This is a genomic window from Calditerrivibrio sp. (assembly GCA_026415135.1).
Lineage (GTDB): Bacteria > Chrysiogenota > Deferribacteres > Deferribacterales > Calditerrivibrionaceae > Calditerrivibrio.
Genome location: JAOAHS010000037.1, coordinates 1 through 57,671, shown reverse-complemented (window position 1 = coordinate 57,671; position 57,671 = coordinate 1). Strand labels below are relative to the sequence as shown.

The following is a 57,671-nucleotide window of genomic DNA, read 5'->3' as shown; positions in this document are numbered from 1 at the left end:
GGGAAAAAAAGATATGGTTAGTAAGGCTGAAATTAGATGTAGCGTTGTGGATTTTCGAAAAACACTGGATATAAACTTGGTAGAGACAAAAAGTAAGATAATTCAAGATAGATTTTTAAATCTCTATGGGGATAGGTGTAGTTATCTCGTTTACTGGAGTGTAGGTAATGAGGTGAGAACTAAATATATTATAGATACTCTTTATAAAAAAGATGCTCTAATCTTTTTGCCTAAACATGTAAATGGGTTATTTTTGCCTTGCAAATATGAAGGTGATGATAAGATGATCACCGGCAAATATGGGATACAGGAACCTGAAAGCAATGAAGTAAGGTATGACTTTGATGTGGTGGTGATACCGCTGGTGGCGTTTGATGTTATGTGTAACAGAGTTGGCATGGGTAAAGGTGTGTATGATAGGATACTAGAAGATGTTAAGGGAGTTAGAGTTGGGCTGGCTTACCAGTTTCAATTGGTCCAGCATATAGAAATAGATCCCTGGGATAAACATCTTGATATAGTTATTACAGAAGAAAATATTTACAGGAGGTAGATTATGACTGTTGTTATATCTATTATTGTTGCAATTGTTGGTGTTGCTGCAGGTTTTTTTATTGGGCAGCAGATACAAAAGAAGAAAATAGCTGAGGAAAACGCAAAACAGAATAGAGCTGCTGATGAAATAATACAGCGGGCTAAAAGGGAAGCGGATGAGATTGTAAAAGATGCTAAGATCGAAGCTAAGGACATAGTATTTAAAGCAAAGCAGGAAGCAGAAAAGGAGATGAAGGAAAGAAGAAAGGAATTACAACTTGTAGAAAAAAGGCTTTTGACCAAGGAGGAGTCGATCGATAAGAAAATCGAATTGATTGAGAAGAAAGAGGAGCTTATAAGTAAAAAAGAACAGGAGTTTGATAGGAAGCTCCAAGAGGTAGAAGCTCTGAAAATCGAGACTGAAAACATGAAATTGAAAATGCTTTCAGAGATTGAAAAAGTCGCTGGTATGACAAAGGAGGAGGCTAAGAACTATCTCATATCTCTTATGGAAGCTGAAGCCAAACAGGATGCTGCAAGGATAGTAAGGGAGATCGAAGAGGAGGCTAAAAGGGAAGCAGAGAAGAAGAGTAAAGAGATTGTTGCTACGGCTATCCAGAGGTGTGCACCAGAATATGTTGGTGAAATAGCTGTATCGATTGTTAATCTTCCAAGTGATGAGATGAAGGGTAGGATTATAGGACGAGAGGGTAGAAATATAAGAACATTTGAAAGTATAACAGGTGTCGATATCATAGTGGATGATACTCCTGAGGCGGTTATATTGTCATCTTATGATCCGTATCGTAGGGAGATAGCCAAAATGACACTGGAAAAACTGATAGCTGATGGAAGAATTCATCCCACAAGGATAGAAGAAATATACGAGAAGAGCAAAGAAGAGCTTGACAAGAAGATCCTTGAGGTGGGAGAAGAGACTGCTTTTAGATTAGGTTTACACAATATTCATCCCGAACTTCTAAAGCTTGTTGGCAGGCTTCAATTTAGAACGAGTTATGGACAAAATGTTTTAGCCCATTCTATCGAGGTTGCTAAGATTGCTGGTTTAATGGCTGCTGAACTGGGATTAAACGAAAAGATGGCAAAAAGGATGGGATTACTTCATGATATTGGTAAAGCTGTAGATTACGAGAGTGAGGGATCCCACACAGCGATAGGGGTCGAAATAGTAAAAAAATATAATGAAGATCCAAGAATAATAAATGCTATCCTTTCACATCATGGAGAAGAGGAATTTAAATATGTGGAGTCTGTTTTGATACAGGCTGCAGATGCTATTTCTGCATCAAGGCCAGGTGCAAGGAGAGAGGTCCTTGAAGCGTATATTAAAAGACTTGAAAAGCTCGAGGAGATAGCAAAAAGTTTTGAAGGGGTAAGTAAAACTTATGCTATTCAGGCTGGTAGAGAGGTTCGTATTATAGTCGAACCAGATGTAGTTACCGATGATGCTATGTATACTCTTGCAAAGGATATCGCTAAAAAGATTGAGGAGGAGTTGACCTATCCAGGACAGATAAAAGTTTCTGTTATCAGGGAGTCAAGATCTGTGGAGTATGCAAGATAAATGACATTTAATGTGCTTTTTCTTGGTGATATAATAGGTAGATATGGTAGAAGTCTGCTCAAAGATCATATGAGGGGGCTCATTAAAAAGCACCAGGCTGATCTTGTCATCGCAAATGGGGAGAATGCTGCTGGGGGCTTTGGACTAACGAAAAAGGTCTATGATGAGTTGAAAGGTTTGGGTATTGATGTAATTACCACAGGTAACCATGTGTGGGATAAGAAAGAGTTTGAAAGGGATGTAGAAAAGTGTGATGAAGTCCTGAGGCCTCAAAATGTAAGTAGTTTACAGCCAGGTAAGGGGTTTATTAGGTTGGAAAAAAAAGGTGTGAGGGTATCTGTGTTAAACCTAATGGGTAGAGTTTATATGCCCTTATCCGACTGCCCCTTTAAAGCTTTTGACAGTTTTTTCCATAATGAAGATACGGATATTATTATTGTAGACTTTCATGCAGAGGCGACAAGTGAAAAGAACGCTTTTGCCTTTTACGTTGATGGAAGAGCTACTGCGGTTATTGGTACCCATACCCATGTCCAGACCAATGACGACAGGATCTTGCCAAAAGGTACCTTTTACATTACAGATGTAGGTATGTGTGGAGGGATAGATTCTGTAATTGGGATGAATTCCCAGAAAGCTATAAATCGTTTTATATCTGGGATGCCTGATAAAAATGAGGTGGAGTTAAAGGGGCGTGGAGTCATTAGCGGCGTAATCTTTTCTTTTGATCTTGAGAAAAGATGTGTTGTAAGTTATAATAAGATATATAATATCTTTGGAGAAAAAGATGGATCTAAAAGCTGAAATAAAGAAGCTGGCAAAGGAAAAGGATGCAGTGATATTGGCTCATAACTATCAGATAGATGAAATTCAAGAGATTGCAGACTTTACAGGTGATTCTTTAGGGCTAAGTATTGAAGCCTCGAAGGTTAAAAATAAGGTTTTAGTCTTTTGTGGTGTTCACTTCATGGCTGAAACAGCCTACATCCTTTCGCCGGATAAAAAAGTTCTTTTACCAGAGATTGATGCAGGTTGTCCGATGGCAGATATGATTACTGCTGAGGGGTTGAGGAAGATGAAAGAGTCGTATCCCGGTGTACCGGTTGTTTGCTATGTTAATTCTTCGGCGGATGTAAAGGCTGAATGTGATATATGCTGTACTTCAGCAAATGCTGTAAATATAGTGAAGTCTTTACAAACGAATAGAATTATTTTTGCGCCAGATATGAATCTTGGACATTATGTATCGAGATTTGTGGATAAAGAGATTATATTATGGGAGGGTTTTTGCCCCATCCATAAGCGATTAACATCAAAAGAGATTTTATCTCTTAAGGAAAAGTATCCTGATGCGGTTTTTGTGTGTCACCCTGAGTGTCCTCCTGATGTGGTTGATTTGGCGGATCATGTTTGTTCCACTTCGGGTTTTTATACCTATATAAAAAAGTCAGATAAAAAGCGCTTCATAATTGGAACAGAAAGAGGGGTACTCTACCGTTTGAAGTTGGAGAATCCTGATAAAGAGTTTATCATGGCCTATGATACGTTTCAATGTAGAAATATGAAAAAAATAACGTTAAAAAGTGTTTATGATGCTCTTTTAAAAGAACAGTATGTGGTAACTGTACCTGAAGATATAAGGGTAAGGGCGCTTAAATCTATTCAGAGGATGCTTGAGGTACCGAGAAATTACTAATACAATTTTTTGAGGTGATGTATGAGTATTACAGATGATTTTTTGAGGCAGTTTTTAATAAATGCGAAGGATATTGTAATAGTTGGTGCTTCCAATAATCCAGAAAGGGCAAGCAATGGTGTTATGAAGTTTTTAATGGGGAAAGGGTATAACTGTTACCCAGTAAACCCCAATGAAACTGAAGTGTTGGGGGTTAAAGCCTATAAAGCCATTTCTGATGTTCCTGTCAGACCCGATATTGTAGATGTTTTTCGTAAAAGTGAAGCAGCTCCAGAGATAGTTAAGGAGTCTATTAAAATAGGTGCTAAGTTTATCTGGTTACAGGAGGAGGTTTATTCTGAAGAAGCTGAAAGGATTGCTAAGGAGCACAATATACCCATAATTATGGATAAATGTATATTTAAAGAGTTTTTAAGGCTAAAACTGGTTGGGTGATATACTCTTAACAATTGTTAAAGATTTCTATATTTAAGTCGTATTTTTCTATAATCTTTTTAAGTGGTTCTGGATTCAATATGATATCTCTCATGAAAAATATTTCAGATGTTTTTAAATATGATATAAACGGGTTGTTAAATGGGTCTATGTTTATATGTTTAAGGGTGCTGTAAACATCACCGACCAATAGCTTTGGTCCAATTTTACAAACCCTTGATAAAAATTTCTCTAAATAACATTCAATCCTGTATTTGATATTATCAATTGTAATATTGTGTCCTGGAAGAAAAATAAGATCTTTTATGGACATGAGTTTTTCTACTGTATTAAGAAAAGCCAAGTAATTGTTATAACGATTGTTTGGGGTATCTAAATCTATATCCAAAAGTGGAGTTTGAAAAATATCCCTGAGAATAACATCCCCTGTTATTGCGTAGTTTTGATAAAGATAATCTATATCACTCTGGGTGTGGCCTGGACAATGTAAAAATGAGATATGTAGTTTTTCTATCAGTTCTATATGATCTTCAAGTATTTCTGCTTCGGGAAAAGGCAGGATATCCCTGAAGTATTCACTTACAGAGCTTATACTTTTAATGGCTTTATAAGGGAATTTTTCCTTAGCAAGAATCTCAGATATTAATTCAACTCTTTCATCTGAGAGCTTGAGCTTTAGCTGGTCATATCTTGATATAAAAATTCTTGCGTTAGTATTCTTTTTTATATGGTAAAGCATACCATAATGATCAATGTGGCAATGGGTGATAAAAAGATATGATAACCTGCTTAAATCCACATGTTTGGAAATATAAGTGGAAGCTTCTGGTGTATGAGGTCCTGTGTCGAACATGACAATGGTTCCATCATGCATTTCTGTGCTGTAAAAATGAACTGGACCTACTACAAATGGTGTATTTACTGTGTGTTGTATCATAGTTTAAAAAAGTAAAGGATCTAAATTAGGTTGCAGGAGGAGACCTATTTTTCCACCTGCAACGGTACCTTTATTAAAATTTGTAACCTATATTGATGCCAAAAATGTGGGCTTTTACATCTTTGAATTCACCTGTTACTGGTTTTGGGACAACCGGCGTTAGGTAAGGAGCTGACTTACCCACAGGGTTATTAAATCTTCGACCTTCATCATCAAGATAGTTGTATGCGAAATCGAATGTCCAGTTTGTAAAATTCAGACCAAAACCCAAAGCATATAACCATCTGTTACCTGAAGGAACAAGTGGATCAACTGTGTCGTCAGGAATAGGAGTTTCATCCCTAATGATACCAGCCCTTAAAGAAAGGATTTCATTAACTTTATACTGAATACCAAATCTGTAGGCCCAAGAATCGTTCCAATTTTTCGGTTTTTCTTGATAACTACCATCTTCAAAGTCAACTCTCAATTTATCGTAAGAAGACCACCCTGTCCACTGTCCATCTATTTCAAAAGTAAAGCTACCTATTTTATATGATGTACCGATGTAGAATATATCAGGTAATTCCAAAGTAGCTGATCCAGTTTTTTGAATATTCATGGCTGGTGTCGTTAGACCTGTATTAGTAAATGTGTTTGTGTATACAGCTGCTGGGGGAAGAGTCATATTTAGTGTACCTTCTTTAAATTCATGTTTTATTTTACTTCTATATGAGGCTCCAAAATTCCAATTGTCAGTAATCTTGTAGTGCAAAGCTACATTCCAGCCAACACCCCAGTCATCTTTGCCTTCAAGAGCAGAGTGACCATCTGAAGATAGAACCAAATAATTGTTTCCGTAAGGGACTATTTTAACTTTGTTTTCTAATGTTATATCCATCCTTTGAATATTTATGCCTGCGGCTACGCTTAAGTTTTTGTTTAACTTGTAGGCTATGTTTGGGTTTATAGTGAGGGAGACTACTTGTGCTTTTGTGCCTCCAGTGATATATCTTCCTTCCCAGTTATCTGGCCACTCTGTGGCAAGTCCAAAATTTGCAAAGATACCTAAGCCAAAACTCAAAGAATCTGTTATCTTTAGAGTTGCATACATGTTTGGAATATAAAATGTTTCTTTTTTTGCATCTGTTTCTTTTCCAGTTTGGTCGCTTTTAAATGTGGCTACAGGTGAAATAGGTGATAAACCAGCAGAAAACTGAAACTTTTCCAATTGTGTTATCCCAGCTGGATTAAAATATACTGCCGAAGGGTCATCTGCTTGGGCTACAAATGCCCCTCCCATTCCTAAGGCTTTTGCTCCTTGCTCATTTATCTGAAAGCCGTTTGAATGGGCAAGGTTTGCTGAGATAGCAATGAAGCTCAATGCTACTAAGATCTTTTTCATAATTGCATCCTCCTTTTTTATTATAGTTAAAATTCAACTTTGCCACTATTTTAGACTTCATTTGCCTATACAAATGTATAACAAAAAATGTATAAATTATATTTCTATAAACCAATAAATCAATTTTGTCAAAATAAAATTATATTTCAAAATTTTAGTGTGATTAAAAAATGGTTGAAATGTCATACCAAAAGTAATATAAATTTTTGTAATCTTTAAAGGACAATATCTTAGATCTGATAAGATGTTGTGTGTTAATTAAAAAATAAATCATAAGGGGTCGATATGAATATTCATGAGCATCAGGCGAAAGATATTTTTCGAAAGTATGGTGTCCCTACACCAAGAGGATACGTAGCTTTTAAGGCTGAAAATGCAGTGAAAATTGCTCAGCAGTTGGGAGGTGAAAAAGAACTCTGGGTTGTAAAGGCCCAGATACATGCTGGTGGTAGAGGTAAAGCCGGTGGAGTTAAAATAGCAAGGTCTACCGAAGAAGTTGGGCTTATTGCAAAGTCTCTTTTAGGTAAAACTTTGGTTACACATCAAACAGGTCCTGAAGGTAAGGTTGTAAATCGTGTCTATATTGAAGAGGGGCTTGATATTGAAAAGGAGTTTTATTTAAGTATACTTTTAGATCGTGCAAAAGAGATGCCTGTTATAATAGCTTCTTCCGAAGGGGGAATGGATATAGAAGAGGTGGCTGCAACATCCCCCGAAAAGATTGTTAAAATACATGTAGACCCTCTGATAGGTTTTCAACCTTTTCATGCAAGGAAGCTGGCGTTTGCTTTGGGCTTACCTAAGGAAGAAGTTAATAGGTTTATAAACTTTATTCAGGCTCTTTATAAAGTATATGAAGACTATGATACAGAATTGGTGGAGGTAAACCCCCTCGTTAGAACTACGGATAAAAGATTCGTGGCACTGGATGCAAAAGTTTCGTTTGATAATAATGCATTGTTTAGACAGCCCGAGGCACAAGCTATGAGAGATCTTTTGGAGGAAGAGCCTACTGAAATAGAAGCGTCAAACTACAATTTAAGCTATGTTAAACTTGATGGAAATGTTGGATGTATGGTAAATGGTGCAGGTTTGGCTATGGCTACGATGGATATTATCAAACACGAAGGTGGTAATCCAGCAAACTTTTTAGATGTTGGTGGTGGTGCCACAGCAGAAACCGTGGCAAAAGGTTTTGAGATAATACTCAGGGATAAAAATGTCAGGTCTATTTTTGTTAATATTTTTGGTGGTATAGTCAGGTGTGAAAGGGTGGCCAACGGTATCCTTGAAGCTGCAAAGGCGACGGAAGTGAAAGTTCCTGTTATAGTAAGATTGGATGGTACAAATGCTGAAGAAGCTGCAGAGATATTGAATAATTGTGGTATTAAAAATATCATCTCAGCTACCGACATGAGAGATGGTGCTATCAAGGCAGTAAAAGCGGCAAAGGGGGAATTAATATGAGTATTTTAGTCAATAAAAATACAAAGGTCATTGTTCAAGGCTTTACTGGCAAAGAAGGTTCTTTTCATGCACAACAGTGTATGGAATATGGCACAAATATAGTTGGCGGAGTTACCCCAGGTAAAGGTGGTACTGAGCATCTTGGTAAACCTGTTTTTAATACTGTAGAAGAGGCTGTAAAAGCTACAGGAGCTGATGTTAGTATAATTTTTGTTCCACCTGCATTTTTAGGTGATGCTATTATGGAAGCGGCTGATGCAGGAATCAAGCTCGCAGTAGCGATCACTGAAGGTGCTCCTGTGAAGGATATAATGATTGCAAAAGCTTATGCTAATAAAGTGGGTATGATGATGATAGGTCCAAACTGCCCAGGTATTATTACTGCTGAGGAATGTAAGATCGGTATCATGCCGGGCTTTATTTTCAAAAGAGGGAGCGTGGGGTTGATATCCAAATCTGGAACACTGACCTATGAAGCTAGCAATCAAATTGTAAAGGCTGGTTATGGTATAACTACAGCAGTTGGTATTGGTGGTGATCCGATCATTGGGCTTAGTTATAAAGAGCTTTTACCTATGTTTGAAGCTGATCCAGAAACAAAAGCTATAGTTATGATCGGGGAGATAGGTGGTACTCTGGAGATAGAAGCTGCAGAGCTAATTAAAGAAAAGATTAAAAAACCTGTGGTCGCATTTATCGCAGGTCAAACGGCACCAAAAGGTAAGCGAATGGGGCATGCTGGAGCTATTATAGCAGGTGGTAAAGGTACTGCAAAGGAGAAGATGGATGCCCTTTCAGCAGCAGGTGCTCATGTGGTGGTGAGTCCAGCGGAAATTGGAGCTACGGTTGCTAAGGTTTTAAATGGATAGTTTGTGGGGGCTTAGCCCCCTTTTTTTGCAAAAAAAAGCCAGAGCATTTGCTCTGGCTAATAGGGGTTGAAACTTTATTGATGGGGAGGATGCATGAGATAAATATATATTAAAAATTAAATTTGTCAATATCTGTAAACAAAAAATTTATATTTGTATTATTGATTATTATGAAAACATATTCTATATTATTAAAAAAGGAGGTAAAGGTATGAGTGCAATGTGCATTTTTAGTGTGACGCCATTGGGTAAAGAGGAGTCTGTTTCAAAATATGTTGCTAAGGTAGTAAAGGTTGTTAAAGATTCAGGATTAAAATGGCAATTAACCCCAATGGGGACTATTATTGAAGGTGAGGACCTACAAGTTGTTTTTAAAGTGATAGATGAAGGGGTTAGGCAGTTGGAAGAGTGTAACAGAATATCCATTACTATAAAGATAGATTACAAAAAGGATCGTAAAAGTGGTATGCAAGAAAAAGTTGAGTCTGTGATGGAAAAACTCAATAATTGAGATAGATCTGATCTACTGTCTATAAAACTTTGGATATCATTGTAATGTGTTTAGATTGATGTTAATTATTTTATTAGAGTTTAGTTAACATTAAAAAATTATTTTGGTTTTGATGGGTGATGGTGGGATGTTTTCTGAAGTTTCCCAATAGTCTAATGGAAGTAAGTAATAGGTGTGCTGTTATCTATCGGTGATGGTAGATTTATAATATTTCTATTGCTTTCCCTTCCGAAGTAATGTAAAAAAATCAGCTATTTTGAATATAGGAGAAAAAATGAAGAAGATATTAAGAAATGATCATATCAGGAATATTGCAATTATAGCCCATGTTGACCATGGGAAAACATCCCTTGTGGATAGTTTGTTTAAATTTAGTGGCTTTTTTAGAGAGGATCAACAGGTGGAAGAAAGAATCATGGATAGTATGGATTTGGAGCGGGAAAAGGGGATAACCATTGCGGCTAAAAATTGTTCACTTTTTTATAAAGGTGTAAAGATAAACATCATAGACACACCAGGACATGCGGATTTTGGTGGGGAAGTGGAAAGGGCATTATCAATGGTGGATGGGGCTATTCTGTTGGTGGATGCTTCTGAAGGGCCTTTACCCCAGACGAGGTTCGTCTTGAGTAAAGCTTTTGCTGCTGGACTTAAAATAATAGTGGCAATCAATAAGATAGATAGAAAAGATGCAAGACCCCATGAAGTATTGGATGAGATTTATGAGCTGTTTATAGATTTGGATGCCAATGATGAACAGATAGAATTCCCAATTATATATACAATAGGTAGGGAAGGGATTGCTAAGAAAAATTTGGATGACCCTGATGGGGATATGTCTTTATTGCTCGATTTGGTGTTGGAGGAGTTTCCTGGACCATCTTATCATGAAAATGAACCTTTTCAGATGCTTGTATCTGATTTGGGGTATTCAGATTATTTAGGTAGATTGGCTATTGGTAAAGTTTTTAATGGTTCTGTAAGGCAAAATGATGCCCTTGTGTGTATCAACGAATCAGGTGAAAATATTCCATTGAAGGTGTCAAAGATTCAATCTTATAACGGACTAGTCCTAAAGGAAGCTGAAGTGTCTGAGGAGGGGGACATTATCGTAATATCAGGTATAGATAATGTTATGATAGGTGATACAATCTGCAAGAGGGATTACCCCAAACCTTTAAAAAGGATAACTGTGGATGAACCAACGGTCTCTATGAAGTTTCTGGCAAATACTTCCCCTTTTGCAGGTAGGGAAGGTAAATATGTACAGTCTAGTAAGATAAAGGAAAGGTTATACAAAGAGGCAATGAAGAATGTTTCTATAAAGGTTGAAGATACTGAGGATGCGGATTGTCTTATCGTCAAGGGTAGGGGTGAGTTTCAGCTGGCTATACTACTTGAGACTATGAGGAGGGAAGGGTATGAATTATGTGTGGGTAGGCCACAGGTGATAATGAAGAGAAAAAATGACAAGGTATTGGAACCCATAGAGCATCTTTATATCGATTGCGATGAGATATTTTTGGGGGTTGTTACAGAGAAGTTATCCCTCAGAAAAGGGAAGATGATAAATCTGATAAATAAAGGTAGCGGCAGAATAAGGGTAGAGTTTACTATACCATCAAGGGGGCTTATAGGCTACAGGGATGAGTTTCTTTCAGATACTAAAGGGACAGGTTTGATAAGCTCATACCTTAAAGGTTACGAAGAGTATAAAGGGGATTTTCCAACAAGATATTCTGGTTCTATTGTTTCCGATAGACAGGGTAAGGCTGTAGCTTATGCTTTGTTCCACTTAGAACCAAGAGGTAGATTGTTTGTTGTTCCTGGTGATGAGGTTTATGAAGGGATGATTATAGGTGAGTACAATAAAATGGGTGATCTCGATGTTAATCCATGTAAGGAAAAAAAACTTACAAATATACGAGCTGCTGGCAAAGATGAAAACATTATTCTCCGTCCTGTGACACCTTTGACACTTGAACAGGCTATCAACTTTATTGCTGAAGATGAGTTAGTAGAGGTTACACCTAAGAGTATAAGATTAAGAAAAGAGATTTTATCTGCTCAGGATAGACATAATTTGAGGTCCAAGAAGCAGAATCTCCATTGAAGTTGACCAATGATATTTTTTGTAGTATCTGAAACCAGGAGGAATTATGGGATTTAACTGTGGTATTGTGGGTTTGCCGAATGTAGGTAAGTCTACACTTTTTAATGCTTTAACAAAGGCACATGTGGAAAGTGCTAATTACCCTTTTTGTACGATAGATCCAAATATAGGAATTGTAAATGTTCCCGACGAAAGACTGGATTTTATATCCTCTGTAATAAATCCTAAGAAGACTACCCCTACGACTATAGAATTTGTCGATATTGCAGGTCTTGTGAAAGGTGCCAGTAAAGGTGAAGGGCTGGGGAATCAGTTTTTGACTCACATTAGGCAGGTGGATGCAGTAGCACATATTGTTAGATGCTTTGAGAATGATGACGTAACCCATGTGGAGGGTGCTATAGATCCCATAAGGGATATTGAGATTATAAACAGTGAGTTGCTCTTGTCTGATCTGGAGATTTTGGAAAAAGCTCTAAATAAATATAGTAAAGCTGCAAAAAGTGGAGATAAGGCTATAAAGGAGAAAGTGGATATATTACAAAAACTTTTTGATAAAGGTTCTGATGGAGTAATGCTGAGGAATATAATGAGCAAAGAGGAAAAAGAGTTGCTCAAGGAGTATAGCTTTATTACTGCAAAACCTGTCATGTATGTCATGAATGTAGATGAAGAGGGCTTGGGTACTGACAATGACTTTGTAAAAAGGGTAAGGGAGTATGCGGAAAAAGAGGGGGCAGTGTCCATTAAGATATCTGCAAAGATAGAAGCTGAAATTGCAGAACTGGAAAAGGAGGAGGCAAGAGAGTTTTTGGAGGCTTTGGGGCTTAAAAAATCTGGTCTTGAGATGATGATACAGGAGGGGTATAAGCTATTAAATCTGATTACATATTTTACTGCAGGAGAAAAAGAGGTCAGAGCATGGACTATTGAAAATGGGACCAATGCCCAGAAGGCTGCGGGTAAAATTCATTCCGACATTGAAAGGGGGTTTATAAGGGCTGAAGTAACAGATTACGAGACATTTGTTGAGCTTAGGTCTTTGCAAAAAGCTAAGGAGTTAGGTAGAACGCGATTAGAGGGTAAAGATTATATTGTAAGAGATGGTGATATAATATATTTTAGATTTAATGTCTAATTTTATCTGATATAATTGTAATAGGGAAGAAGGTGATTTATGAAGTTTACACACTTTGATGAAGAAGGTAGAAGTAGAATGGTGGATGTATCCGAAAAACAGGATACGTTTCGCGTTGCCACTGCATCTGGTAGAGTTTATATGAAGCCAGAGACCCTTTCAAGAATATTAAATAAAGATATCGAAAAAGGTGATGTTTTTGAAGTGGCCAGAGTTGCAGCCATTATGGGTCTAAAAAAAACATCTGATCTGATCCCCATGTGTCATCCATTAAATGTTACAGGTGCTGATATATTTTTTGAACCAAATATAAATGGATCCTACGTTGAGATAAAGGCTATAGTGAAGCTTACGGGTAAAACTGGGGTTGAGATGGAAGCTCTTACTGGTGTTTCTATTGCTGCCCTTACCATTTATGATATGTGTAAAGCTGTTGATAAGGAAATGGTGATATCAGATATCATGCTTCTTTCAAAAAGTGGTGGTAAGAGTGGGGACTTTAAAAGGGGTGATAGGTGAAAGTTTATCTCTCACAGATTAAACCAAACTTAGGTGATATCAACAAAAACTTAGATATTCATAAAAATGAAATTCATAATGCTGTGGAAAAGGGTATGGATCTTATTGTATTTCCAGAACTTTCCCTTTCTGGATATTATCTTAGAGATCTTGTTTTTGATGTTTCCATTAGGCTTAATTCACCTGTTATAAAGCTTTTTGAACAACTATCAGAAAAGATAGCTATCATAGTGGGTTTCCCTTTTGAAGATGAAAACCACCAGTTTTTTAATGCTGCAGGATATTTTGAAAATGGCAGATTAAAGTATCTACATAAAAAGGTGTACTTGCCAAACTATACTATGTTTGAGGAATCGAGATACTTTGCTGCTGGTAATGAGTTTATAGCTTTCGATATGCTCGGTAGTAAAACAGGTCTGTTGATATGTGAGGATGCTTTGCATCTGAGTGCTCTTTATCTCTATTCGATCCAAAATGTAAAAAATATAATCATCATATCAAATTCCCCTGCGAGAGGGTTTTTCCAAGAGAAATTTTACTCAAAAGAGCTATGGCATAACACTATAAAATTTATTTCTAATAATCTTACTGTAAATACATTATTTGTTAATAGGGTAGGTGTAGAGGATGGTGTGACTTTTTGGGGTGGATCTGTTTGTGTTGATGCACTTGGGAATGAATCAGGAGCTTGTGCTCTTTTCTATGAGGATAGATCTGTTGTGGATATCGATGATACTACTGTTAGAAGGAGCAGAATAACAAGCCCTTTTTATAGAGACGAGGATTTGACTATATTAAAAGAGTTTATAAAGAAGATGGAGTAAAGATTGATGCAGCTTAACTATTCTGTAGTAACTGAAGTCTTGACAAATTTTATCAAAGAGGAAACCGAGAAAACAGGTTTTAACAATCTTGTGGTTGGTCTTAGTGGGGGTATAGACTCTGCTTTGTCTGCTGTACTTGCCGTTCGGGCCTTGGGTAGGGATAGAGTCTTTGCCTTTTATCTTCCATACAAAACAAGTAGTAAAGAAAGCTTTGATGATGCTACGATATTAGCAGAAAAATTTGGATTAAACATGGATGTTGTTGAGATAACACCTTTTGTAGATGCTTTTTTTGAAAAACTCAGACCCGATGATAAGATTAGGATGGGTAATGTTATGGCAAGAATGAGAATGGTTACCCTTTTTGACATGTCTTCAAAATATAGAGCACTTGTTTTGGGTACAAGTAATAAAACAGAGCTTCTTTTGGGGTATGGTACCTGGTATGGGGATCTGGCTTCTGCCATCAATCCAATAGGTGATTTGTACAAAACTCAGGTGTGGGAGTTGGCTGATTTTTTGGGTATTCCGGAGCGTTTGATTAAGAAAAAGCCCACTGCTGATCTTTGGATTGGTCAAACAGATGAGGATGAACTTGGGTTCACCTATAAAGAGGTGGATCGTTTGTTATATCATATGATAGATGAGCGTATGTCTAAGGAGGAGTTGATCCGACTCGGTTTTAATGAAGATTTTATAGACAATGTTTCTGAGAGGATTAGGAAGAATCAATTTAAAAGACAGTTACCGATCATAGCAAAGATCAGCCATAGAACAATAGACAGAGATTTTAGATACAGCAGGGATTGGGGGTATTAACCTGAAGATAAAAGATATCTTTTTCATTGTTTATACCGCTGTTCTTACATTTTCAGTTCTTTATTCTCCACAGCCGTTATTGCCGATACTTATGAAGGAGTTTGGGGTGGATAAATCGAGTGCTGCCCTTGTGACTACTGTTACCATGTTACCCCTTAGTTTGTCACCTATCATTTATGGGTTTGTATTGGAAAAGTTTAGTGCCAAAAAAATACTTGCTTTTGCTATTTCATTGCTTGCTCTCTTGGAGCTTATAATATTTTTTGTTTATAATTTTTATTTGTTGATATTGATAAGGCTAATTCAAGGTTTTCTTATTCCAGGTGTTCTTACTTCTCTCATGACATATATATCGGTTTCTTCTGAAAAATCTGTTTTGCAGAGGATTATGTCGTTTTATATTGCAGCAACGATACTTGGTGGATTTTTAGGTAGGTTTATGTCAGGGCTCATATCAAAGTTTTTTGGCTGGAGATACGGTTTTCTTATTTTAGGTGTTAGCCTTATAATTAGCATAATTGCGCTTTATTATATATCAGACTATAGCATTCAGGCTAAAGATAAGATAACATTTAAAAAAGCTATTGATGTTCTGCAGAACGCTATATTTAGTAATACCTACATTCTAATATTTTGCACTTTTTTTGTTTTTGCATCGATGCTGAATTTTATCCCTTTTAGATTGAAAGAGATATCTGAAGGAGTGAGTGAGTTTGTCATCGGTCTTAGTTATTCTGGATATGTAATGGGGATTATTGTTTCTTTACTTTCGATTAGACTAATAAAGTGGTTAAAATGGGAGAGTTGTGTCATCTTGGTGGGGTTAGGGGTGTATCTTCTTAGCATACCTTTTTTTGCCATAAAAGATATTTTATGGATATTCGTAGCGATGTTTATTTTCTGTACTGGTATGTTTACTGTTCATTCGATAGCTTCTGGTTTTTTAAACAGGATTTCTGGTGAGAATAAAGGGATAGTAAATGGTCTTTATGTTTCTTTTTATTATACCGGTGGTGTTTTAGGGACATTCTTACCTGGGTATATTTATAAGTACTTTGGATGGGTGGCTTTTTTGTTGGCTCTTTCCATTATAATATCAATAGCAATCCTTTCAGCTATCAGGATTAAGCAGCACCAGTTTTAAAATAGTTTACATCAAAGTCCTTAAAAACGGGGTCGTAACCTTTACTTCTGAGCATATCAGCAAACTCTTTGACCCCTCTTTTATCTTCCATAGAGAATTGTTGACCAGTATTCTCTTTTTCTGTGTATCCCCCGGGGTTTGTTCTGGAACCAGCACTCATCTGGGTTACTCCAAGTCCCACAATGTTGTCCCTGAAATCAGCTGGCTCTCTAGTGGAGATTACTAAACCAACATCGTTTAGAAAGATTCTAAGAGCAAGCATGGATTGAAGTAGATTCTTATCTTTTACTGGATATGGTGGGTTAAAACCACCTTCAGCAAATCTTATACGGGGGAATGAAACCTTTATATGGGTTTTCCAGTACTTTTTCATGAGATATTTTGCATGAATGCCAACAAAAAATTCCTCTACTCTAAAATCTTCAAGACCCATAAGGGCACCGATACCAACAGTTCTTAGACCTGCTTCTGCACCCCTTTCTGGTGTTTCAAGTCGCCAGAAATAATCTGTTTTTTTACCACCAAGGTGGTATTTTTTATAGGATTCCTGATTGTAAGTTTCCTGATAGATAGTGAGACCATCTACTCCACAATGATAAAGGGCGGAGTATTCTTGTTTAGATAGAGGTTGAATTTCTATACTTATAGATGAAAAATACTTTTTACATATTTCAACTGACTGCTTTAGGTAGTCCATATTTACATCTGCTGGAGTTTCCCCTGATACCAAGAGTATATGTTTAATACCTTCTGATGAGATAACTTTGGATTCCTCTTCTATTTCATCAAAGGTTAATGTCTTACGGGGTATGTTGTTTTTTTTACTAAAGCCACAGTAGACACACGAGTTTGTGCATTTGTTGGAGAGATAAAGGGGTGCGTATAGGAGTATGGTTTTTCCGAACCTTTTTAGAGTTATCTCTTTTGATAGTTTTGCCATCTGTTCCAAAAGCTCTTCTGCTGCAGGGGATAAAAGTGTAGCGAAATCTTCTTCTGTTAATTTTATTTTTTTTAGAGACTTTATTACATCTTCCCTTTTTCTGGAGTATATAAAATCTTTGACTTCATGCCAGTTATATTGTTTTATTATATCAGCAAAACTCATAGTCGGCTCCTCCTAATCCCTCAGAAAACCCGTAAGGGGGCTAGATGCTTCTGCTCTTTGTTTTTCTGTGGGGATACCTGCATTTACCGCTAAACAGGCTGCTTCCACTGCATATTTAAAAGCCTTTGCCATCTCTACAGGATTATCTGCTGTAGCTATGGCAGTATTTACCAATACGGCATCTGCTCCCATTTCTATGGCCAGGGCTGCATGGCTAGGAGCACCTATACCTGCATCCACGACAACTGGTACATTTGCCTGTTCTATAATGATTCTTAAATTTTCCACTGTTCTAATGCCTCTATTGCTACCTATAGGTGATCCTAAGGGCATCACTGTTGCGCAACCTATCTCTTCTAACCTTTTTGCTAAAACGGGATCAGCATTTATATAGGGCAACACTTTGAAACCATCTTTTATGAGTATTTCGGCAGCTTTGAAGGTTTCAATAGGATCCGGTAACAGATAGTATGGATCTGGTGTGACTTCAAGTTTAACCCAGGGTTCACAGCCAGCAGCTCTTGCAATACGTGCAAGTCTTACAGCTTCTTCGGCATCCCTTGCTCCTGAGGTATTTGGAAGTAAAAGGTATTTTTGGGTATCTATATGGGAGAGGATATCATCTTCGGCATTTTGTATGTCTACTCTCCTAAGAGCTACCGTGATAATCTCTGCTCCACTTTCTTCGAGGGCTTCTTTCATCACTTTACTTGATGGGAACTTCCCAGTACCTAACATCAAACGACTTCTAAATGTTCTACCTGCAATGGTTATCTCATTTTTAAACATCTCATTCTCCAGAGTTTAATATAAAAAAATGCCATCCGCCTGAAGTAGGTACGGATGGCATTTTAGCACCCGATTCCCTTCGGCGGCATTACCCGCATCAGGTTCAAGGGGTATTTCTCAGCCTTTTGGGCACCCCCACGGATAAAGATGAATATACACTCTTTTTAAAATAATTCAATATATTTTTACTTATACCCCTTTGTCCTCTATTACCTTTGATAGTTGTTTTCTTGATAGGTATCTATTTAAGGCATTTAGCCATGCAAGGGCGCTTGCTTGAACGATATCTGTTGAGTAACCTTTACCGGTTATATCGTAACCACATTTTTCAAATTCGACGCTAAGGGTAACCTCCCCTTGTGCATCTTTACCTGCACTGACTGCTTGTATCTTATAGGTTTTTAGCCTCCCTTCAACCCCTGTAACCCTTTCTATGGCTTTGAAGGATGCATCCACCGGACCATCACCTATTGAGGCATCAGTGAGTATATCACCCTTTTCGTTGGATACCTGTAAAGTGGCTGTGGGGATAGAGGTATTACCGCTGGTGACATTCAGGTATTCCAATGCGAAGAACTCTTTGTGGGTGGAGATCTGATTTTCGACAATTGCCGCTATATCCTCATCGTAAACCTCTTTTTTCTTGTCAGCAAGTTCTTTAAACTTTGCAAAGGCGATTTCTATCTCATTATTGTTGAGTTCGAACCCCATTTCTTTCAATCTTGCTACAAATGCATGCCTGCCAGAGTGTTTGCCTAAAACAAGTTTGTTGGAGGGGTAGCCTACGCTTTCTGGTGTCATTATCTCGTACGTTGTTCTTTCCTTTAATACACCGTCCTGATGGATACCAGCTTCGTGGGCGAAGGCATTTTTACCTACGATGGCTTTGTTGGGTTGAACATCTACTCCAGTGATGGATGTAAGCAACCTGCTTGATCTGTATATCTCCTTTGTATTAACTCCTACCTCCACATCAAAAAGAGGTTTTCTAACGTAAAGAGCCATAACAACTTCTTCTAAGGAGCAATTGCCTGCTCTTTCACCAATACCATTGATGGTACATTCCACCTGTCCTGCTCCAGCCTTTATCGCAGCGAGTGAGTTTGCTACAGCTAAGCCTAAGTCATTGTGACAATGGACGCTGATGACCGCTTTGTCAACGTTTGGTACTCTGTTCATAATAGTGGAGATGATTTTTTCGTATTCCATAGGTACTGTATAGCCAACTGTATCTGGTAAATTTACAGTTTTTGCCCCAGCTTTGATTACCTCTTCCACTACTTTGCATAGAAAGTCTAGATCACTCCTAGTGGCGTCTTCTGCACTAAACTCTACATCATCGCAAAGGTTTCTTGCAAATTTCACTGCTTTTACAGCTATATCTAAAACCTCTTCTGGTGATTTTTTTAGCTTATGTTTCATGTGTATGTCTGATGTTGCTATAAATGTATGTATCCTCGGTCTTACTGCGTGTTTTAGGGCATCCCAGCCCACCTGAATATCCTTTTCATTGGCTCTACAAAGTCCTGTTACTATTGGATTTTTGACTGTTTGGGCTACTCTTTTTACTGCTTCGAAATCACCGGGGGATGATATGGGAAATCCAGCTTCAATAACATCAACTCCAAGTTTTTCCAACTGTAAAGCCATTTTGACCTTTTCTTCCACATTCATACTAAAGCCAGGTGCCTGTTCACCATCCCTAAGGGTTGTGTCAAATATTAAAATTCTTCTGCTCATTTTAACTTACCTCCATAAAAGTAATTTATAAAAAAAGCCCCGACTTGTTCTAAGCCGGGGCCTTTGTTTTTATCTTTCTAAGACGTTACACTTGTTTAGTCCCAGACTCAGAATACACAGCAGACTTTTTATTATGGAGTCGTAGGAGCTTAGTAACAATACCAGATATAGCGAAAGCTACAAAGAATATAAAAAGCATTACCTCAGGATAAAGTCCTAGTAAAAAAATTACCAGGACAAAGCTAACCAATATATTGAAAGGTTTTACCGATATCCATTCAACCTTTTTGAAACTATAATAAGGGAAATTGCTCACCATCAAGAAGGCAAGGGCATAGATGAGAAAAACAAAGCCTAATGGTATAGAAAAAAAGTAAGGGTCACCGAAAAACTCTTTTACAAACAAAACACTGGAAGCTATAACACCAGCAGCAGCGGGTATTGGTAAACCAACAAAGAATGTACTGTCTACTTTTCCAGCCTGTACATTAAACCTTGCTAGTCTTAGGGCACCACATGCTACAAATAAAAAGGCAGCCATCCAACCTATCCTTCCATACGGTATCAAGAGCCATTTGTATATCAAAACAGCTGGGGCTACACCAAAGGCAACCAGATCACTTAAAGAGTCCAATTGCACACCAAAATCACTGGTGGCATTTAACAGTCGTGCAACTTTTCCATCAAGGCCATCAAATACGAAAGATACTAAAATAGCGTATGCTGCATTTACATACAAGTCATTAAGTGATGCAATTATTGAGTAAAAACCTGCAAACATCGACATTATTGTGATGAGGTTTGGGAAAACGTATGTTCTTCTGATCATTAAATTTCCTCTTCTACTGGGAATCTCACCAAAATGCTTTCCCCTGCCACCACTACATCATCCATCTGAACATTCACCTTTGCTGTAAGGGGGAAATAATGATCTACCCTTGATGAAAACTTTATTATACCGAGTCTATCTCCCAATCTTACCTTATCACCAGGTTTAAGATATGATACAGTTCTTCTTGCTATAAAACCGGCTACCTGTTTTACAACGACTTTGCCGTATTGGGAATTTATCGTAATAACATTTTGCTCATTTACAAAGGAGCTCTCTTTTTTGTCCGCCGAGATGAATTTACCAGGTCTGTGTTCCACACTTACCACTTCACCATCGACTGGAACACGGTTAACATGTACATTGAATACGTTCATAAAAACACTTATTTTCAAAAACTTTTCCCCATTTAGCTCTTCTTCCCCTATCTCTACGACTTTACCATCTGCACCAGATACCGCAATCCCTTTCTCTATTGGTATATCCCTTTCAGGATCCCTAAAAAATATCAGAAAAAGAACGGTTAAAGAGAAAAAGAGCAGTGTAAAAAACCATTTTGGTAAAAAGAATACAATGAGAAATAATGTGCCAGATATTGTAACATAAGAAAAACCTTCTTTTGCTATCAATTGCTACTCCTATAGAATTTTATGATATTATATATTGATTTTTGATAAAATCAATATTTTTTATAGATGCTGTAAGGATGTTTTAATGAAAACAACTTATTTCATAATAAATTATAAAATGTAGTTTTTTGTTGTTTGAATTAATTTTTCTCTTGAATAAAATCTTACAATATCATATTTAGTATATATGAGCTGTAAAATTTTAATTATAGATGATGATTATGAAATCTTAGATATGCTTAAAATCCTGCTTGATTTAGAAGGATATGAGGTGGATACTGCTGCCAACGGGTTTTCTGGCATAGAAAAGCTCAAAAAGCATTTATACGATATGGTGATTTTAGACCTTAATCTTCCAGATCTATCAGGGGAGCAGGTCTGTAAAAATATCAGAAAGATGACAAATATGCCAATTTTGATTTTATCCGCAAAAGAGAGTGTGACAGATAAGGTGTTGTGCCTGGAGTATGGTGCAGATGATTATCTTACAAAACCTTTTGAAAATATAGAATTACTGGCAAGGGTAAAGGCGATACTTAGGAGATGTGCTTGTAGTAAGGTGAATTCTTCTGATGAAGCAAAGGTTTTAGCCTATAAAGGATTTTCTGTTGATATGGAAAATATGAGGGTAACAAAGGATGGTGAGGAGATAAATTTTACTCCAAAAGAGTTTGAAATATTTGTGTATCTATTAAAAAATAAAGGCAAGGTGGTATCAAGGGAAAAAATGATAAACGATCTGTGGGGTAAGGATAGCCTCTATAAATGGTCCAGAAGTATTGATGTGCACATCCAACATATAAGGCAAAAGATAGAGAAAAATCCTAAAGGGCAGGTTTATCTTAAGACTGTTTCTGGTGTTGGTTACAAGTTAGAAGAATGACACTTATTAAGAAGTTTGTCATTTATTTATCACTGGTTACCATCTTGATCATATCACCTCTTATTATGATTGTCTGGCATCATCAAAAGGAGCTACTCTTTAATCAAGCTAAGATACAAGCTGAAACATTGTTTAAGATGATCGTTATTACTAGACAATGGGTTGCTGAGAATAGGGGGAGAATAGAGCCTGTTCCTGCTGTAGCTACAAAAGAGCTTTCTGAATATGCCAACAGAATGGCTAGTTTTAAGTTTCATATTACAAGCGATGTGTTGGTAAATCCAGAAAATGCTCCCGATGAGTTTGAAAAGAAAGCCATAAAGTACTTCAAAAAAGGTGAGAAAGAGTTTTCTGAAATTATTGAAGATCCTAAGATAGGAGCGGTTTTCCGGTACATGGCTCCTTTGCATATCAACGAGTCATGTTTACAGTGTCATTACTACCAAGGGTATAAAGTGGGTGATTTGAGGGGAGGGATATCTGTGTTTATACCATTAAATTCAGTCAGAGAAGCTATTCTCCTGAATAATAAGATGTTTTATCTGTTTGGTTTTATTACATTTAGTAGTATAATCTTTACGGTGACGATTCTTGTTAATAATTTGGTTATAAAACATATAAAGGTATTAGCTGATGCTTCTAATCAGGTGATGAATAATAATTACAACATTCAGACAAACCTAAAGACACACGATGAGATAGAACATCTATCACAGGCTTTTGATAATATGGTATTAAAGATTGCTAAGAATGAAGAGGAACTAAAGAATAAACTTAAGGAGGCAGTAAGCAATTATGTACAACTATATGAAGAACTTAAGCTAAAAAATGAGAGACTTTTAACGTTGAACAAAATGAAGACAGATGTTATAGACACAATGGCCCATGATTTTAGAACTCCGATGACAAAGATTTTATCCTATTCTGAAATGTTAAGGGAAAAAAAGATCTCTGAGGATCCCCAACTTTTGGAAAAGGCTATCACAGTTATTTATAACAATATCAATGTAATGAAGAGATCCCTTGATCAGTTTTTACTGTTATCAAGGTTAGAACATACAGATTATATCCTGGAGATTTCAGAGGTTAAAGTTAAAGAAACCATACTGGGGATAATAGAGCTTTTTGAAAAGGAGATTGTAGACAAAAGGTTGAGTGTTTCTGTTCATATTGATGATGATTTGATAATTAATACTGATGAGGAAGTATTCTTTCACATCTTTAAAAACATAATATCAAATAGTATAAAGTACAATAAGGAAAGTGGCAAGATAATTGTTTCATCAAAACAGGATAAAGATGGTAGGATAACAATAGAGGTTTATGATACCGGATTAGGTATCAGAAAGGAAGAGGTGGATAAAATATTCAATAGATTTTATAGGGGCTCTAATGTAAAACATACGTTGCCCGGAACTGGCTTAGGTATGTCTATAGTGTACCAATCTACTTTAAAATTAGGGTGGTCAATTGATGTGGAAAGTGAAGAGGGTGAGTATACGAGGGTGATAATCACTATACCGTATGATGGTTGATTATGGTGGTTGATTTTTTAGGTTTTTTTATGTTAGGGTTGATGGGTGGTTTTGGACATTGTATTGCTATGTGTCATCCATTTGTTATTTTTGTAAGTAGTAAGTTTAGTCTAAATAAAGGTTATTGGATTCTTTTAAAACCTCAAATTTATTATAACCTTGGAAGGATAACTACATATATTCTTTTATCTGTGGTAGTGTCATTTATTGGGGATATAGTAAATTATGCATCTTCTATGGTAGGTATTCAGAAGATAACATCTTTTCTGGCTGGGGTCTTCCTTATTGTTTATGGTATATCTATGATAATTGGTATGAATATTTTTTTGAAGATAGAATCCAGATTATGCTTTAACTCATCTTCGGTAATAAATAGTCTGGATATTAAAAGCCCATATTTGATAGGTATTGTATTGGGTTTTCTACCATGTGGTTTGCTCTATGGGGCTCTTATCTCAGCTTTTGGGCTCTCTTCTACAATAAAAAGTGTAATCGCAATGTCACTTTTTGGCTTGGGGTCAGCTATACCATTGTTGATTTTTTCCCTTGTGGGAAATGTCTTTCAAAAAAGGTATAAGATTTTTGGTAAAATATCAGCCATCATCTTAATCGGTATGGGATGCTATTTTATATATATAGGCTTTAGATTTTCTTTATAATTTTATAAGGATCTTACCTTTCCACCATCAACGTAAATGGTATTGCCTGAAATGTAAGATGCTGCATCAGAGATCAAAAAAGCCACTACTTTACCTATTTCTTCAATGGTACCATATCTTTTGAGTGGGATTGATGCCTCTTCCAATCTTCTTTGTTCATCGATGCTTATACCTTTTTTGTTTGCGTTGATTTCATCTAGGAGTTTGAGCCTATCGGTGAGTATTCGACCTGGTGCAACATTATTAAATCTTATATTATACTCCCCGTGTGTTATTGATAGGGACTTCATGAGTATCTGGACACCTGATCTAAAAACATTTGATAGTAATAGATTATCTATCGGTTCTTTTGTGGAGGTTGAAGTAATTGATACGATGGAACCACTGTTTTGTTTTTTCATAGACGGTAGTACATAACGTATCATTCTTACAGCACTCATGAGGGTTAGATTATACGCAGCAAACCAGTCATCTTCTGAAAGATCTTCGAAAAAACCTGCTTTGGGACCTCCAGCATTTATTACTAGGCCATCGACCCTACCATAATGTTGTAAGCTACTGTTTATCCATTGTTCTATGGAATTAAGATTAGTTGCATCCATATGGGAATATATTACTTCTGTGTATCTTTTTAATTCACAGTAAGCATTCTCAAGTTCATTTGTATTGCGACTGGATATGGATAAGAGAGCTCCTTCTTTAGCCAACTCTTTAGCTGCCCCAAATCCAATACCTTTGCTCGATGCGGCTACAAATACAACTTTACCTTTTAAACTAAGATCCATCTGGGCTCCTACAATAATATTTTTACAAAGTCCTCAATAATCTTTCTGTGATCAAAGGCTATTGCATCAGGGATATCTTTGATGGAAAAGAAAAGGGCATTTTTGGCATCATCGTTGGCAATGGGCTTAGAGTCTGAGTACCCATAGTAAACGATACTTACAGTGTGGAATCGAACATCTCTTCGGGGATCGGAATAAACGCCTAAAAGTTTTATATCTTCTAAGGTTATACCTGTTTCTTCTCTCAACTCTCTTTTAGCAGCATCTTCGACAGTTTCCCCATAATCTACAAAACCACCGGGCAGAGCCCACCCATAGGGTGGATTTTTTCGCTCTATTAATAATATCTCTTTTTTGCTGTTATACACTATCACATCTACGGTAAGTTTTGGAGTATAGATATACTTCTTGCCATATTTAAACTTCAAAAGGTTGTACACTGTTTCTGTATAGGGAGCACCGCTGCTTTCCTTTAGTCTCTTTATTACTGGTAACATGATACCATCAACCTCAGGTATTTTCAACTTTTCTATGTCCTGAAGCATACTTGTTTTGTAGTAGTAGAGATTACCGGTAACGTTCATTATTTTATCAAGATATTCCTGGGGTATAATAATACCCTCTAAAGAGGCTGCTTTGACACCTTCCTTTAGTATCTCTTTCATGATATGGTTGCTGTGTTCGTTGTCTACAAGTTTACCACAGGTGGCTTCCAAAAGCGCTGATAATGGATTAAAAATAAGGTTCCAAAGAAGCTTTTTCCACATTACAAGTTTTATATCTTTATCAATCTGACAGGGTATTTCGGAGGAGGTGAATATTTCTTGTAGGAGATCCATATCCTCATCTGTTACATTTTCAGTTATTTTTCCAATAATAAGTCGACCCTCTGCTGAATGTTTTACAAAGCCTGGTCTTTCTATGGAGGCACCTACAAAGACAGAGGTTGCTACAATTTTGTTTTTAGGATAGATGGATCTGATGGTTTCTGGGTTATCTATGCCATTTTGCATGGAGACGATTATTGTTTTATCAGTTATATACGACCTAATTGCAAGACAAGCATCGGCGGTATCCTGGGATTTTGTGCATATAAAAACTATGTCATAGTTTTTCTGGGGTTTTTCATAAAAATTGACAAATATTTCCAGATAACCGTATCTGTAGCTATCTATTTTAAGGATAGAGCTTTTTTTAACCTCTTCTAAATGGGCCCCTCTTGCAACAAAATCTACACGAAAGCCGTTTTTAGCCAAAAGTCCACAAAAAAGTGAACCCACTGCACCTGCACCAAAACAGAGTAAAGAATGATTTTTCATTATTTAAAGACCACCGTATTGTTTTTAAGGATAACATTTATCTTTTTCCGATTTTCAAATCGACCATTTAACAAAAGATCACTTAGGGGGTCTTCTATGAACTTGGTGATGAGCCTTCTAAGAGGCCTTGCCCCGTAGCTTAGATCGTAGTCCTGAGTAAGAATAAAGTTTTTGACCTCATCACTGACGACAATATATCTTTTTTGTTCTTTTAAGAGGGCATTGATCTCTTCGATATATTTGTCTATTATAAGAACAAGCTCTTTTTGGGTTAAAGGTTTAAAAATTACCACATTGTCCAACCTGTTTAGGAACTCTGGTCTGAAAAACTCTTTTATCTCCTTCATCGCATATTGCTTAAAATCTTCATAGACTATTTCTTTGTCCTGAACTTCAGCGAAGCCAAGGGTTTTTCTTCCGAAATATGATTTTGTTCCTAAATTAGATGTCATGATGATGATGGCATTTTTAAAGGAACATTTTCTGCCAAAAGAGTCGGTTAAGACACCTTCATCTAAGATCTGTAGCAATATATTTAAAACCTCTGGGTCAGCTTTTTCTACTTCATCAAAAAGAACAACACTGTGGGGCTTTTGTCGTATCGTTTCTGTTAATTTTCCTCCATCATCGTAACCCACATATCCTGGGGGGGAACCAAGCAGTTTTGATACACCATGTTTTTCCATAAATTCGCTCATATCTATTTTGATAAGAAAATCTTCCCTGCCAAAAAAGTTTAAAGCAAGTTGCCTAGCCAGCTCTGTTTTACCTACACCAGTTGGACCTAAAAATAGAAAACTTGCTATCGGTTTTTTACCGTTGTGTAGCCCCACTACACCCCTTTTTATAGCATTGCAAACCGATTCAATGGCCTCTTGCTGACCTACTATTTTATTAGTTAATTTGCTTTTTAGATCTTTTGCTTTTTGAATATCTGATGCTGTTATGTTGGATAAGTCTATACGGGATATTTTGGCAACTGTTTCCTGTATATCCTTTTCTGTTAATTCTATAAAATTTTTTCGTGTATTATCTATCCAGGTTGTGTAGCGTTTCCTATATAGTTCTCCAAGGGACTCTATTTCTGACATGATCTTTTCTGCTACATCATATCTGCCAGCCTGGACGAGGGCTTTCTTTTTAAACACGAGATTGTTTAGTTTATCTTTGAGTGTTTTAAGGTCTGTTGGATATTGTTCTGCTCTGAGTCTTACCATAGATGATGCTTCATCAAGAACATCTATAGACTTATCAGGTTGGTTTCTGTCTGTAATGTATCTATCAGATAGATAGATGACTTTCTTTATTATGTCATCAGATATGAATACTCTGTGATACTGCTCATATTTGCTTTTCAGTCCCATAAGTATATTTTTTGTTTTTTCCTTATCAGGTGGCTCCACCATGATTATCTGGAACCTCCTATCAAGAGCAGCATCTTTTTCAAAATATTTTCTATACTCTTTTATAGTGGTTGCACCAATGCACTGAAAAGCACCTTTTGTAAGGTGTGGTTTTAAAATATTTGAGGCATCCACAGCACCTTCAGCGTCTCCAGCGCCAACCATTGTGTGAATCTCATCGATAAATATTATGATATTTCCACTTTCCTGAACCTCTTTGAGGATATTTTGCATCCTTTCTTCAAACTGACCCCTATATTTTGTGCCTGCTATAATTGAAGCAAAATCTAAGCTGATTATTCTTTTGTTTCTAAGGGATAATGGTACTTCGGAGTTGGCTATTTTGATCGCCAAACCTTCTACTATAGCTGTTTTACCAATACCCGGCTCTCCAATTAGGACAGCATTGTTTTTGCTCCTTCTACACAGAATTTCAATGAGCCTTTCTATCTCTTTTTCCCTTTCCAGAACCGGATCAAGCTTATTTTCTGTGGCTAACTTGGTTAGATCTTTACAAAAATTATCTAGATTGGGGGTGGTGGTTTTAGTTTTACTTGTTTGGGTCTTTAGCTTTTGTAGCTCCTCTCTGACTGAGAACAGATCTAAACCGTATTTGGTCAAAATCTGAGCTGCTTTCCCCCTTTTTTCTTTCAAAAGGCCCAAGAGAATATGCTCCGGCTGAACAAATTTTTCACCTAAAGATTTAGCCTCTTCGAGGGCAAATTCCATCGCCCTGCGGGCATTAGAGCTAAAAGGCATACTGCCCTTTAGATAATAACTATCATTTTTTGTTGCCATCTGCTTGATATCGTTTACAAGTGTTGCTATATCTATGTTGTATGTTTCGAAGATTGTGATTATAAGACCGGTTTTTTCTCGCAGGATTCCAAGTAAGATGTGTTCTGTATCTATAGTTGGGTTTGACATCTTTTCTGCTTCATCTCTGGAGTAGAGGATGGCACGTCTTGTTCTGTCGGTAAAAAGGTCAAACATATTTTTCCTTTAATTTTTTCATTTTTATATTATAATAATACAACAGAGACGAATGTCAAGCGGATATGGGGGGTATATGTTAAAAGCAATTCCAATTGACAGTTTAAAGTTGGGAATGACGGTCCTAAAATGTGATAAGGAATGGCTTAAACTACCTTTTTTTGGTAAGCCTTTGGAATCGGATGAATTTATTAAAATCCTGAAAAATTATGGTGTGGAAAAAGTATTCATTTCTGTTGAAGAGAATCTTACAAGACCAGAGATTGATACGATTAAAGAGGTGGAACATAGTATCGATCAAAAGGATCTTAAAAAATACTCAGCTACAATAGAAGAGGTGGGTCATATCCAGAGGATGCATAAAAATAGCATAGAAATTGTTTATGAGATTATGGGGGATATTAGAGCTAATAAAAATATTTATTATGAGGATATCACCATAGTTGTGGATAATTTTTTGGAGGAATGTTTTAAAAAACCTACTTTAGTTGCCAGTATTGCCCGGATAAAAGATAGCAATGATTACGAAATCAGTCATGCTATGAATGTATCCATTCTCAATATGGCTCTTGCCAGAAAAATGGGTTTTGATATAGATCAGATGAAATTAGCAGGTGTAGGGGGGCTGCTTCATGATGTGGGTAAAGTAAAGATACCGGAGTATATTCTCAAAAAGCCTGCTAAACTCACAGAGGAAGAGTACCAGATGATAAAGAAACACCCAGAGTATGGTTATGAGATGTTAAAGGGTAGGTTTCCAACCCCGGTACTTGAAGCTGTTTTGTTTCACCATGAGAAATCGGATGGTAGTGGTTACCCAAAAGGGCTTAAGGAGATGAGCATACCCAAGATTGCAAAAATTACTTCTGTTTCAGATGTCTATGATGCTATTACAAGTGATAAAGCATATAGAAATGGTAAATCTGCTCCTCAAGCTATACAGGAGATGCTGAAAAATGTAGGGCTACATTTCAATAACCTCCTAATCAAGATGTTTATCGAAATACTTGGTGGATATCCTTCAGGTACAGTTGTCCTTTTGGATACAGGTGAGATAGCGGTTGTTTTTAAGGAAAATATAAAAGAACCCCAGTACCCTCTGGTGATTGTGGTTACCGATAAGGAACAGAAAAAATGTGCCCCTTATCTTTTTGATCTTAACGAATATAATTTATTGACTAAAAAACATTATAAAACTATATTAACAGCTCTGGATGCGAAAAAATATAACATCGAGCCAAATGATATCATCGGTGAATTTGTTAACAATACCTCTTTGGAGGCAAGGTATGGATAGAAGATTTTATGCTCTTACATTTGTTTCGGAGGATAGACCTGGGATAGTAGCTGAGGTGACGAAGATACTATATGATAACGGTTTTAATATAGAGGATTCAAGTTCAACTCTTTTAAGGGGGATCTTTTCTATGATCCTCGTGGTTAGTAAAAATGTCGATTTTAGTGCAAAAGAGATAGAAAAGATGTTTGAAACTCTCGATTATATGACTATAAGTGCAAAAAGGATAGATAGAAACCCTGTAGTTGTAGAAGGGGAAAGCTTTTCTATTTCAGTTTATGGAGCTGATAAAGCGGGTATTGTGTATAAGGTGTCAAAGTTTCTGGCAGAAAAAGGTATTAATATTGTAGATCTTCAGACTAAGGTAGCAGGTAAGGAGAACAAGCCTATATATATAATGATCATGGAAGTAGTTGTACCAAAAAGTGTTTCTGAGGTCTGGATTGATGATCTAAAGTCTATTACTAAGGATTTAGGTATCGATGTAAATGTCAAATCGATAGAAACCTTCGAGTTTTGATATGGCTGTAAGAGAGGTGCTCACTTATCCTAACCCAATCTTAAAAGAGATATCAAAAGAGGTTGAAGTGATAGATGATTATGTAAAAGGGGTTATTCAGGATTTGAAAGATACCATGGAGGCCTCTGGGCATTCTGTGGGCATAGCTGCCCCCCAAATAGGTGAATTAATAAGGGTAATCGTCATCGACCCCTCTAAAAACCCTAAATGCAAGGATCATCATGGCCCCAATACTATGATAAACCCAGAGATAGTAAAATGGGAAGGTCTTACCCAATTTCGTGAGGGTTGTATGAGTGTGCCTGATTATACTGGTAATGTGGCCAGAGCTTCAAGGATTGTGGTCCAATTTTTGGATGAGAGCGGGAATATGAGGGTTATAGAGACTGAAGGGTTTGAGGCTATATTAATCCAACATGAGATCGATCACCTCGATGGTGTTTTGTTTATAGATAGAATCATTTCCAAAAGGACAGATCTGTTTAAAAGAAAAAATTATAGGTAGGTGATGATTATGAAAAAGATTATTGTTACCCAGAGATTGCCATATCCTATAAAAGATGCTTTTGCAGGTTATAATCTTGTATATAACGATGAAGATAAACAGATGGATAGTAAGTTTTTGTTGAAAGAAGTTGTTGATGCTGATGGTATTATCTCTATGTTGTCGGATAAGATAGATAGGGATCTAATAGATACAGGGGAAAATTTGAAAATAATTGTAAATTATGCCGTAGGTTATAACAATATTGACGTAAATTATGCTAAACAAAAAGGTATTCTTGTATGCAATACTCCACATATACTTACTGAAACCACTGCGGAGTTGGCCTTTGCCCTCATGATAGCTGCTGCCAGAAGAATAGTAGAGGCCGACCGATTTACCCGGGAGAGGAGGTTTACCGGCTGGACCCCAAACCTTTTTTTAGGTCAAGATCTGTATAAAAAGAGGGTGGGTATTTACGGATTTGGCAGGATTGGGCAGGCTTTTGCAAGATGCTGTAAGGGGTTTGAGATGGATATCGTTTATTATAGTAGAAACAGAAAGTTTGAGGGTGAGGTACTGACAGGGGCAAAGTGGGTGACTTTTGATGAACTTGTATCTACATCAGACTATATAGTTGTCCTTGCTCCATTAAATGAATCTACTAAATATGCTTTTACGCTGGAGACGTTTAAAAGGATGAAACCATCTGCGATATTTGTAAATGCGGGGAGGGGACCAATAGTCAAAGAGTCAGATCTGGTTTATGCTTTAAGAAATAATATTATTAGAGGGGCTGGTTTGGATGTCTATGAATATGAGCCCGTTATCGACGAGGGGCTTTTTGACCTGGACAATGTGGTTTTACTACCCCATATAGGTAGTGCATCCGAAGATACTCGCTATAATATGGCTGATCTTTGTGTAAAAAGTATTAAAGAATATTTAGAAGAGGGGAAAATCCCCTGGAATAAAGTGTAAGGTGGTATTCCACCTTACTTTTAATAGAATATCAACATCGATAGAGGTGGAAGACCTGCTTTTGTAATCATTTGATCTACAGTGGTTCTTATGTATGGGTATGCTATCATATTTTGATTAACTTTGATAAAGTTCTTTAACAGGTCTATATCATGTTCATCATCCATGATTATATCCCCACTCATCAGGCCAACCGTTTCAAATATGAGTAGATTTTTATCTTCCATGGGGTTTACGGCTTTAAAGTTAAATTTGATTCCAAATCTGTAAACATGCTTCCCATCTTCAAGCTTGTTGAGTAAAACTGCATTTTCCACAGAAGTATCGAGAACGATCCCTAATTGATGTTTGTCTGATTCCTCAGGTTTGGCCAAGTATGTGTTGTAGGAAAGACCAGGGAACCAAATATTGCCGATGGCAAATTGGGTGTTGGTTTCATTTGACATGTTCTATCTCCTTTTTTCTTTGCTTAAAACTTTTATAAACATTTTAATGTGTCAATGTCAATGAAAAAGTCAAAATACTTGCATAACTATTAAAACTATATATAATGTTTTAAAAAGTTTTAGGGGGAATTATGGTTAACTATGTTTTGGATACCAATGTAATCCTTTACGATCCAAAAGCGGTTGATTCTTTTGAAAATGCGATAATAAATATTCCTATCATGGTCATTGAAGAGATAGATAATTTTAAAAAGAATATGGATCAAACAGGATACAATGCCAGATTTTTTGGTAGATTCTTAGATGATTTGAGAAAACAAGGGGATTTAAGAGAAGGGGTGTATCTACCCAATGGTAGTAAGATAAGGGTAAATATCTGCAATCATACCATCAGTTCAAAGGTCTCTAATGATCTAATCCACGATAAAGCTGATAATCTTATCATATCTGTGGCTATATGGTTGAAGGAGCATGAGCCTTATGAAACTATATTTGTGACCAAAGATGCCAACCTTAGAATAAAAGCTGATGTTTTAGGGGTAAAGTCTATAGATTATACCCAGGAAAGGTCTGATTTTGTTGATTTTGCTGAGGGGACAAAGGTTTTACAGGTAGATGATGAAATTATAGATTTACTTTATAAAAACCATATTGTCCCTAATCCTGGCTTTGATGGGTTTATAAATGAATATGTTAGATTAGATTCCAACAGCAGGCCTGGGCACTCTGTTTTGGCGAAGTTTGATGAACAGATGCATATTCGGAAGATTGTTGAGTTTAAAGATGGTTTGTGGGGGATAACGGCACGAAACACGGAACAACGTTTTGCATTTGATGCCCTAATGGATGATAATATAAAACTGGTATGTCTTGTGGGGATATCAGGAACAGGAAAAACATTATTGGCTATTGCTGCAGGGCTTAAGAAAGTGGTGGATGATGGGGCATACAAAAAGTTGTTGGTGTCAAGGCCGATATTTCCTATGGGAAAAGATTTGGGGTATTTACCTGGAGAACTAAAAGAAAAGATAAACCCATGGATGCAGCCTGTGTACGACAATCTCACACTTATTTTGGATCAAAGTGATAGTGAACTATCATACAAAGAGCTTTTTGCCCAGAATATGGTGGAGATCGAGGCGCTTACCTATATTAGGGGTAGAAGTATCCCCCACCAATACTTCATCGTGGATGAAGCACAAAACCTTACCCCCCATGAGATAAAAACAATCCTAACACGAGCTGGGGAAGGAACCAAGATTGTTCTCACCGGTGATCCCAATCAGATTGATAATCCTTATATAGATATATATTCAAATGGTTTGAGCTATGTTGTGGATAGGTTTAAAAATGATCCTATAGCTGCATCGATAATGCTCATAAAAGGTGAGCGTTCTGCTCTTGCAACAAAAGCTGCAGAAAAGCTATGAGGTGACCCATGGAAAAATATATTGACGATATTATTAACGATATAAAAACTGTTCAAAACCGTTTTTTCGCTGAGGCAACTCCCATACTTCTTGAGATATCAAAGGAGATAGCAAACACTTTTCTGAAAGGTGGTAAGTTATTAATATTCGGCAATGGGGGTTCTGCTGCAGATGCTCAACATGTAGCTGCAGAGTTTGTAAATAGATTTCAGATGGAAAGACCTCCTTTGCCGGCGATTGCTCTTACGACTGATTCATCTATCCTAACTTCTATTGGAAATGATTATAGTTTCGAGGATATATTTTCAAAACAGATAGAGGCTTTGGGATCTGAGGGTGATATAGTGATAGCCATATCTACAAGTGGTAATTCCCCTAATGTTATAAAGGCTCTTAGAACAGCTTCAAAACTGGGTATTAAAAGTATCGGTTTTACTGGAAAAAGTGGAGGTAAGATGATGGGTCTTTGTGATATACTTTTAAGGGTTGATTCCGATGTTACGGCGCGTATTCAGGAGATACATATCATAAGCTTTCATATAATATGTGGCATAGTGGATGAGATAATGTTTGGAAGATTTGCGGAGATGGAGTAATGGCTATTATAGATAGAAGTGACGTGAAGAGTTTTTTTAGCATTTTAAGAAAACAAAATAGGCTCGTATTTACAAATGGTTGTTTTGATATTTTACATGTGGGACATATAAAATATTTAGAGGAGGCCAAAAAGTTAGGTGATTTGCTTGTAGTCGGTGTGAATTCTGATGCTTCGGTAAGGAGATTAAAAGGGGAAAAAAGACCGATAAACTCACTTAATGAACGATTGATTATGTTGAATGCTTTAAAAAGTGTAGATTTTGTTACCTTTTTTGAAGAGGATACGCCCTATGAGCTCATAAAGGATATTATGCCCCATATTTTAGTAAAAGGTGGGGATTGGCAGATTGATCAGATTGTTGGTGCTGATATAGTATTAAAGCATGGTGGTAAAGTGTTATCGTTAAACTATGAAGAAGGGTTTGCAACGACAAATATCATCGATGAGGTCTTAAAGAGATATGGTTCAAGGGGCTAACCCCCTGTCATTAGAGTATAAAGAGTTTTCAGGGCTTTGGGGTAGTGCTAGAAGTTATTACCTTACAAAATTTATCGATAGAAATAAAAAATACCTTGTGTTGGTGGACGATTATCTTTATGAAAGGATTTTTAATGAATTAGACTTTTTCCTTAAAGATCATCTACTTCCCTTTCCCAGCTATCAGCATGAGCCCTTTGAGAAAACAAGAATAATGCCCAAAATTGTAGGTAAACGACTTGAAACCCTTATAAAACTTCTCAATGGCAGTAGTGGTGTGGTTTTGTGTACTATTTATGGGCTTGTCAAAAAGGTAATACCTTCTGAAATACTTAGCTCTTCTCTCATAACTATTAGAAAAGGAGATATCTTCAATAGGGATGAGCTTATCTATTATTTGGACTATTTAGGCTTCATACAGGTGGAGATAGTAACAGGAGAAGGGGAGTTTTCGTACAGAGGGGATGTCGTGGATTTCTATCCGGTTAACTACGATTCCCCAATAAGAGTAGAGTTTTTTGATAACGATATAGAAGCTATTTATGAGTATAACATAGATACCCAAAAAAGAACAATGGAACTAAAAGAGTTCGTTATTATACCTGCAAACGAAGGGATTTATGATCTTGATGATTTCAAGAAGGCTTTAAAAAGTGATACCTTAAAAGAAAAGGCTAATCTATACGGTAAGTTTGCTGGACATCACTGGTATGCTCCTTGTGTATACAAACAGATGAGTACCCTCTTTGATTACCTAAAGGATTGGGAAATTGTCTATATCGGTGAACATTTGGAACATGAGATAGATAAGTTTTATCTAAGGCTCATGGATGCTTGTGGGGAGTACTCCGTGGATGATTTTATTCTAAATGGTAATTTTTTAACGAAGCAGGATCTAAAAAAAGTGCTGGACAAGGAGATAGTATGGTTAACAGAGGTGTATACCGAGGGATCGACAAAATTGATAGATTTTAAGAGCACTACATTTGTTGTACAGGGGTTAAAGAATAGTTACCAGAGCCTTGCAAGGCTTGCAGATTTTTTTAAAGAGTACAGAGGTAAAGGTATTAAAACAGTTGTAGCTGTAGAAAGTGAAAGATTTCAAACTATTATAAAAGACTTTTTTAGAGATTATGAGATTGATATAAACGTATGTAAATCTTACGAAGAACTCAATGTGGCAAAACTTAACATGTACCCTTTTTCCATAACAGGGGGTTTTATAAATGAAAAGGATCATTTGGCGTTCTTTAGAGATGAAGATATCTTTGGGTTTGTGCGAAAGGGGAGAAAGAAGGGTAGAAAAGATGTTTTCAGGACGAACATCTCTGATCTTGAGATCGGCGATTATGTGGTACATGTTGACTATGGTATAGGTATATTTAAAGGTTTGGAGCATAAAAAGATAGGTGGTATTGAGGGTGATTATCTTACAATTGAATACGAGGGTGGAGAGATACTTTTTGTATCCCTTGAAAATATTGGACAAATACAAAAATATATTGGGGTTGGAGACTCAGCGCCAAAGATAAATTCACTGCAAAGTACAAAATGGAAAAAACTCAAAGAGCAGGCTCAAAAAAGTGCTAAGAAGATTGCCATAGATCTCTTAAAGCTTTATGCAGAAAGAAAAGCAAAAAAAGGGTTTGCTTTCAAAGATGATGGGGCTTTTCTAAAAATTATTGAAGATTCTTTTGAATATGATGAAACTGAGGACCAGCTTAATGCCATTAAGGATGTTTTGTATGATATGGAGAAAGAACAGCCGATGGATAGACTTGTATGTGGCGATGTGGGTTTTGGTAAAACAGAGGTAGCTGTAAGGGCTGCTTGTAAATGTTGCTCCTCTGGTAAACAGGTGGCAATACTTGCTCCCACTACGATACTTGTTAAACAGCATTTTGAAACGTTTAAAAAGAGGTTTAAATATCTACCATTTAGGATAGAATATATATCAAGATTTAGATCCAGAAAAGAGATAAGTGAGGTCTTAAAAGATCTCTCAAGAGGTGCAGTGGATATCATCATAGGTACTCACAGATTACTTTCGAATGATGTGATTTTTAAGGATCTCGGGTTATTGGTGATAGATGAAGAACAAAGGTTTGGGGTAGCTCATAAGGAGAAGATAAAAAATTTAAAAAGTAATATAGATGTTCTTGCAATGAGTGCCACGCCTATTCCAAGAACATTGCAGTTTTCTCTATCTGGTATAAGGGATATTAGTATAATCGAAACCCCTCCTGAAGATAGACTGCCTGTGATTACAAATATCATTAGCAGTGAGGATGAGGTCAAAAATGCCCTATTACATGAGCTAAAAAGAGGAGGCCAGGCATATTACCTATTTAACGATTTAAAAAAGATTGAAGAAGTGGCATACAGAATAAAGGGGATGCTACCTGAAGCCAGGGTGGAAATAGCTCATGGGCAGATGGATCCTGCTAAGGTAGAAAAGGTGCTTGACAGATTTTATGAAGGGGATCTGGATGTTTTGGTGTGTTCCACTATAATTGAAAATGGTATAGATATACCGAATGTAAACACTATCATTATTGATGGTGCAGAACGGTTTGGACTGTCTCAGCTTTATCAGCTAAAGGGAAGGGTTGGCAGATCTGACAGAAGGGGGTATTGTTACCTTTTTGTGAGGAACTTTAATCTACTATCGATACTTGCAAAAAAGAGGATTAAGATTATCCAACAAATGTCTGATTTGGGGAGTGGTTTTAAAATTGCCTCTTATGATCTCCAGTTAAGAGGTGCAGGTGAAATGCTTGGAGCTGAACAGTCAGGGCATATTTCAAGTATAGGTTATGAGTTGTATATACAAATGATTAATGATGCTATTCAGGAGCTAAAGGGGGAACATGTAAAACATGTGGATACAGAAATTCAAGCCTCCATACCTTATTTTATACCTGCCGATTATATTGTTGAGCCTACAGAAAGGATGAGGTGGTATAATAGGTTATCTGATTTGGATAGGCAAATGTACCTTTCTTTGGAAGAGGAGCTTAGCTCAAATTATGGCGATATCCCTGAACCTGTGAGGAATCTTTTGAATATCATGTATATAAAATATCTTTCTTCAAGAATAAGTATTAAAAAGGTTGTGATATCTGGTAAACAGATAAAATTTTTCTTTGATGATAGTACTAATATAGATCCCCATACTATATTAAAAGTGCTTGCTGAATCTTCTATAAAAGGGAATTTTGGTCTTGATAATACGTTAGTTCTTTCTGGGGATAATATCTGCACAGTTTGTATCGACTTTTTGGAAAAATTACAATCATAAAATCATTCATTGACAAAATCTTTTGGCAATATAGATTATTTATTGACATTTTTAATATAATTTAGATATTCTTACTTAAAAAACAAGGAGCAATTGATGCCTCATCTTACAAGCAATATCTTTGAAGAATTAAAAGAAAGGGTGTCTGGGGATATTTTTACCGATAAATTAAGAAGGCTCATGCATTCGACAGATGGTAGTATATTTAAAGTTGAGCCTATACTGGTGATATACCCTAAAAATAGAAATGATGTGGTAGAGGTGGTAAGTTTTTGTAGGAAATATGGCTTTAGTTTACATTCCAGGGGGGCTGGTAGTGGTCTATGTGGATCAGCTATCGGTAAAGGGATTGTTCTTGATTTTTCAAAATATATGAACCGTCTTGTAGAAATTGATTATGATAAAATGTATTTTATATGTGAACCGGGATATAGATTTGGAGAGTTGGAGGAGTTTTTAAAGGGGAAGGGGTTGTTTTTCCCTCCTGATCCCTCCAGTGGGGAGTATGCCACATTTGGAGGTATGTATGGAACAAATGCAAGTGGTGCCCACTCAGTTAAGTATGGAAATGTGGCTGATTATATTCTGGATGCGGAGCTAATTTTAAGCGATGGTTCAGTGTATTCGATAAGTGAACTGGAACATGCTGATTATGATGATCTGCCTGAGCAGTTTAAAAAGATATATGATATTTACATAAACAATGCAGATGACATTGAGGCTTCTTACCCCCATATAAGGTATAATGTAGCAGGTTATAACTTGAAAGGTTTAGTTGAAAATGGCAGGCTAAATATAAAGAAATTGCTTGCTGGTTCTGAGGGGACTTTGGCGGTTGTTACCAAATTAAAATTCAAGCTTGAGCCAAAGCCTGCTTATGATAGCCTTGTAGTGGCATATTTTGATGATATTATATCATCAGCTAAGGCTGTTCAAAAGCTCATGCCACTTGGCCCTGCAGGTATAGAGATCATGGATAAGTCTCTACTTAAAATTGCAAAGGAGTCCGATGAGTCCCTTAGAGATAGAATACCCAGTGGTATAGATAATGTTTTGCTCATTGAGTTTGATTCTATCGACAAAACAGAAGTAGAGGAAAAAGCTATCCTTGCAAAAAAGATACTAGAAGAGGAAAGGCTATCCTCAAGTAGCTTTTTAGCAATAGAGGAAGATGAGAAGAGTAGATTTTGGGCTGTTAGGAAAGCTGCTGTACCGATACTTTATAAATTAAAGGGTGAGAAAAAGATATTGGCCCTAATTGAAGATGCTGCTGTACCTTTAGATAGGCTAGTGGAGTATTTTGAGGGGACCTATGCCCTCCTTGAAAAATATCAAGTTAATTTTGTTGTCTATGGACATATAGCAAAGGGGTTAATGCATACAAGACCGTTGTTAAATCTTAAGGAGGAATCTGATGTTATAAAGTTAAAGCTTATTGCGGATGAGTTCTTTGATCTAGTGCATTCATTAGGTGGTGCCATATCTGGTGAACATGGTGATGGGAGAATAAGGAGCTGTTATATCAGACAACAGTATGAAAGGATATACCCACTATTTCTTGAGGTGAAAGGGCTTTTTGATCCATACAACATCTTAAATCCCGAGATAAAAACCTATCATGATGAGTTTCAAGTGCTTAAAAACCTTAGATATGGCAAGGATTACAAAAGTAAAGAGGTTTTCGATAATCTTTTAAAATGGAATGGTACTTTTTTAGAAGAAGTGGAAAAGTGCCATGGTTGTTCAAAATGTACCACTGTTACTACTGCAACAAGGATGTGTCCAATATACAAGTTTACAAGGGATGAGGCTGCTGCACCGAAGGCAAAAGCGAATATCTTAAGATATTTGATAAGTGGAGAGATACCTGATCAAGCTGTTTTTGAATCTGCTTTCCAATATATAATAGATCATTGTGTAAATTGTGGTAGTTGTTATAAAGAATGCCCTTCCAATGTCAATATTCCGAAAATGGCGATTGAAGCAAGGGGTCATTATGTAAAAAGGTTCGGTGTGTCACTGGAAAAGCGGATGCTTGTCAGTGCTGAACTTGCTGGTAGATATACAAGGAAGTTCTCAAAGTTTATAAATCTTCCGTTACATGTTAAGATGGTGAGAAAGGTAGCAGAGTCATTGATTGGTATATCTGCGGAGAGGGAGCCTGTGGTTTTTCCAAAGGATTGTCTTTTTGAAAGGGTTAAGAGATATGAGGGTGAGGGGGATATAAAGGTTTTGTACTTTAGTGGTTGTTATGCTTCTTATATAAAGCCAGAGATAGGTGAATCGGCAATAAAGGTTCTGACAAGTATGGGTATGCAGGTGATAACACCAAATCAGCACTGTTGCGGTTTGCCCATGCTTTCTAAGGGTATGGTCAAGCATGCCAGTGATAAAATAAAAGAAAACCTACAGTCTTGGAAAAAGTTGGTCTATGATGTAGACTTTATAGTCGTAACCTGTTCCTCATGTGGTCTTTCTCTAATGGAGGAATGGAATTATCTATCAAACGATAGTATAATTCCTGTTATTAAGCAGAAGTTAATCCATATAAGTTCTCTGGTCAACAAGTTTTCTGATAGAGTAAATTTTTCTGCACCAGCTCCCCTTAAAGTTTCTTACCATATGCCTTGTCATCTGAAGGTACAAAGAGATGCTGATTCATCTATTTTAATGATGAAAAAGGTAAAGGGGCTCGAAGTGGAGCATTTAAACTCCCATTGTTGTGGTATGGCAGGTAGTTGGGGTATATCAAGCAAGAACTATGAATTAAGTGTCAAGATAGGTTCTCCGATGATAGAAAAGTTAAATAGGTCTAATTCCCATTTGGGAGCGACAGACTGTCCTACCTGTAGAATGCAGATGGAACACATGAGTGCAAAAAGCATAAAACACCCTATAGAGATAATGGCGGAATGTATAAAAAACTGATCTTAATATTGCTCTTATTGTTTAGCTTTTTTAGTACTGGTTGGTCAGAGATAGAGAGTTATTATGTTGGTTTGAGTGCTTATAACGATGGTTTTTATGATATATCCGCTATGAATCTCGAGGAGTTTCTCCAGAAGGATAACAGAAGTAAGGAAGCTATTTTTGCGAAGTATCTACTTTATAAGATATATCTTCTAAAGAAGGATTATGTTAAAGCTAAGGGGTATTTCTATCAGATTAACGGTATTGATGATAATCGTTTTGATAAAAGGGGGATGATTTTTGATCATGTTTACATTACAGCAATGGATAATTGTACACAGGCTTACGATTTGATAGAAAAATATAGGGATTATAGCTTGAAAAATGCTCTTCTAGGTACATCATGTTCCATCGATAATAATACTGAGATAGATCCTGAAAACCTCTCTGACAGACTCAGGTTTTACTATATTATGCAGATAGACAAAGTGGATAGTATTAAAAAGGCTTTTTCATTGATAAATCTTTCTAATCTTTCAAATGATGAGATAAAACAATTAAGTATAAAGTTATACAGATTAGAGTTAATGACGGAGTTTTGGAAAGCTTACAATAGGTATAGGGACAAAGATACAATAAATTTGGCGATAGAAAGGGTGTGGAAAGTAGGGAAGTTTGAGGATGTATTGAAATCTTATCAGTATAATAAACATATCGATCTTCTACCTGAGAGCTATTGTATGATCCTTGATGCCCATTTTAAGCTGAATAAAGAAGTGGATATAAATCTAATAGATAGATGTTTTGTAGAGAAGAATGACAGATATTACAAAAGTTTGATCAAAGTCTATAGCGATAAAAATGATGTAAAAAGATTAAAACATTTGATCAATACAATCCCTGATAACTATACCTTTATTTTGTGCGAAATAGGGTATCCAATAATAAAAGCAAATCTTTTAGAACAAAAGAACTATCAATACTTGCGAAAGTGCGGTAACCTCGACAATATCACAGACCAGCTACTTAAAGAAGGTATGGCATCATCGGTGATTAATTTGCGTAAGGGATTAAATGACCAGATGAGTATATATTACAGCACCTATGCCTATGGTCTTATTAGGGATAAAAAGAATTTAAAGAGATTTTACGGTTTGCTAACTGATGAGGAATTAAAAAATAAAATAAACAAGAGGTTTGGTAGAGAGTTAAAATGATTAAGAAGGTTTATATCAGGACTTTTGGTTGTCAGATGAATGAATACGATTCCCAAAGAATATTGTCTATTTTCGAAGAGATGGGATATGAACATACAGATGATCCATTGGAGGCCGATTTTGCCGTTATCAACACCTGTAGTGTAAGGGAAAAGCCAAAAGAAAAGGTAAGAAGCGAGATAGGTCGTCTGAAAAGGCTTAAAAGTGATAATCCAGATTTTAAGATAGCTATTGCTGGTTGTGTGGCGCAGGAAGAAGGGGAGAAGCTTTTGAAAGAAAACCGGCATGTGGATCTGGTATTAGGTACAGACGGTATACCCAGGTTATACGAAGCCATAAGTAGGGTTGAAAGAGGTGAAAGAGTTGTTATTACAGAGTTTTCTTCAGATGATTTTTCTGTACCTATTTTTCATAGAACCACATCTATATCGGCATTTGTTACCATTATGAAGGGTTGTGATAATTTTTGTAGTTATTGTATAGTGCCTTATGTGCGTGGTAGAGAGAAAAGCAGGCATTATAAAGACATCTTTGATGAGGTAAAATATTTGGTGGATCAAGGGGTAAAAGAGGTAACTTTTTTGGGACAAAATGTCAATTCTTATGGAAAAAGTCTTGACGAAAAGATAGATTTTGCACAATTTCTATATATGGTAACTAAAATAGAAGGTTTAAATAGAATAAGGTTTGTTACTTCACATCCAAAGGATTTCAGTAAAGAGTTAGCTGATCTTATAGCTACTGAGCCTAAAATATGTGAATATCTTCATATACCACTTCAGGCTGGATCTGATGAAGTCTTAAAGAAGATGAATAGGGGTTATACCCTTGAAGAGTACTATGAGAAGGTTTTTTATGCAAAAGAGAGGATCAAAGGACTTGCTTTGTCTTCCGATTTTATTGTAGGTTTTCCTCAAGAGGATGAGAAGGATTTTGAGAAAACCTTAGAAGCCATATCTAAGGTGGAGTATGAGACTGTATTTGCTTTCAAGTACTCCCCCCGTAAAGGAACAAGTGCAGCAGAAATGAAAGATGATGTGTCTGCGGCAGAAAAAGCTGATAGATTAAATAGGCTTTTGACCCTACAGCAAGCAATCACCAGCAGACTTCTATTAAATCAAGTGGGTGAATATCAGGAAGTATTGGTGGAAGGAAGCAGTAAAAAGGATTCTCATGTCTATTCTGGTAGAAACCGTAGAAATAGAATTGTAAATTTCATTTCCCCTAAGAAGCTTTCCTTAGGTGATACTGTTATGGTAAAGATCGCTGAGGCTAAAAAAAATTCGCTTTTTGGAGTTCTGGAGGTCCAATGATTCAGTTTAAGGTAAGAACAGTAATCAAAAACCCTTTATTATCATGTTATAATGTGATACTTCAAAGTTTAGATGAAAACATCATTTTACCTTTGCCGGTGGGACCATTTGAAGCTGAGGCTATATATACTGTACTTGCTTCTCTTAATTTCCCAAGGCCGATGGTATATGATTTTATGAAAAATGTTCTGTTGAATCTTGGTGATGTCAGCACGAATAGAATGGTGATTTATGCTTTTTCTGATGGGGTGTTTCATGCCAGGATGGAGCTTGAACATTCTGGTAATCTTGTCACTATAGAGTGCAGACCTTCTGATGGGATAGCATTGAGTTTAAGAACGGATACCCCCATTTTTGTTGAAGATGAAGTAGTGGATAAAAAGAAATGTATTTTTAAAGACTGTTTAAATGAGAATGAGAAAGAGTTTTTAGAACATATTATCGTTGATCAAGAACTAAAGTATACGTGAGGTAGCTGTGAATATAACTTTAGTGCAGATAAGAATAGAAGAGGATCCTGATAAAAATCTGGAAAAAGTGTCAGATCTTGTTAGTAGTATAAAAGGTTCGGTAGTAGTTTTACCAGAGCTATGGACTACTGGCTTTAATTATAAGCATATAGATAAACTTCCAGATGATCATCACAGTATAGTAAAACAACTTCCGGATGGGAATACCTATGTTGGTTCCATTGTTAGGAAAATAGATGGAAAAAAGTATAATTCTTTTTTTCTAAAAAATGACAATGGATACGATTTCCCATATGATAAAACCCACCTGTTTCCCCTCATGGAGGAAGATAAGCATTTTGAAAAAGGTAGAGGGTTGGCTGCCTTTAGGCTAAATGGTGCTGTGTGTGGATGTGCTGTATGTTTTGATCTACGCTATCCTGAGATGTTTAGAGTATACTTTAAATCAGGTGTGGACCTGTTTTTTCTACCTGCAGAATGGCCATCATCCAGAAGGGAACATCTGGTAACCCTTGCAACAGCAAGAGCTATAGAGAATCAATCTTTTTTCGTGCTCTGTAATGCTGTGGGATGTATTTGGGGGGAAGAGTTTGCTGGTGAGTCAAGGGTGATCTCTCCAAGTGGGGAGACGCTTCTAACTTTGGGTAGACAGGTTGATGCTGTAGGTAGTGTAGATATAAACATAGACGAAGCCAAAGAGTTTAGAAAAAAGATACCTATTTTGTCGTATCTGAGAGCTGATATCTATGGACATTAAAAAGTGTATCTTTTTGGGTGGTTTTTCGGAGGATGAGATCGATCTTTTATCTAAAAATGTTGTCTATGACATAAAAGAAATATTTGAAGAGGATATGGGTACTGTTTTGAGTTCATTATCTGAAAGCTCTAAGAAGGGTTCCAAGATGAGTAGGAGGTTTATTCTTTTTGATGGACTAACCAAAGATGAGATAGGTGATTTTATCCAGACGTACAAAGGGTTAAATCTAAAAAGGCCTATAATGGCCATGATCACAGAGCATTCTATAAGATGGACTTTAGGTTATCTCTTTGAACATTTATTGGAAGAGGAAGCAAAACTGCTTAGTAGGTTATAGCTATGCTATGGTGGAAGAGGAAAGAGGTTGTACCGATAGAGATCGATTATAATGAACTATTAGAGTTGAGAAAAAAAGAGCATTGTCTTGTGGATTCAAGGGGTAGAAGCTCTTTTGCAAAATTTCATATCGATGGAGCTATAAATATTCCAGATGATGAGTTTTCGGAGCTAATGCATTTTTTACCAACTTCTTATGACATCCCACTTATTTTTTATTGTAAAAATCCTCACTGTGTTTTATCTCCAAACTCTGCGAGAAAGGCTATCTCCTTGGGTTATAAAAACGTTTATCTATTTAGTGGTGGGTTAGAAGAGTGGATAAGGAAAAACAATATTATCATAGAAGAAAAACCTGATGATGGAAAATTAAGAAAAGCAGACTTCATAGATCTAATAAAACATGGAGGGGATAAGTACCTTTTAGTGGATCTTAATGATCCAACTAAATATCATTCGGCCCATATTAGAGGAGCTGTAAACTTTCCGTATGGTTTTATTATTGGAAACTATCATAAACTACCGAGGGATAGAAAAATAATATTTTATTGTTCTTCTGGAGCTCGGAGCGAGGATATTTACCATTTCTTGCTGGATAATGGGGTGTTTAAAAAGGGTGAAATTTTTTATCTTTCTGCGGCAGTTATTTTTGAAAATGGAAAGGCAAGAATAATCGAATGATCAGGTGGTAAACTCAAAACCACCATCTCTCATCTCATCAATAGATGTTTCAGCGTGCTTGATTACCGATGATATATCTTCCTCTGTGTGGGCTGTTGAGAGATAACATATTCTTCTCTCCCAAGTATAAACACCTTTTAAGATCATAAGTAGAAAGAAGATCTCAAGTTCAATGGGATCGCTGGTAAATGGATATGGGTCCACAGTAAAAAAGCGAAAAAAGGATGAATAGTGATGAACTACAATAGGTACCTTTTTCTTTTGGAACATATCGTTTAATTTACTTACAAGTTTTTTTGTGAGCTTGTTGGTGTAGTTTTGTAACCTATTATTGTTTTTGTATATCTCTTTTAACGAAGCAAGGGTAGATACTATAGATAATGGATGTTTGAAATATGTTCCTGCAAAAAAGATCACATAAGGGTCTGGATGGGATAGATCACCAAACTGATAATAGCCACCGTCAACAACCTTCATGATATCAGCTCTACCACAGACAGCGCTTATCGGTAGCCCACCACCTAATGCTTTACCGTATATCACCAAATCGGCGTTTATATTAAAAGCTTTTTGTACTCCACCACTGTGTACCCTAAAACCTGTAACTGTTTCGTCAAAGATCAATACAAAACAATGTTGATTAGCAAGACTTCTTAATTCTTTTAAAAAACCTATTGGTCTTAAAGATGGGTTTCGGGTCTGCACAGGTTCAACCATTACAGCTGCTAAGCTATGGGCATTTTTTCTTATATAGTCAAGGGCTTTTTCTGATCCGTATTCCAAAACGACGATATCTTTTATCATCCCCTGAGGGGTACCTGGTGATATGGCAGTTGTGCTTTCTCCATCTGTTTTCCCCAGAATGCCATCAAAAGTACCGTGAAAAGAGTTAGCAAAAATCACTACTTTATCTTTTTTTGTATAGGCTCTGGCAATCCTTAAGGCAAACATTACAGCTTCTGAGCCTGTTCCACAGAAGGTGACCCTTTCAACCCCAGTGAGTTTGTGGATGAGATAGGCTGCTTCACCGGTCTCTACTGTTTGAGGGCCAAGCTCAAATCCCCTTTCCAATCGTTCTTTTATGGCATCTACCACAAACTTTGGTTTATGTCCATGAAAACATACCCCATAACCCATTGCGATATCTATATATCTATTACCATCTATATCTATGAAATAGGCTCCTTCTGATGATTGGGAGATGATGGGATAAATCATCTCTTTTAAGCTTAATTTAAATCCAAGGGAATTTATCCAATCACAGAGGTGGTATCTGTTTTGGGAAACATAACGTTTGGATTTAGAGGTTTTACTGTTATACCTATTGGTAAGATCAAGGATGAAGGATTTTTGCTTTTCGTTTAGTATGTCATCCTGTAATCTAAAAGCACGAATATTCATGGTATCCTTCTAAATCATTTATAATTTTTTTTCAATATATTTATAAATTTTTATTGATTTTTAATTTAAAAAGCGATATATTTAACATAGGTTTATTTATCCAGATATGGAGGTTTTTATGAGGAAATTTTATTTTTTTGTAGCTATTTTGTTGCTGATAGCCTTTGTTACTTCCCTTTTTGCGGCTAATACAAGAGATGGTAGAAGAAAATTTCGTAAAAACTGCTATCAGATGTGCCATAAAAAAGATGGCATAGTACCAAATAGCTATACTGCTAGTAAGTGGGACTCTTATTTCACAAACAATTTTGATAGGTTAAGAAAGATTCACAAGAACAATGAGCTTGAAAAAGCTAAACTTACGGAAGAGGATTTAAGAAATATCCATCAATATCTTTTGGAGCATTCATTAGATAGTAAAGCGCCAGAGACATGTGAAGGCTAGAAATGTATGGTATCTATCTCTGGATGGAGTAACTATTCTTTTGGTTACTTTGTCCAGATTTTTATTATCAGTTTAAAAGCAAATCCTTAAAGTTTCTTGAATTTGTTTCAATATATATTATAATGATGGATATGAGAAAAGTAGTATTTTGCCTGTTAGGGTTGTTCTTTTTTTCTACAGCTCAGGTATATTGTAAGGTAGAAGCCGGGAAAATTTGGGAGCTTGCAGATAAGGCATACAAAGAAAAAAGGTATAAGGAGGCCTTACAATACTACCAACAATCCCTTTCTATGTGTGCAGGGGATTACGAATGTTTGGCTGCTAATTACAATGGTCTTGGTGCTACTCATGATGATTTAGGTGAATATGATAAAGCTATATTTTATTATGAAAAAGCTATAGAAACAAACAGAAGGTGGGGTAATAGGGAATGGCTTGCGGATAATCTTCTTCTGGCAGGAATGGTGTATTATAAATCATCATCGGATTACGAAAAGGCGTATAGATATCTTACTGAATCTAAAAAGATATTCACAGATTTGGGATTAAAAAACACTTTAGATATTGTTTATCATGAGTTGGGAAAAGCTGCCCGTGCTACCGGAAGGTATAATGAGGCTATAACAAGCTTTAATGAGTCGATAAAGCTTTACAGAGAAAAAAAAGATGAACAATCTGTTGGGGCTACTTTATTTCAGCTTGGTATTACATACCTTTTGAAAGGTCAACCCAATGATGCACTGAAATATTTCGAAGAATCCCTTGTGATTTCGAAAAAATATGATGATCATGAAGGGGTTTCTATTGTGTTGAGGGCTATGGGGGATGCTTATGTAGATACTTTTAGATATGAAAGAGCTATCTCCCAATACGAGGAGGCCATTAAGATACAAAGAAGATACAATCTCATTAAAGAGCTTGCAACCACTTTAAACAATGTAGGTACTCTTTATTCTGATCTTTCAAAATATGAAAAGGCACTGGAGTACTACAATGAATCTATGAAATATGTAAAAAATATCAACGATCTCCCACTTCTTTCCTCTTTGAACAATAACATGGGAAATCTCTACGGGAAAATGGGGTATTTGGATAAAGCTTTTGATTATTATAAAAATGCCTTAGATATTGAGAGAAAATTGGTTAGACCTGCTGTTCTTAGTAATATATTGAACAATATAGGCATGGAGTATTTTAGAAGAGGGCAGTTAAAAGAGGCTTTTAAATATATAAATGAATCATTGGAGATTGAAAGAAAGTTACAAAATCCCCATTCTTTAGAAATCAGATTGAACAACCTTGGTGCCATATACCTGAGAATGAAAAAGTATAAGGAGGCTGAAGATGTTTTCTTGGAGAGACGGAGGTTAGAAGCATCGGTTAGACCCAATAAGCTATTACATACAGGTCTTGTGGAATTATATATTAAAACAAAAAGGTATGATGAAGCGATCAAACTTCTAAATGAAACGCCAATCACCCCAAGAGATGGAGTAAAAAAGGAGATTGAGTATTATATCCAACTGGGATTAGCCCTCAAAGGTAAAGGTCAATTGCAGGAAGCAGCAATAAATCTAATGAATGCTATAAATCTAATAGAGGATATGAGGCAGTCACTTATTGACAGGGAACAGTTCTTTTTAGGTGGTAGTTATTATAGTAGACTTTTACCTTATAGGGAGCTTGTCTCTATTATGGTAGAGATGTCAGAAAGAGGGCAGAGTGTTGTTTATGGAAGCAGATTTACTGTTAAACCAGAGACATATCTTTATGAGGTGAAAACGCGAAGATCGGCATTTAACTTTTCTACCTTGGGATCAAATCCCAAATCTGTTGCTTTCTATTTTGCGGAGCTTACAAAGGCAAGAACCCTTCTTGAAATAATTTCCAATGCAAGAAAACAGAGTGAAACAGTGTATGTTCCAGAAAAGCTTAGAGAAGCTGAAAAAAGGCTTTTATCTGATCTAAATTTTGTTGAAGGCAGATGGACAGAGGCTTTAAAAAAAGGGGATGAGGCTTTAAAACAGCTTATGCTTGAAAAGGAAAAAATCAAAAAACTGTTGGATGAATTGATAAGTGTATACCGGACTAATTACCCCAGATATGCAGCTTTGTACTATCCATCTTCAGTGAAAGCAGAGGGGCTACCTCTTAGGGATAATGAGGTTTTACTTGAATACATGTTAAGTGATGATATAACCTATCTCTTTGTTGTCAAACGTGAAGGTGTAAAGGAGGTAGTCAGAATACCCATAGAAAAGGAGACTTTAGAAGATATAGTAAAAACCTTTATGGAACCATTAAATACAAAAAGACCTGAGCTTTTTTCTATAAAAACTGCAAAAACACTCTATAATCTTCTATTCTCTAAAGCGGTTGAGCATGTAAAAAAAGGGGAAAAGATTATAATTGTACCAGATGGTATATTGGGGTTATTACCCTTTGAGGCACTGGTAGTTGAAGAGGGAAAGTCATTTCAAGACAGTGTTTTTTTAGCTGATAGATTTGTTATATCCTATTATCAATCAGCTACAATCCTTAGCTTAAATAGAGTTTTACAGAAAAAAGAACAACCAGAACTACTTTTTGCAGTGGGTAATCCAATATATTCTGCCTATGATCCAAGATATGTGGAATGGAAAAAAGGGAATGTAGCGAAAACAACATTGGACAGCAGGTATTCTTTTAGAGGGGTTGCAATAAAGTCTAAGTTAGATGGGGAATTGGAAGAGCAAATTATAGATTTTCCGCCTTTGCCTGAGACTGAGGAGGAAATAAAAGAGATCGCAAAGATTATGGGTGTAAAAATGGAACCTCCAAAGATTTTATTATCTATCTTTGCTAACGAAACAAATGTGAAGAAAGCTAACCTGCAAAACTATAAATATCTACATTTTGCAACTCATGCATCTTTACCTTTGCAGATAAAGGGGGTTAATGAACCTTTTATCATACTTAATCAAGTGGAGAATAGCTTGGATGATGGATTTCTTACACTTAGTGAGGTTTCTGCAATGACATTAACTGCTGATATGGTTGTTTTATCTGCTTGTGTCACAGGGGTTGGTAAAGAGATAGAAGGTGAAGGGGTGGTAAGTTTTGCCAGAGCGTTTCAGCAAGCTGGAGCTAAATCTGTTGTAGTAAGCCTATGGGAAGTTGCAAGTGATGTTGCTGTTGATTATATGAAAAGATTTTATACTCATATAAAATCTGGAAAAGATAGATCTGAAGCCATCAAGCTTACAAGATCTGAAATCAAAACAAAATACCCAAACCCCTTTTATTGGGCTGTTTTTATTTTACATGGTGAGAGTTAACTGTTGTGAATATAAGTTTTTTATGCTATTATAGGTGTATGAAGAGATTAATGTTCCTCATGTTTGTGGTGTACTCTTTTTGGGGTTGTTCTGTATATATGGCTTCCACAAGTGAAGGGCTAAAGCCTTTGGAACTACAAAAGGGTCTTTCCAGATGCAGCAATAGGACCTGTGTGCTGCTTATGGGTCCCAAAGTCATCAGTTCAAACAAACATGCTGATGGGACGACTGTGGAGGAGTATAGGTTTAATATAGACGATGGATCAGTTCAAAGGGCTGTAATGCACGGTTTACTTGATTTAGTAACTCTTGGTATTTGGGAAATAGCTGGTACTCCTATTGAATCATCAAGGAAAAAGAGTAGTTATATCTTCATCAGAATTACCTACGATAAAGATGAAAACATTTTAAGGACAGATATCAGGTAAAAAGTATCTGCTTTTTTGGCATCATCGTTGCTTTCCTATGTTTAGGAGGCGATGATGAGATACATAATAATTTTAATGACAGTTTTTTTATGGAACTGCTCTATTGTTGGTAATCCCGTAAAAAATGCCACAACTATTACTGAAAATACTGTCAATGTTTTGACAAACACCTCCCAAGGTTTTTTACTTATGACAGCATTGGTGGAACTTAATTCCAATTTTTCCTCGCTGATATTTGATAAAACAGACGTCAAATATAAAAATTATGTGTATGCTGATTATGGTAATCACCTTACCTATGATAAGTTTAGGTATTATGTGATGCCAGAAAAGATGACAAAACTTGGAGAGGTAACCTATTCTGAGAATATAAAAACTATATTAGAAAGGGTCATCATAGCAAACAGACTTGGTGAGATAGTGCAAAAGCCTGAAAAAGCTGATTTTATTATACTTGTATCCCTTGTTGAGTCCTATGAGAAGCTTTTTGGAGAGAACAGTTCTGACATAGAGATGACGATCCTCTCTAAAGATAATAGACCTATTATGTGGACAAAAGTGACAGCGGTATCAAAATCAGATGAAAATTTCTTTTACTATCCATCTAAATCCGCAAAATCTGTTAAGTATCTCACTGTAAAGGGACTAAATTACCTTTTAGAAAAGTCTTTTACTAAGATATTTTTGGAGGGGTGATATGTTAAATGGACTGTATGTGGCAGCTTCTGGTATGATGATGCAGGAAAAGATTGTGAGTGCTGTTTCAAACAATTTGGCAAATGTACATACGAATGGTTATAAGCAGGATGGGTATACCTTTAAAAACTATGTGGCAAAAGCTACTGAATATCCTGAGAATATTATAAGGGCTTCTCTATACAACCAAACGATAAATAAAACAGTTCAACTGGATAAAAACTATTTAGATCTTTCTGCTGGAGCTATTTATCAAACTGGTAACAAACTGGATATTGCATTAAACAATCCAGATGCATTCTTTGTAGTGGAAACACCTTTTGGTATAAGATTTACCCGTGATGGGGCCTTTTCCCTTAACAGTAACAACGAACTGGTAAACAGTAGTGGTTACAGGGTATTATCAAATAATAATCAACCTATACAATTGACGGGTAGTAATATCATTTTTCTTTCTACCGGTGAGATTATGGTTGATGGCGTTCAGCTTGATAGGCTAAATATCGTATCTTTTGAAGATAAAACAAAACTACAGAAGACAGGGCGTAACCTTTTTGCTGCTATTGATACCTTACCTGTTGAAGAGGCCAACCCTTTGCTTATGCAGGGTTATCTTGAAGGTAGTAATGTTAATGCGGTAAAAGAGATGGTTAAGTTAATAGAGGCCCATAGAGGCTTTGAGACCTATCAAAAGGTAATACTTACCATTGATCAATTAAATGAGAAAGCTTCAAACGAGATAGCAAGAATAGCTTAGGAGGTATTGTATGTTTAGAGCTTTATGGACAGCTGCAAGTGGTATGACAGCCCAGCAAACAAACATCGATAATATAGCAAACAATTTGGCCAACGTAAACAATATTGGTTTTAAGAAGACGAGAATCCATTTTGAGGATCTGCTTTATCAGGAGATAAGACCAGCTGGAGGGCCTACTGCTGCTGGAATTAATCATCCTACTGGGATACAAATAGGGCTTGGGTCTAAGGTAGTTGCTACTGAAAAGATATTTGGTCAAGGTAATTTTCAGCAGACTGGTAATCAATTAGACCTGGCTATAGAAGGGGATGGCTTTTTTCAGGTGACACTCCCAGATGGAACAATAGGATACACGAGAAATGGTTCTTTTAAACTGGATGCAAATGGCAATATAGTGACCGCAGAGGGTTATCTTTTGGAGCCGGCTATAGCTGTGCCAGAAAATGCCACTTCCATAATAGTTGGGCAGGATGGTACGGTGTCTGTGACTATCCCAGGAGATGTTAATCCCACTGAGCTGGGTACCATAGAGCTTGCAAGATTTATAAATCCAGCTGGCTTGAAAAGCATTGGTCGTAATCTGTATCAAACTACAGCGGCAAGTGGAGAGCCTGTTACTGGTGCTCCAGGTGCTGATGCTTTTGGGACTGTTGTTCAAGGTATCCTTGAGATGAGCAATGTCAATGTGGCTGAGGAGATGGTTAATATGATAACAGGGCAGAGGGCTTACGAACTCAACTCTAAAGCTATTCAGACAAGTGATGAGATGCTTCAGGTGGTAAATAATCTTAAAAGGTAGCTTATGAGATGGTTTTTGCTGCTTTTTATGATCTTTTCTCTGGATCTTTTTGCTGATAGTATTTATCAGATAGATAAGGGTTGTTTTAACCTCAGGGATATAGACTCAAATTGGCCTGATAAAAATATTTTGTGTGAACTAAATTTTGGTGAAGAAAGGAAGATTTCAGCCTCACTGTTGAAACAGTATTTGCCGAAAAATGAACACGATAAGATCTCTAATATCAATTTTATAATGATCAGAAGAAAAGGAGTTGAGATATCTGAAGATCATTTAAAAATGCTTTTAGAGGATAGATTGAGGAAAAAATTTCCTGATTATAGAATCGAAGTTGTCAAGCTAAATAGTGGTGTTAAAATTTTTGCTAAGGATAAGGATGAGCTTGTTATTGAGCTACCTGAAAAAGGTTTTGGCGCTCTTTATGTTACTGTGAATAATGGTGTAAAAAGTTATAAAGTGTATTCATATATAAGAGCTTACACAAAGGGGTATATTTCTACAGATAAAATTTCTAAGGATGAGGATATTTCTGAGAAGATAAAGCTTGTTGACGTTGAAGTGTCGAATAACGATGATCTTTATCAAAACGATTTTAAAGCTGTTGCCAATCAGAATATACCTAAGAATAGAATTATTACCAAAAAGATGTTAAGGGCAATGCCCGATAAAAGTAAAGGGGATAAGGTTATGATCGTTTACAACAATGGTTTGATACATTTAGAGTCTGAAGGTATTTTGCTGGAGAATGCTTATAACAACCAAAAAGTTTCTGTGAAAAGTGTGTTGTCAGAGAAAACCTTGTATGGTATATTTCAAAATGGGGTAGTTGTAGTGAACTAATTAAGAGTGGTGAAATGATTACCTATGTGAATGTCCGCACGGAGCATTTAAACCATCATGGTTACCTTTTTGGTGGCATTATGTTAAAATGGGTGGATGAGTTTGCCTGGATGACAGCTTCATTGGATTTTACTCATTGTACGATGGTTACTGTGGCGATGAATGATATCGTTTTCAAGCATAGAGTAAAAAATGGTGCTATCCTCCGGTTTGTCATTAAACCTTATAAAAAGGGGATTACGTCGATCACTTATAGTGTTACAGTTTACGCCGATGAACCCGGAGCTGATGAAGAGATTGAGGTTTTTGCCACTAAGATAACCTTCGTCAGGATAGATGAAAAGGGGAAAGCTATACCTCTACCCATTAAAGAAACATTACGTAGTGAAATAGATTAAAAGATTTTAATGATTTTTTTATTTTTTAAGTTATAATAATAGTATAGATATTTATTGCTTTTATGATATAAGTATGTTCTACTAAAACACAAATATCTGTGAATGTCTTCATGCCTCCAAATAATAAAGAGGTTTTACATCTGAAAAATCTTGCAATTTTACCTTTTTATTGGCCGTATGGTAAAGAATTTGCTGCTAAAATTGAAGCGATGATAATGAATAAAAATGTAACTGATGGAAAAGTATATTACAAACTTGTTGAGCGAGCTGAAATTAAGAAGGTTGTTGATGAAATGAGTTTTTCGTCGAGTTATTTTGTGAACCAAGATACTGCAATAAATATTGGTAGAATGTTAGGGGCACAAGGGATCATGGTTGGTACAATAAGTGGTGCTGCCGTTCAAGACAACCCTTATTCAGAGAAAAGGGTGAGATGTGGACAATATCAAAATAATGTTGTAAAGGGGCCTAATGGCCCTGTAACTATTCCAGTATGTGTTAGATGGGATCCATATTAAGTCAGTTGTAACAATAGAGTGGCTATCTTTTCTGCAACTGTTAAAGTGATAAATGTAGAGTCAGCAGTGGTAGTTTATTCTGCAGATTACTCCAGTTCAGAATCCTCCGAATCATGTTTAGATAGTGGTAGCCCTGTAAGAGCGTCATTGGAGTTAATGAGTTTGGCCCAAGAAAAAGTTTTAGAAAATATAATGAGGGATATTTTACCTTATAATCTATTATTGAGAATAGTTCTTATGGAGGATACTGATGGCATAAAAGGTGGTAATTTTGTTGACAAATTTACTTCTGCACTTGAGTTTGCCAAAAAAATAGATTGGATAGAAGCTGTGAATTATGGGAAGATATATATGAAAAAAAATCAGAAAGTGTGTCGCTTAATTACAATATAGGAGTCTGTAAAGAAGTATATGGATATTTAAATGAAGCAAAGAATTATTATAAAAAGGCAGATAGATTATTATCCAAGCCTAACGATATAGTAAATGAAGCTTTAAAAAGAATTGAATATCTCATTAAAAAGAAAAATCAATAAATCAAAACATATTTTAGGGTTAAGAAAAAGTGAAAAAATTTTCTCTTGATAAAATTAAATTAGGGTGTTTGATTATAAATATATTGAGATCTGGCTGATATGTTTTAGTAAAGTTATTATCTCAATTATTTTGATTTTTTATAGTTGGCAGCCCAATTAACTAACGGGGGTGTGTAAAATGAATCTTTATAAGAAATTTTGCTTACCTTTTTTGTTTTCTTCAGTGGTATCTGTGTCCAATCTACCAAAATCAGAAGCAAATTCAACATGTCCAAATTTGTAATCATGTAAAGTAGTTGTAGATAGTAATGTATTATATTTGTTATAAATGTCAGTGCTATTAGGTATGTTTAGAGTTGAGCAGGCGTTTGGTGATAATGATATAACTACAGTTGGTTATGTTGTGGGACAAACGAAGTATAAGGTGGTGAAAGAAATAGCTGATACTACTTATATAGGTCAGTTAGCAGTAAGTCATAACATTACAAAAAATGTTAGTATTGAGATAGGTAGTAGGGTAGATATAAATAGAGATTATAAGGCATATTCTGGTAAGGGAGTGTTAAAAGTTCAATTTTTTTAAGTACAATTAAGAGGGAGACTATTCCTCCCTCTTTACTTTTTAACTCAACTCATGTAAATAACCATATTAATATTTTGGGCAATATTAATACTGCCTAAATCTACTAGTAATTTGTTTTTGTTATTACGTTGGCGTATATTTTTCTAAAGTAGGTATAAGATGAAGAAACTACCAATAGGGATTTCTACATTTAAGACGATCATTGAAGAAAATTATGTGTATGTTGATAAGACCAAAGAGGCGTATGAGCTGATAGAAAATGGTCAGTACTATTTCCTCTCTCGCCCCCGAAGGTTTGGGAAGTCTCTGTTTTTGGACACGTTGAGGTCTATATTTGAGGGTAAAAAGGAGCTTTTTGAAGGTCTTTATATATATGACAAGTGGGACTGGTCTAAGAAGTATCCTGTTATTAGGATAAGCTTTAACGATGGTAATTTTAAGAGTAAAGAGGGTTTTAACAAAACCCTCTATCAGCTTTTAGACTTTAATCAGAGATATTTACAGGTAAAGTGTCCAGAAGATTTTGATATGCCTGGCTGTTTTAAGAGGTTAATAGAGGAGACATATTACAAATATAAACAGAAAGTGGTAATATTGATAGATGAGTATGACAAGCCAATCCTTGACAACATAGAGGATAGGGAGCTTGCTACTGTGATGCGGGAGGAGCTTAAGGGTTTTTATGCGGTTATAAAGGGTTCTGATGAGTATATCAAGTTTGTATTTATTACTGGGGTATCCAAGTTTTCGAAGGTATCGTTGTTTAGTGGATTGAATAACCTTGAAGATATAACATTAAACCCGAGATATGCAACAATTGCAGGATATACCCATAGGGATCTTGAGACGGTGTTTAGTGAACATCTAAAGGGTCAGGATTATGAGAAGATTAGGCGTTGGTATAATGGATATAAGTGGCTTGGTGAGGCTGTGTATAACCCCTTTGATATTCTTTTGTTTATATCCAATGGGTATATGTATCGCAATTACTGGTTTTCCACTGGGACTCCTACTTTTTTATTGAAGCTTATGGAGGCCAATAATTATTTTTTACCTAATTTTGAGAATGTATTAAAAGATGAGAGTATGCT

The 57,671-nt window shown here is 36.3% G+C and carries 57 protein-coding genes and 1 riboswitch (2 of these 58 only partly in view); of the genes, 45 read left to right on the top strand and 12 right to left on the bottom strand.

The window, feature by feature from the left end; all coding sequences use genetic code 11:
• Window positions 1–21 carry the end of an AAA family ATPase gene (locus N3C60_07270; protein MCX8084700.1) on the top strand. The gene continues 1,188 nt to the left of window position 1, outside the view, so the window shows 21 of its 1,209 coding nt (coding positions 1,189–1,209); the start codon falls outside the window, past its left edge; the stop codon is at window positions 19–21.
• On the top strand, window positions 1–553 hold the 3' portion of the coding sequence (locus N3C60_07265) for a 5-formyltetrahydrofolate cyclo-ligase (protein ID MCX8084699.1). 41 nt of this gene lie to the left of the window's left edge; the window shows 553 of its 594 coding nt (coding positions 42–594); the start codon falls outside the window, past its left edge; the stop codon is at window positions 551–553. Before N3C60_07270 ends, N3C60_07265 begins: the two co-directional genes overlap by 62 nt.
• A gap of 3 nt (window positions 554–556) precedes the next feature.
• Window positions 557–2,119, top strand: a complete 1,563-nt coding sequence (rny, locus tag N3C60_07260) for a ribonuclease Y (protein ID MCX8084698.1) — start codon at window positions 557–559, stop codon at window positions 2,117–2,119.
• Window positions 2,120–2,923 (top strand): TIGR00282 family metallophosphoesterase, encoded by an 804-nt coding sequence (locus tag N3C60_07255; GenBank protein ID MCX8084697.1) that lies wholly within the window; start codon window positions 2,120–2,122, stop codon window positions 2,921–2,923. It abuts the gene before it with no gap.
• Window positions 2,907–3,815, top strand: coding sequence for a quinolinate synthase NadA (gene nadA, locus N3C60_07250; GenBank protein MCX8084696.1), 909 nt, complete (start codon window positions 2,907–2,909; stop codon window positions 3,813–3,815). Before N3C60_07255 ends, nadA begins: the two co-directional genes overlap by 17 nt.
• A gap of 21 nt (window positions 3,816–3,836) precedes the next feature.
• Window positions 3,837–4,250: a CoA-binding protein gene (locus N3C60_07245; protein MCX8084695.1), complete on the top strand. Its 414-nt coding sequence runs from the start codon at window positions 3,837–3,839 to the stop codon at window positions 4,248–4,250.
• 7 nt (window positions 4,251–4,257) lie between these two features.
• On the opposite strand, the gene N3C60_07240 is transcribed toward N3C60_07245, so the two are convergent.
• Both N3C60_07240 and N3C60_07235 read right to left on the bottom strand, forming a co-directional pair.
• Window positions 4,258–5,187, bottom strand: a complete 930-nt coding sequence (locus N3C60_07240; protein ID MCX8084694.1) for an MBL fold metallo-hydrolase — start codon at window positions 5,185–5,187, stop codon at window positions 4,258–4,260.
• A 73-nt stretch (window positions 5,188–5,260) separates the two neighbouring features.
• A complete protein-coding gene (locus tag N3C60_07235) occupies window positions 5,261–6,571 on the bottom strand; it encodes an OmpP1/FadL family transporter (protein MCX8084693.1) in 1,311 nt (436 codons plus the stop codon).
• A 285-nt stretch (window positions 6,572–6,856) separates the two neighbouring features.
• Here N3C60_07235 and sucC point away from each other — a divergent pair, with 285 nt between their 5' ends.
• The 9 genes from sucC to N3C60_07190 all read left to right on the top strand — a co-directional run bounded on the left by sucC (window position 6,857) and on the right by N3C60_07190 (window position 15,975).
• Window positions 6,857–8,038, top strand: coding sequence for an ADP-forming succinate--CoA ligase subunit beta (gene sucC / locus N3C60_07230; protein MCX8084692.1), 1,182 nt, complete (start codon window positions 6,857–6,859; stop codon window positions 8,036–8,038).
• Complete coding sequence (sucD, locus tag N3C60_07225) at window positions 8,035–8,907, top strand: succinate--CoA ligase subunit alpha (protein MCX8084691.1); 873 nt, start codon at window positions 8,035–8,037, stop codon at window positions 8,905–8,907. The genes sucC and sucD overlap by 4 nt, the downstream gene beginning before the upstream one ends.
• Before the next feature lie 211 nt (window positions 8,908–9,118).
• A complete protein-coding gene (locus tag N3C60_07220) occupies window positions 9,119–9,418 on the top strand; it encodes an MTH1187 family thiamine-binding protein (protein ID MCX8084690.1) in 300 nt (99 codons plus the stop codon).
• A 274-nt stretch (window positions 9,419–9,692) separates the two neighbouring features.
• Window positions 9,693–11,531: a translational GTPase TypA gene (gene typA / locus N3C60_07215; GenBank protein ID MCX8084689.1), complete on the top strand. Its 1,839-nt coding sequence runs from the start codon at window positions 9,693–9,695 to the stop codon at window positions 11,529–11,531.
• 46 nt (window positions 11,532–11,577) lie between these two features.
• A complete protein-coding gene (ychF, locus tag N3C60_07210; protein ID MCX8084688.1) occupies window positions 11,578–12,669 on the top strand; it encodes a redox-regulated ATPase YchF in 1,092 nt (363 codons plus the stop codon).
• 39 nt (window positions 12,670–12,708) lie between these two features.
• Window positions 12,709–13,188, top strand: a complete 480-nt coding sequence (moaC, locus tag N3C60_07205) for a cyclic pyranopterin monophosphate synthase MoaC (GenBank protein MCX8084687.1) — start codon at window positions 12,709–12,711, stop codon at window positions 13,186–13,188.
• The gene (locus N3C60_07200; GenBank protein MCX8084686.1) at window positions 13,185–14,012 is read left to right on the top strand and encodes a hydrolase; all 828 of its coding nucleotides are present in this window, start codon (window positions 13,185–13,187) and stop codon (window positions 14,010–14,012) included. Before moaC ends, N3C60_07200 begins: the two co-directional genes overlap by 4 nt.
• Before the next feature lie 6 nt (window positions 14,013–14,018).
• Entirely contained in the window at window positions 14,019–14,831 is an 813-nt protein-coding gene (locus tag N3C60_07195; protein ID MCX8084685.1) for an NAD+ synthase, read from the top strand.
• A 1-nt stretch (window position 14,832) separates the two neighbouring features.
• Window positions 14,833–15,975: an MFS transporter gene (locus N3C60_07190; GenBank protein MCX8084684.1), complete on the top strand. Its 1,143-nt coding sequence runs from the start codon at window positions 14,833–14,835 to the stop codon at window positions 15,973–15,975.
• On the opposite strand, the gene thiH is transcribed toward N3C60_07190, so the two are convergent.
• From thiH to N3C60_07165, 5 genes are all read right to left on the bottom strand, one after another.
• On the bottom strand, window positions 15,956–17,080 hold the full coding sequence (gene thiH, locus N3C60_07185) for a 2-iminoacetate synthase ThiH (GenBank protein ID MCX8084683.1): 1,125 nt from the start codon (window positions 17,078–17,080) through the stop codon (window positions 15,956–15,958). The two genes, N3C60_07190 and thiH, sit on opposite strands and share 20 nt — an antisense overlap.
• Window positions 17,081–17,092: 12 nt before the next feature.
• The gene (locus N3C60_07180) at window positions 17,093–17,869 is read right to left on the bottom strand and encodes a thiazole synthase (GenBank protein ID MCX8084682.1); all 777 of its coding nucleotides are present in this window, start codon (window positions 17,867–17,869) and stop codon (window positions 17,093–17,095) included.
• A 56-nt stretch (window positions 17,870–17,925) separates the two neighbouring features.
• Window positions 17,926–18,016: riboswitch (TPP riboswitch) on the bottom strand.
• A gap of 42 nt (window positions 18,017–18,058) precedes the next feature.
• Window positions 18,059–19,609: a 2-isopropylmalate synthase gene (locus N3C60_07175; protein MCX8084681.1), complete on the bottom strand. Its 1,551-nt coding sequence runs from the start codon at window positions 19,607–19,609 to the stop codon at window positions 18,059–18,061.
• Window positions 19,610–19,694: 85 nt separating this feature from the next.
• Window positions 19,695–20,438, bottom strand: coding sequence for a CDP-diacylglycerol--serine O-phosphatidyltransferase (pssA, locus tag N3C60_07170; protein MCX8084680.1), 744 nt, complete (start codon window positions 20,436–20,438; stop codon window positions 19,695–19,697).
• Window positions 20,438–21,067 (bottom strand): phosphatidylserine decarboxylase, encoded by a 630-nt coding sequence (locus N3C60_07165; protein ID MCX8084679.1) that lies wholly within the window; start codon window positions 21,065–21,067, stop codon window positions 20,438–20,440. Before N3C60_07165 ends, pssA begins: the two co-directional genes overlap by 1 nt.
• A 187-nt stretch (window positions 21,068–21,254) precedes the next feature.
• Here N3C60_07165 and N3C60_07160 point away from each other — a divergent pair, with 187 nt between their 5' ends.
• The 3 genes from N3C60_07160 to N3C60_07150 are packed head-to-tail and all read left to right on the top strand — an operon-like array spanning window position 21,255 to window position 24,144.
• The gene (locus N3C60_07160) at window positions 21,255–21,950 is read left to right on the top strand and encodes a response regulator transcription factor (protein MCX8084678.1); all 696 of its coding nucleotides are present in this window, start codon (window positions 21,255–21,257) and stop codon (window positions 21,948–21,950) included.
• Entirely contained in the window at window positions 21,947–23,485 is a 1,539-nt protein-coding gene (locus N3C60_07155; GenBank protein ID MCX8084677.1) for a DUF3365 domain-containing protein, read from the top strand. Before N3C60_07160 ends, N3C60_07155 begins: the two co-directional genes overlap by 4 nt.
• 2 nt (window positions 23,486–23,487) lie before the next feature.
• The gene (locus tag N3C60_07150) at window positions 23,488–24,144 is read left to right on the top strand and encodes a sulfite exporter TauE/SafE family protein (GenBank protein MCX8084676.1); all 657 of its coding nucleotides are present in this window, start codon (window positions 23,488–23,490) and stop codon (window positions 24,142–24,144) included.
• Window positions 24,145–24,146: 2 nt separating this feature from the next.
• Here N3C60_07150 and N3C60_07145 read toward each other — a convergent pair whose 3' ends face one another.
• From N3C60_07145 to N3C60_07135, 3 genes are read right to left on the bottom strand one after another with little or no spacing between them, the layout of a single operon-like run.
• Entirely contained in the window at window positions 24,147–24,929 is a 783-nt protein-coding gene (locus N3C60_07145; protein ID MCX8084675.1) for an SDR family oxidoreductase, read from the bottom strand.
• Window positions 24,930–24,937: 8 nt separating this feature from the next.
• Window positions 24,938–26,248: a 2-dehydropantoate 2-reductase gene (locus N3C60_07140; GenBank protein MCX8084674.1), complete on the bottom strand. Its 1,311-nt coding sequence runs from the start codon at window positions 26,246–26,248 to the stop codon at window positions 24,938–24,940.
• On the bottom strand, window positions 26,248–28,644 hold the full coding sequence (locus tag N3C60_07135; GenBank protein MCX8084673.1) for an ATP-dependent Clp protease ATP-binding subunit: 2,397 nt from the start codon (window positions 28,642–28,644) through the stop codon (window positions 26,248–26,250). Before N3C60_07135 ends, N3C60_07140 begins: the two co-directional genes overlap by 1 nt.
• A 76-nt stretch (window positions 28,645–28,720) precedes the next feature.
• Here N3C60_07135 and N3C60_07130 point away from each other — a divergent pair, with 76 nt between their 5' ends.
• Genes N3C60_07130 through N3C60_07115 form a run of 4 tightly spaced genes read left to right on the top strand, consistent with a single transcriptional unit; the run spans window position 28,721 to window position 31,926 of the window.
• Window positions 28,721–29,941: an HD-GYP domain-containing protein gene (locus N3C60_07130; protein ID MCX8084672.1), complete on the top strand. Its 1,221-nt coding sequence runs from the start codon at window positions 28,721–28,723 to the stop codon at window positions 29,939–29,941.
• Window positions 29,934–30,461, top strand: coding sequence for an ACT domain-containing protein (locus N3C60_07125; GenBank protein ID MCX8084671.1), 528 nt, complete (start codon window positions 29,934–29,936; stop codon window positions 30,459–30,461). Before N3C60_07130 ends, N3C60_07125 begins: the two co-directional genes overlap by 8 nt.
• A 1-nt stretch (window position 30,462) precedes the next feature.
• Window positions 30,463–30,966, top strand: coding sequence for a peptide deformylase (gene def / locus N3C60_07120; protein ID MCX8084670.1), 504 nt, complete (start codon window positions 30,463–30,465; stop codon window positions 30,964–30,966).
• A gap of 9 nt (window positions 30,967–30,975) precedes the next feature.
• On the top strand, window positions 30,976–31,926 hold the full coding sequence (locus tag N3C60_07115; GenBank protein MCX8084669.1) for a D-glycerate dehydrogenase: 951 nt from the start codon (window positions 30,976–30,978) through the stop codon (window positions 31,924–31,926).
• A gap of 20 nt (window positions 31,927–31,946) precedes the next feature.
• Here the strand turns inward: N3C60_07115 and N3C60_07110 are convergent, their stop codons facing one another.
• Window positions 31,947–32,372 carry a protein-export chaperone SecB gene (locus N3C60_07110; GenBank protein MCX8084668.1) on the bottom strand — a complete coding sequence of 142 codons (426 nt, stop codon included), beginning with the start codon at window positions 32,370–32,372 and terminating at the stop codon, window positions 31,947–31,949.
• Window positions 32,373–32,503: 131 nt separating this feature from the next.
• Here N3C60_07110 and N3C60_07105 point away from each other — a divergent pair, with 131 nt between their 5' ends.
• The 11 genes from N3C60_07105 (at window position 32,504) to N3C60_07055 (ending at window position 45,862) form a co-directional block, all read left to right on the top strand.
• Complete coding sequence (locus N3C60_07105; protein MCX8084667.1) at window positions 32,504–33,802, top strand: PhoH family protein; 1,299 nt, start codon at window positions 32,504–32,506, stop codon at window positions 33,800–33,802.
• A gap of 8 nt (window positions 33,803–33,810) precedes the next feature.
• Window positions 33,811–34,398: a D-sedoheptulose 7-phosphate isomerase gene (locus tag N3C60_07100; protein MCX8084666.1), complete on the top strand. Its 588-nt coding sequence runs from the start codon at window positions 33,811–33,813 to the stop codon at window positions 34,396–34,398.
• Complete coding sequence (gene rfaE2, locus N3C60_07095; GenBank protein MCX8084665.1) at window positions 34,398–34,877, top strand: D-glycero-beta-D-manno-heptose 1-phosphate adenylyltransferase; 480 nt, start codon at window positions 34,398–34,400, stop codon at window positions 34,875–34,877. Before N3C60_07100 ends, rfaE2 begins: the two co-directional genes overlap by 1 nt.
• Complete coding sequence (gene mfd / locus N3C60_07090; protein ID MCX8084664.1) at window positions 34,861–38,178, top strand: transcription-repair coupling factor; 3,318 nt, start codon at window positions 34,861–34,863, stop codon at window positions 38,176–38,178. Before rfaE2 ends, mfd begins: the two co-directional genes overlap by 17 nt.
• A 96-nt stretch (window positions 38,179–38,274) precedes the next feature.
• Window positions 38,275–41,106, top strand: a complete 2,832-nt coding sequence (locus tag N3C60_07085) for an anaerobic glycerol-3-phosphate dehydrogenase subunit C (protein MCX8084663.1) — start codon at window positions 38,275–38,277, stop codon at window positions 41,104–41,106.
• On the top strand, window positions 41,091–42,305 hold the full coding sequence (locus N3C60_07080; GenBank protein ID MCX8084662.1) for a hypothetical protein: 1,215 nt from the start codon (window positions 41,091–41,093) through the stop codon (window positions 42,303–42,305). Before N3C60_07085 ends, N3C60_07080 begins: the two co-directional genes overlap by 16 nt.
• Window positions 42,302–43,618: a tRNA (N6-isopentenyl adenosine(37)-C2)-methylthiotransferase MiaB gene (gene miaB, locus N3C60_07075; protein MCX8084661.1), complete on the top strand. Its 1,317-nt coding sequence runs from the start codon at window positions 42,302–42,304 to the stop codon at window positions 43,616–43,618. The genes N3C60_07080 and miaB overlap by 4 nt, the downstream gene beginning before the upstream one ends.
• Window positions 43,615–44,088, top strand: coding sequence for a bifunctional nuclease family protein (locus N3C60_07070; GenBank protein ID MCX8084660.1), 474 nt, complete (start codon window positions 43,615–43,617; stop codon window positions 44,086–44,088). The genes miaB and N3C60_07070 overlap by 4 nt, the downstream gene beginning before the upstream one ends.
• A gap of 7 nt (window positions 44,089–44,095) precedes the next feature.
• Window positions 44,096–44,845, top strand: coding sequence for a nitrilase (locus N3C60_07065; GenBank protein MCX8084659.1), 750 nt, complete (start codon window positions 44,096–44,098; stop codon window positions 44,843–44,845).
• Window positions 44,835–45,182: a DUF3783 domain-containing protein gene (locus N3C60_07060; GenBank protein ID MCX8084658.1), complete on the top strand. Its 348-nt coding sequence runs from the start codon at window positions 44,835–44,837 to the stop codon at window positions 45,180–45,182. The genes N3C60_07065 and N3C60_07060 overlap by 11 nt, the downstream gene beginning before the upstream one ends.
• Window positions 45,183–45,184: 2 nt before the next feature.
• Window positions 45,185–45,862: a rhodanese-like domain-containing protein gene (locus N3C60_07055; protein ID MCX8084657.1), complete on the top strand. Its 678-nt coding sequence runs from the start codon at window positions 45,185–45,187 to the stop codon at window positions 45,860–45,862.
• Here N3C60_07055 and N3C60_07050 read toward each other — a convergent pair whose 3' ends face one another.
• Complete coding sequence (locus N3C60_07050) at window positions 45,863–47,263, bottom strand: aminotransferase class III-fold pyridoxal phosphate-dependent enzyme (GenBank protein MCX8084656.1); 1,401 nt, start codon at window positions 47,261–47,263, stop codon at window positions 45,863–45,865. It lies immediately after the preceding gene.
• A gap of 118 nt (window positions 47,264–47,381) precedes the next feature.
• Here N3C60_07050 and N3C60_07045 point away from each other — a divergent pair, with 118 nt between their 5' ends.
• From N3C60_07045 to N3C60_06990, 12 genes are all read left to right on the top strand, one after another.
• Complete coding sequence (locus N3C60_07045; protein MCX8084655.1) at window positions 47,382–47,708, top strand: hypothetical protein; 327 nt, start codon at window positions 47,382–47,384, stop codon at window positions 47,706–47,708.
• Window positions 47,709–47,839: 131 nt separating this feature from the next.
• Complete coding sequence (locus N3C60_07040; GenBank protein ID MCX8084654.1) at window positions 47,840–51,025, top strand: tetratricopeptide repeat protein; 3,186 nt, start codon at window positions 47,840–47,842, stop codon at window positions 51,023–51,025.
• Between the two features lie 38 nt (window positions 51,026–51,063).
• On the top strand, window positions 51,064–51,453 hold the full coding sequence (locus N3C60_07035) for a hypothetical protein (GenBank protein MCX8084653.1): 390 nt from the start codon (window positions 51,064–51,066) through the stop codon (window positions 51,451–51,453).
• 54 nt (window positions 51,454–51,507) lie between these two features.
• Window positions 51,508–52,149, top strand: a complete 642-nt coding sequence (locus tag N3C60_07030; GenBank protein ID MCX8084652.1) for a hypothetical protein — start codon at window positions 51,508–51,510, stop codon at window positions 52,147–52,149.
• A 1-nt stretch (window position 52,150) separates the two neighbouring features.
• The gene (gene flgF, locus N3C60_07025) at window positions 52,151–52,906 is read left to right on the top strand and encodes a flagellar basal-body rod protein FlgF (protein ID MCX8084651.1); all 756 of its coding nucleotides are present in this window, start codon (window positions 52,151–52,153) and stop codon (window positions 52,904–52,906) included.
• 10 nt (window positions 52,907–52,916) lie between these two features.
• The gene (flgG, locus tag N3C60_07020) at window positions 52,917–53,705 is read left to right on the top strand and encodes a flagellar basal-body rod protein FlgG (protein ID MCX8084650.1); all 789 of its coding nucleotides are present in this window, start codon (window positions 52,917–52,919) and stop codon (window positions 53,703–53,705) included.
• A gap of 3 nt (window positions 53,706–53,708) precedes the next feature.
• Window positions 53,709–54,545, top strand: a complete 837-nt coding sequence (locus tag N3C60_07015) for a flagella basal body P-ring formation protein FlgA (GenBank protein ID MCX8084649.1) — start codon at window positions 53,709–53,711, stop codon at window positions 54,543–54,545.
• Between the two features lie 14 nt (window positions 54,546–54,559).
• The gene (locus N3C60_07010) at window positions 54,560–54,943 is read left to right on the top strand and encodes an acyl-CoA thioesterase (protein ID MCX8084648.1); all 384 of its coding nucleotides are present in this window, start codon (window positions 54,560–54,562) and stop codon (window positions 54,941–54,943) included.
• 110 nt (window positions 54,944–55,053) lie between these two features.
• Window positions 55,054–55,461 carry a penicillin-binding protein activator LpoB gene (locus N3C60_07005; GenBank protein MCX8084647.1) on the top strand — a complete coding sequence of 136 codons (408 nt, stop codon included), beginning with the start codon at window positions 55,054–55,056 and terminating at the stop codon, window positions 55,459–55,461.
• A 45-nt stretch (window positions 55,462–55,506) separates the two neighbouring features.
• The gene (locus tag N3C60_07000) at window positions 55,507–55,854 is read left to right on the top strand and encodes a hypothetical protein (GenBank protein ID MCX8084646.1); all 348 of its coding nucleotides are present in this window, start codon (window positions 55,507–55,509) and stop codon (window positions 55,852–55,854) included.
• A 471-nt stretch (window positions 55,855–56,325) separates the two neighbouring features.
• Entirely contained in the window at window positions 56,326–56,580 is a 255-nt protein-coding gene (locus N3C60_06995) for a hypothetical protein (protein MCX8084645.1), read from the top strand.
• A gap of 159 nt (window positions 56,581–56,739) precedes the next feature.
• The coding region (locus tag N3C60_06990; protein ID MCX8084644.1) for an AAA family ATPase at window positions 56,740–57,671 on the top strand (932 nt) is incomplete at its 3' end.

What these genes read in the sequence shown, in the direction of transcription:
- rny (MCX8084698.1), top strand. Translation starts at nt 557, where the DNA reads ATGACTGTTGTTATATCTATTATTGTTGCAATTGTTGGTGTTGCTGCA.
- N3C60_07255 (MCX8084697.1), top strand. Translation starts at nt 2,120, where the DNA reads ATGACATTTAATGTGCTTTTTCTTGGTGATATAATAGGTAGATATGGT.
- nadA (MCX8084696.1), top strand. Translation starts at nt 2,907, where the DNA reads ATGGATCTAAAAGCTGAAATAAAGAAGCTGGCAAAGGAAAAGGATGCA.
- N3C60_07245 (MCX8084695.1), top strand. Translation starts at nt 3,837, where the DNA reads ATGAGTATTACAGATGATTTTTTGAGGCAGTTTTTAATAAATGCGAAG.
- N3C60_07240 (MCX8084694.1), bottom strand. Translation starts at nt 5,187, where the DNA reads ATGATACAACACACAGTAAATACACCATTTGTAGTAGGTCCAGTTCAT.
- N3C60_07235 (MCX8084693.1), bottom strand. Translation starts at nt 6,571, where the DNA reads ATGAAAAAGATCTTAGTAGCATTGAGCTTCATTGCTATCTCAGCAAAC.
- sucC (MCX8084692.1), top strand. Translation starts at nt 6,857, where the DNA reads ATGAATATTCATGAGCATCAGGCGAAAGATATTTTTCGAAAGTATGGT.
- sucD (MCX8084691.1), top strand. Translation starts at nt 8,035, where the DNA reads ATGAGTATTTTAGTCAATAAAAATACAAAGGTCATTGTTCAAGGCTTT.
- N3C60_07220 (MCX8084690.1), top strand. Translation starts at nt 9,119, where the DNA reads ATGAGTGCAATGTGCATTTTTAGTGTGACGCCATTGGGTAAAGAGGAG.
- typA (MCX8084689.1), top strand. Translation starts at nt 9,693, where the DNA reads ATGAAGAAGATATTAAGAAATGATCATATCAGGAATATTGCAATTATA.
- ychF (MCX8084688.1), top strand. Translation starts at nt 11,578, where the DNA reads ATGGGATTTAACTGTGGTATTGTGGGTTTGCCGAATGTAGGTAAGTCT.
- moaC (MCX8084687.1), top strand. Translation starts at nt 12,709, where the DNA reads ATGAAGTTTACACACTTTGATGAAGAAGGTAGAAGTAGAATGGTGGAT.
- N3C60_07195 (MCX8084685.1), top strand. Translation starts at nt 14,019, where the DNA reads ATGCAGCTTAACTATTCTGTAGTAACTGAAGTCTTGACAAATTTTATC.
- thiH (MCX8084683.1), bottom strand. Translation starts at nt 17,080, where the DNA reads ATGAGTTTTGCTGATATAATAAAACAATATAACTGGCATGAAGTCAAA.
- N3C60_07180 (MCX8084682.1), bottom strand. Translation starts at nt 17,869, where the DNA reads ATGTTTAAAAATGAGATAACCATTGCAGGTAGAACATTTAGAAGTCGT.
- N3C60_07175 (MCX8084681.1), bottom strand. Translation starts at nt 19,609, where the DNA reads ATGAGCAGAAGAATTTTAATATTTGACACAACCCTTAGGGATGGTGAA.
- pssA (MCX8084680.1), bottom strand. Translation starts at nt 20,438, where the DNA reads ATGATCAGAAGAACATACGTTTTCCCAAACCTCATCACAATAATGTCG.
- N3C60_07160 (MCX8084678.1), top strand. Translation starts at nt 21,255, where the DNA reads ATGAGCTGTAAAATTTTAATTATAGATGATGATTATGAAATCTTAGAT.
- N3C60_07155 (MCX8084677.1), top strand. Translation starts at nt 21,947, where the DNA reads ATGACACTTATTAAGAAGTTTGTCATTTATTTATCACTGGTTACCATC.
- N3C60_07150 (MCX8084676.1), top strand. Translation starts at nt 23,488, where the DNA reads ATGGTGGTTGATTTTTTAGGTTTTTTTATGTTAGGGTTGATGGGTGGT.
- N3C60_07145 (MCX8084675.1), bottom strand. Translation starts at nt 24,929, where the DNA reads ATGGATCTTAGTTTAAAAGGTAAAGTTGTATTTGTAGCCGCATCGAGC.
- N3C60_07140 (MCX8084674.1), bottom strand. Translation starts at nt 26,248, where the DNA reads ATGAAAAATCATTCTTTACTCTGTTTTGGTGCAGGTGCAGTGGGTTCA.
- N3C60_07135 (MCX8084673.1), bottom strand. Translation starts at nt 28,644, where the DNA reads ATGTTTGACCTTTTTACCGACAGAACAAGACGTGCCATCCTCTACTCC.
- N3C60_07130 (MCX8084672.1), top strand. Translation starts at nt 28,721, where the DNA reads ATGTTAAAAGCAATTCCAATTGACAGTTTAAAGTTGGGAATGACGGTC.
- N3C60_07125 (MCX8084671.1), top strand. Translation starts at nt 29,934, where the DNA reads ATGGATAGAAGATTTTATGCTCTTACATTTGTTTCGGAGGATAGACCT.
- def (MCX8084670.1), top strand. Translation starts at nt 30,463, where the DNA reads ATGGCTGTAAGAGAGGTGCTCACTTATCCTAACCCAATCTTAAAAGAG.
- N3C60_07115 (MCX8084669.1), top strand. Translation starts at nt 30,976, where the DNA reads ATGAAAAAGATTATTGTTACCCAGAGATTGCCATATCCTATAAAAGAT.
- N3C60_07110 (MCX8084668.1), bottom strand. Translation starts at nt 32,372, where the DNA reads ATGTCAAATGAAACCAACACCCAATTTGCCATCGGCAATATTTGGTTC.
- N3C60_07105 (MCX8084667.1), top strand. Translation starts at nt 32,504, where the DNA reads ATGGTTAACTATGTTTTGGATACCAATGTAATCCTTTACGATCCAAAA.
- N3C60_07100 (MCX8084666.1), top strand. Translation starts at nt 33,811, where the DNA reads ATGGAAAAATATATTGACGATATTATTAACGATATAAAAACTGTTCAA.
- rfaE2 (MCX8084665.1), top strand. Translation starts at nt 34,398, where the DNA reads ATGGCTATTATAGATAGAAGTGACGTGAAGAGTTTTTTTAGCATTTTA.
- mfd (MCX8084664.1), top strand. Translation starts at nt 34,861, where the DNA reads ATGGTTCAAGGGGCTAACCCCCTGTCATTAGAGTATAAAGAGTTTTCA.
- N3C60_07085 (MCX8084663.1), top strand. Translation starts at nt 38,275, where the DNA reads ATGCCTCATCTTACAAGCAATATCTTTGAAGAATTAAAAGAAAGGGTG.
- N3C60_07080 (MCX8084662.1), top strand. Translation starts at nt 41,091, where the DNA reads ATGTATAAAAAACTGATCTTAATATTGCTCTTATTGTTTAGCTTTTTT.
- miaB (MCX8084661.1), top strand. Translation starts at nt 42,302, where the DNA reads ATGATTAAGAAGGTTTATATCAGGACTTTTGGTTGTCAGATGAATGAA.
- N3C60_07070 (MCX8084660.1), top strand. Translation starts at nt 43,615, where the DNA reads ATGATTCAGTTTAAGGTAAGAACAGTAATCAAAAACCCTTTATTATCA.
- N3C60_07060 (MCX8084658.1), top strand. Translation starts at nt 44,835, where the DNA reads ATGGACATTAAAAAGTGTATCTTTTTGGGTGGTTTTTCGGAGGATGAG.
- N3C60_07055 (MCX8084657.1), top strand. Translation starts at nt 45,185, where the DNA reads ATGCTATGGTGGAAGAGGAAAGAGGTTGTACCGATAGAGATCGATTAT.
- N3C60_07050 (MCX8084656.1), bottom strand. Translation starts at nt 47,263, where the DNA reads ATGAATATTCGTGCTTTTAGATTACAGGATGACATACTAAACGAAAAG.
- N3C60_07045 (MCX8084655.1), top strand. Translation starts at nt 47,382, where the DNA reads ATGAGGAAATTTTATTTTTTTGTAGCTATTTTGTTGCTGATAGCCTTT.
- N3C60_07040 (MCX8084654.1), top strand. Translation starts at nt 47,840, where the DNA reads ATGAGAAAAGTAGTATTTTGCCTGTTAGGGTTGTTCTTTTTTTCTACA.
- N3C60_07035 (MCX8084653.1), top strand. Translation starts at nt 51,064, where the DNA reads ATGAAGAGATTAATGTTCCTCATGTTTGTGGTGTACTCTTTTTGGGGT.
- N3C60_07030 (MCX8084652.1), top strand. Translation starts at nt 51,508, where the DNA reads ATGAGATACATAATAATTTTAATGACAGTTTTTTTATGGAACTGCTCT.
- flgF (MCX8084651.1), top strand. Translation starts at nt 52,151, where the DNA reads ATGTTAAATGGACTGTATGTGGCAGCTTCTGGTATGATGATGCAGGAA.
- flgG (MCX8084650.1), top strand. Translation starts at nt 52,917, where the DNA reads ATGTTTAGAGCTTTATGGACAGCTGCAAGTGGTATGACAGCCCAGCAA.
- N3C60_07015 (MCX8084649.1), top strand. Translation starts at nt 53,709, where the DNA reads ATGAGATGGTTTTTGCTGCTTTTTATGATCTTTTCTCTGGATCTTTTT.
- N3C60_07010 (MCX8084648.1), top strand. Translation starts at nt 54,560, where the DNA reads ATGATTACCTATGTGAATGTCCGCACGGAGCATTTAAACCATCATGGT.
- N3C60_07005 (MCX8084647.1), top strand. Translation starts at nt 55,054, where the DNA reads ATGCCTCCAAATAATAAAGAGGTTTTACATCTGAAAAATCTTGCAATT.
- N3C60_06995 (MCX8084645.1), top strand. Translation starts at nt 56,326, where the DNA reads ATGTCAGTGCTATTAGGTATGTTTAGAGTTGAGCAGGCGTTTGGTGAT.